Origin of the sequence: Paenibacillus chitinolyticus NBRC 15660 (genome assembly GCF_000739915.1) — a bacterium.
GTDB classification, from domain to species: domain Bacteria; phylum Bacillota; class Bacilli; order Paenibacillales; family NBRC-103111; genus Paenibacillus_F; species Paenibacillus_F chitinolyticus.
The window spans coordinates 171838-229508 of sequence record NZ_BBJT01000009.1; the positions used below are offsets into that span (position 1 = coordinate 171838).

The window sequence follows — 57671 nt, forward strand, 5'->3', positions numbered from 1 at the left end:
TTGAAAGAACTTTCGGCGCCGGGAGCCAAGGTCATGCGCGGAGGCGAACTGCAGACGATCCCCGCCCGCGACCTGGTTCCCGGGGATATCATCCTCCTGGAGAGCGGAGACCGGGTTCCCGCGGATATCCGTCTCATCGAAGCGAACAGCTTCTACGTGGAGGAATCCGCTTTGACGGGCGAGTCCGTTCCGGTCGGAAAAACCGTCGATCCCCTAAGCTCCGACACTGTGACGATCGGCGATCAGCGGAATCTCGCGTTTATGGGCACGATGGTTACCCGGGGCACGGGGAAGGGCGCGGTCGTGCGGATCGGCATGGAGACCGAAATGGGCAAGATCGCCGACCTGATCCAGAATACGCAGACGCTTGAAACCCCGCTGCAGCACCGGCTGGAACAGCTCGGCAAGATCCTGATCATCGTAGCGCTCTGTTTGACGGTCATGGTCGTTGTCGCCGGTATCGTGCACGGACAGCCTCCTTACGCGATGTTCCTCGCGGGAGTCAGTCTGGCCGTAGCGGCTATTCCGGAGGGACTGCCCGCCATCGTTACGATAGCTTTGGCCCTTGGCGTACAGCGCATGATCAAGCGCAAAGCGATCGTCCGCAAGCTGCCCTCCGTCGAAACGCTGGGCTGCGCTTCCGTGATTTGCTCGGACAAGACGGGGACGCTGACCCAGAACAAAATGACGGTGACCCATCTGTGGGTCGGCGGCAGCCTGCTGGAAGTGAGCGGTGACGGGTACACGCCGGAAGGCGAGATCAGCGCCGGCGGCACGCGGGTCAATCCCGCCAAAAATTCGATGCTGCGCCAGTTTCTGCAGGTATCGGCTTTGTGCAGCAATGCCGTCCTTTATAAAGAGGAAGCGGAACCGGTCAAGAAAAAGCGCGCCAAAGACGAACCGCCGGAAACGGTATGGAACGTAAAGGGAGATCCGACGGAAGGCGCTCTTGTCGTATTGGCCGCTAAAGCCGGCGTTACGCACGAAGTCTTGAATCCGCAGTTCGACCGTCTGGCCGAGTTCCCTTTCGACTCCGAAAGAAAGCGGATGTCGGTTATCGTCTCCAGCGGCGGCCGCAAGCTCGTGATGACCAAAGGAGCGCCGGATGTGCTCATGCAGCACTGCACTTACATTTTATGGGACGACAAGGTGATTCCGTTCACATCCACGCTGAAAGCCAAAGTGATGGCCGCGAACGAAGGAATGGCGCGTTCGGCTCTCCGCGTGCTGGGAACGGCTTACCGGGAGCTGAAGCCGACGGAATCGTGCGAGGATCACGAGGATGCCGAGCGCGGGCTCGTCTTCGTAGGCTTGGCCGGCATGATCGATCCCCCGCGCCGCGAAGTCCGCGAAGCGATGGCCAAATGCCGCAAGGCCGGGATCAAGACGGTGATGATCACGGGCGATCACCTGACGACGGCGGAAGCCATCGCCAAGCAGCTCGGGATGCTACCGGCCGGGGGGATGTGCATCAGCGGCCACCAGCTCGCGGCTATGGACGACGAAGCGCTCGAAAGCAAAGTAGACGATATCTACGTCTACGCCCGCGTTTCGCCGGAGCATAAGCTCCGCATCGTCAAAGCGCTGCAGGCCAAAGGCCATGTCGTCGCGATGACGGGCGACGGGGTCAACGACGCGCCGGCTATCAAAGCGGCCGATATCGGCATCGCCATGGGCATCAGCGGCACCGACGTGACGAAGGAAGCGTCGTCTCTGGTGCTCAGTGACGATAACTTCGCGACGATCGTGGCGGCTATCGAGGAAGGCCGGGGAATCTACGAGAACATCCGGAAATTCATCCGGTATCTGCTCGCTTCCAACGTCGGGGAAATTCTGACGATGTTTCTTGCCATGATGGCGGGTCTTCCTCTGCCGCTTATCCCGATTCAGATTTTGTGGGTCAACCTGGTGACGGACGGCCTGCCCGCGATGGCGTTGGGCGTCGATCAGGCGGAGAAGGATCTTATGCAGCACAAGCCCCGCTCGGCCAGAGAAAACATTTTCGCACGCCGTTTGGGCTGGAAAATTATTTCCAGAGGTTTTCTTATCGGGGTCTGCACGCTTGGCGCTTTCTGGCTCGTACTGCGGGTAAATCCGGGAGATGCCCAGCATCTCGTCAAGGCGCAAAGCGTTGCCTTCGCGACGCTCGTTATGGCGCAGCTTATCCACGTGTTCGACTGCCGCAGCTCGCGTTCCATTTTTCACCGCAATCCGCTTCAGAACAAATATTTGGTCCTGGCGGTCCTGTCTTCGCTCGTTCTGATGCTGGGCGTGATGTACACCCCGCAGCTGCAGCCTATTTTCAAAACCGTTCCGCTCGGCTTCAAAGACTGGATCATCGTGCTGGTTGCGGCAGGTATTCCAACCTTCCTGATGGGGCTGGGGAGCGTCATGCAGAATCCTTCCAAGAAAAAAACGGCGAAGTACAGCTCCAAGCCGAGCTTCCGGTAATCCACGCGGGCGGATCGCCCGGAAAGATTTCGAACCCGTTTAACGGCCGAGGCCGTCACGGGTTTTTCTTTTTTGCGGGAAACTGGCGATAGCCAGAGGTATTCTTTTACGCTATGATAAAGGGAATGACATTATATCGATCTAGCGAGAGGGAATCCTTATGGAATTTACGAAAATGAACGGTCTGGGCAACGATTTTATCGTGCTGTCCGGCTATAAAGAACTTCCTGACAATGTGGCGGAACTCGCTGTCCGCTGGTGCAACCGGTTTTTCGGGATCGGCGCCGACGGGCTGGTATTCATTCTGCCCTCCGAGAAAGCGGACGTGCAGATGCGCATCATCAATTCGGACGGAAGCGAACCGGAGCAGTGCGGCAACGCGATCCGCTGCGTCGCCAAATATGTGTACGACCGGGACCCGGGCAAAAGAGAAGCCATTACGGTCGAAACGCGCGGAGCCGGCGTGCAGCAGGTGCATGTGACGGCGGAGAAGGGCATCGCCAAAGCGATCCGCGTCGATATGGGAGAGCCTGTGCTTCAAGGTCTCGAAATCCCGACGACAATCGACGCCGAGCGGGTGATTGACCAGCCGATCGAAGCGGGGGGGCGGACCTTCACGTTTACGGCGGTTTCGATGGGCAATCCGCACTGTGTCATCGACGTGGAAGACGCGCCGAGCTTCGATCTGGCCGCCTGGGGGCCTCTGCTGGAGCAGCATCCGCTGTTCCCGAACAAGGCCAACGTCGAGTTTGTGACGGTCCGTTCCAGAGATTACGCGGATATGCGCGTATGGGAAAGGGGAGCGGGGCCGACGCTGGCCTGCGGAACCGGAGCGTGCGCTACGCTCGTCGCTCTCGTTTTGACGGGAAAAACGGATCGCACCGCCACGATTTCGCTTAAAGGCGGCGATCTGCTGATCGAATGGAACGAGGCCGACAACCGGGTGTATATGACCGGGCCGGCCGCGGAGGTTTACAAAGGAAAAGTCGAAGAGTGACGGCCGGCGGCGCGAAGCCGCCGGTTTTACTTTAGAACGTAAAAAGCCTTTAAGTTTGCCGTTCGTTTGTGTTAAAGTATATGTACTATTTTGATGGGGTGGGAAGAACATGAAACCGGAACTCCGCCAGGTGCTTGCGCAGAAGATCCTTATCGGGGACGGAGCGATGGGGACCTACTTATATCAGCAGGGCTTTCCCGTCGGGATTTCCTACGAGGAGCTTAACCTGATTCAGTCTGAAGTGGTTGCCGACGTTCACCGTCGCTATTATGAAGCCGGTGCCCGGCTTATTGAAACGAATACTTTCTCCGCAAATAGGGAAAAATTATCCAAATACGGCCTTGAGCAAGAAGTCGAGGCCATCAACAGGGCCGGCGTCGAGCTGGCACGCAGTTCGGTCGGTCAGGATGCTTACGTGGTCGGAGCGATCGGCCCGATCCGGGCGGGCATGCGCAAGAACGTCCGCACGGCGGATGTCGAGGATGCGCTGCGCGAACAAATTCTCGTGCTGCTTGATACTCAGGTGGACGGGCTGCTGCTGGAGACGTTCTACGATCTTGAGGAGATGCTTATCGCGCTGCGCCTGATCCGTCAGCTCAGTTCGATTCCCGTCATCTGCCAGTTCGCTACCGAAGGAATCAGCACGACGCACGACGGTATTTCCCTGGAGGACGCGTTCCTCCGCTTGAAAGAGGAAGGGGCCGACGTGATCGGATTTAACTGCCGCACGGGTCCCAACGGCATTCTGCGTTCCCTTCAAGGAGTCGCCCAATTGAGCGACATCCCGTTCTCGGTTTTCCCGAACGCGGGTATTCCGGACTACGTGGACGGCCGATATTCGTATGCCGCGACGCCGGAGTATTTTGCCGAAAGCGCGCTGCGCTTTGCCGATTTAGGCGCCAGGATCATCGGCGGCTGCTGCGGAACGACACCGGAGCATATCGCGGCTATGGTCAAGGCTCTCCAGGGCTATGAGCCGAACCGGAGCGAAGTGTATGCGGCGGAATCCGTTTCCGCTGCGGAACGGGCTGTCGTGACCGAAGCCGCTCCGCAGACGTCCGTCCGGGAGGCGGATGTCGAACCTACTCTGGTCGATATTGTGAAGCAGCGCCATGCGGTTATCGTGGAGCTGGACCCTCCGCGCGACCTCGATATCGGCAAGTTCATGGAAGGAACGAAAGCTCTCCAGGACGTGCATGTGGACGCCATTACGATGGCCGACAATTCGCTGGCCGTGACGCGGATGAGCAATCTTGCGCTCGGCATGCTCGTGAAAGAACAGCACGGGGCGCGTCCGCTCATTCATATCGCCTGCCGCGACCGCAACAGTATCGGCACGCAGTCCCACCTGATGGGCCTGCACGCGCTGGGGATCGATCACGTGCTCGCCGTGACGGGAGATCCCGCGAGATTCGGCGATCTGCCGGGCGCAAGCTCCGTCTATGACATGACTTCGTTCGAAATGATCCGCATGATCAAACAGCTCAACGAAGGCATCGCTTTTTCGGGCAAGCCGCTCAAGAAGAAAGCCAATTTCATCGTTGGCGCGGCTTTTAATCCGAACGTGAAGTATTTGGACAAGGCGGTCCAAAGACTGGAACGGAAGATCGAGTCCGGCGCCGATTATATCATGACCCAGCCCGTCTATGATCCGAAGCTGATCGAACGCATACACGAGGCGACCAAGCATCTGGATGTTCCCGTTTTCATAGGCATCATGCCTCTGGCCAGCGGCCGGAACGCGGAGTATTTGCACAACGAGGTTCCGGGTATCCAGCTTTCGGACGAAGTGCGTGCCAGAATGACGGGACTCGAAGGGGAAGAGGGGCGCAAAGAAGGCGTGGCTATCGCCAAAGAACTGCTTGATGCTGCAATGCCTCTGTTTAATGGCATTTATTTCATGACACCGTTCCTTTTTTACGACATGAGCGTGCAGCTTACACAGTATGTCTGGCAAAAAGCCGAGCGCTGTGAATTGCTCTTGTCCCCCCTTTTAAAATGAATTACAATAGGTTAATGGATGTGAGCCCCTATATGATACGAAGTATGACCGGATTCGGACATGCCTCGCTTTCTTCGCAAGGCTACCGGGTGTCGATTGATATCAAAACCGTGAATCACCGCTATTGCGACATCTCTGTGCGTATGCCCAAAGAATGGATGGCCTACGAAGACACCATCAAGAAAACGGTACTCCGCTTCATTAAACGAGGGCGTGCCGATTGCTTTGTGACGATTGAGCGGGACTCCGCTTCTAATAAATCGGTAACAGTCGACTGGGCGCTCGTGGACGGATACATGCAGGCTGCCGAGCAGCTTCGCCAGAAGCATGGCTTAACCGGGGAGCTGCATTTGTCGGATCTCCTCAAACTGCCGGATTTGCTTGCCATTTCCGAGCAGCGCGAGGGGAACGACGATGCGCTCGCCGATCTTTTGGTTGCCTGCGCGGAAGGAGCGCTGGCCGAGCTGAACGGCATGAGGGAGAAAGAAGGCTCCCACTTGTCGGAAGATTTGACCGTCCGGCTGACGATGATTGAAGATCTTAACGTCGAAATGAAACGTTACGCCCCTGAAGTCGTCCGGGAATATGCCGTGAAGCTGCGCCAGCGGATTCAAGAGCTGCTGACGGATCAAGTTCCGGCGGATGAACAGCGGCTCGCAGCCGAGATAGCCTTGTTTGCGGACCGCTCCAATGTGGACGAAGAGATGACCCGGCTGCACAGCCACATCAGCCAATTTAGGCAGCTGCTCGGTTCCCGGGAACCTGTCGGTCGCAAGCTCGATTTTCTCATTCAAGAAATGAACCGCGAAGCAAATACCATCGGCTCCAAAGCGGGACACATCGAAGTGTCAGGCAGGGTCATTGAGCTGAAAGCCGAATTGGAGAAAATGAGAGAACAAATACAGAATATCGAGTGAACCGCTGACGGTGTCACGAGGAGGAAACTCAATGGCCATCAAATTGATCAACATCGGGTTCGGTAATATTGTTTCGGCAAACCGTATCATTTCGATCGTAAGCCCCGAATCCGCTCCGATTAAAAGGATCATTCAGGAGGCGCGCGACCGCCATATGCTGATTGACGCGACTTACGGGAGAAGAACCCGCGCCGTCATCATTACGGACAGCGACCATGTGATCCTATCTGCGGTTCAACCGGAGACCGTTGCTCACCGACTTTCTAACAAGGACGATGATCATGACGAGTAATACAAATACACTGGAACGGGATAGAGGAATTCTGATCGTGCTTTCGGGCCCTTCGGGCGTCGGCAAAGGAACCGTGTGTTCCGCGCTTCGCAAGATATCGCCGGAGCTGGTCTATTCTGTTTCCACCACAACCCGCAAGCCTAGAGAAGGCGAAGTGGAGGGTGTCAATTATTTTTTCAAATCGAAAGACCAGTTCGAACAATTAATCGCTTCCGACGAGATGCTGGAATATGCCGAGTACGTGGGCAATTATTACGGTACTCCTCGCCGCTTTGTGGAAGAAACGCTCGCCTCCGGCAAGGACGTTATCCTGGAAATCGAAGTGCAGGGCGCTTTGAAGGTCAAGGAGAAGTTTCCTGAGGCGACTTTTATCTTCCTGATTCCGCCTTCTCTGGCCGAGCTGGAGAACCGTATCGTGACTCGCGGTACGGAAACGAACGACATTATCCGCAGCCGCATGTCCGTGGCTGTCGACGAGATTCGTTTGATGCGGCATTACGATTATGGTATCGTCAATGACGAGGTACACAAAGCTTGCAGCAAAATCCAGGCCATTCTTATGGCTGAACATTGTAAGTGCGACCGGATTTTACCCAGATTGGAACAATGGATCGGAGAGTGAATGACAAGTATGCTGTATCCTTCAATTGATAAACTGCTCGACAAAGTGGATAGCAAATATTCGCTCGTAGTTGCCGCCGCTAAGCGCGCAAGATCTCTTAGAGACGGTACGAACACCCACCTGCAGGATATTAAATCCCACAAGCAGGTTGGAGTGGCCCTGGAAGAATTGTACGGGGATCTTGTGAAGTACGAGAAGATCGAAACCAAAGAAGACGCCGAATAGGAGCCCAAGCGGTCCGTTCGGCCCAAAGCGGCAGTCCCTGTGACTGCCGTTCTATGTATACAACCGTATGCTGCGATCCTGAAATAAGAACGGATGCAAGTATGCCGGATATCAGGACAACCCATTGCGGTTGTTATTTTTTTCTTGCCGGGAGGGAACTGCCGATGTTATCAGGTAAAACAATCGTAGTCGGCGTATGCGGGGGTATAGCCGCTTATAAGGCGGCTGCGCTTTGCAGCAAGTTGAGTCAGGCAGGGGCGGACGTGCGGGTGATTATGACGGAGTCCGCGGTCCAGTTTATTACGCCGCTCACTTTCCAGTCGCTGACCCGTAAGCCGGTAGCTGTCGATACGTTCGACGAGAAGGAAGCGGCCGTCATTTCCCATATCGACTTGGCCGACCGTGCGGATTTGGTTGTGGTCGCTCCGGCGACGGCTAACATGATCGGGAAAATGGCCCACGGGCTGGCGGACGACATGCTCAGCACGACGCTTCTCGCTACAACAGCCCCGGTCATGGTGGCTCCTGCCATGAACGTGCACATGTACACGCACCCGGCGGTCGCGGACAACATGAGAGTGCTGCAGGAGAGGGGCGTCCTGTTTGTGGAGCCCGGAACCGGCCAACTGGCATGCGGTTATGTCGGACAAGGGCGCCTCGCCGAACCCGAAGAGATTTTTGCGCGGATCGCCGCGTATTTTCAGCCGGATACACCGCTTCAAGGCCGGAACGTGCTGGTGACGGCCGGAGGGACGGTCGAGCGTATCGATCCCGTGCGTTACATTACAAACGATTCCTCGGGCAAAATGGGCTACGCTATTGCAGAAGCTGCCAAGCGGCTCGGGGCGAACGTTACGCTCGTCAGCGGGCCTTCCGCTCTTCCCGTGCCCGCAGGGGTCGAAAGAATATCCGTCACATCCGCTCTGGATATGTACGATAAGGTTATGGCCCGTTTTGAGAAGACGGATCTCGTTTTCAAAGCGGCTGCGGTCGCCGATTACCGTCCTGCGGAACAACGCGAGCAGAAAATGAAAAAATCCGGGGAAACCCTTACGATCGAGCTTGTTAAAAATCCCGACATCCTGCAAGCTCTCGGAGAAGCCAAAACCCGTCAGTTCGTGGTCGGCTTTGCGGCGGAAACCGAACGGGTGGATGAGTATGCGCAGGGTAAGCTTTTGCGTAAAAAATGCGATCTGCTTGTCGCCAACGATGTCTCCATGCAAGGAGCGGGCTTTGGAACGGATACCAATGTGGTGCGTATCTTCGATGCCGGCGGACTTGTGGAAGCGCCGCCCATGATGACCAAGGCGGCCATAGCCGAACATATCGTCCGGCTGGCGGCCAGCCGTCAGCAGATGCGTCAACAGGGGGCGGAGACTCCGGAACCGGACGCTGAGGAACCGGGGGCAGACAAAGGGGAAACGCCATGTTCGCCAAAGTGATAGTCGATGTCCCCGCCAAGCAGACGAACCGGGCATTCGATTATTCGGTGCCCCCTTCTCTGCAGGGCTGGGTTGAAGTAGGAAGCCGTGTCGGCGTTCCTTTCGGTCCCCGTGTGCTGCAGGGGTTTGTGGTGGAACTTCACGAAACGACAACGGTCGACCCCAAAAGATTGAAAGCGATCCGTCATGTGTTGGACGCCGCTCCTCCTTTGACGGAAGAACTGGTACAACTGGGGCATTGGATGAGCAGCACGTATTTGTGCCACGAAGTAACCGCTCTGCAAGCCATGCTTCCCGGGGCGCTGAAAGCCAAGTATGAACGCTTCGTACAAGCCTCGGAAGCGGGAAGTGCGGGCCGAACGGAGCTTCTGCTTTTGCTGCCGGCTCAGGAGAACATTTTGAATTATTTACGCTCAAAAGGAAAGGCGAAGATGGAAGATCTTCTGGATGCCTTTCCGGAAGACGGCGGGCTGATCCGTCAAATGCTGGACGAGGGTCAGCTTGTCGAAACCCAGGGGATGAAGGACAGGCTCGCGACGAAGAAAGCTCTGACGGTATTTCCACCCGGGGCTCACGAAGCCTCGGAAGCCGCGACGGAAACTCATGATGCAGGGACGTCCGGCAATGCTCCGGGATTGGGCGGTTCCGCCGACTTGCTAGCCATCGCAGAAGAACTTCCTGCCCGCTCCCATAAGCAGAAAGAGGTTCTGCGCTACTTGCACGAGAACCCCCGGCCGATCCGCCTGACGGAACTAATGGACAAGCTCCAGGTCGGTGCCGGTACGGTAAAAGGGCTGGCGGACAAAGGCTGGATCGGCCTGCGTGAAGTGGAAGTGATGCGGGACCCGTACGCGAACCGCCATTTCGAAGAAACGAAGCCGCTGCCGCTGACGCCGGAACAGCAGTCCGTTTATGACGACATCGCCGCCACGCTGGACAGCCGCAGCCACCAGGTTTATCTGCTCCAGGGCGTGACGGGCAGCGGGAAGACGGAAGTGTACCTGCAGGCCATCAGCCGCTGTCTGGAGCAGGGGCGGGAAGCGATCGTGCTCGTGCCGGAGATTTCACTGACTCCCCAGATGGTGGAGCGGTTTAAAGGCCGCTTCGGAGACGAGGTCGCCGTGATGCACAGCCGGCTTTCGCTGGGAGAGCGCTACGACGAATGGCGCAAAATTATGAGACGCCAGGTCCGGGTTGTCATCGGGGCCCGTTCGGCCGTGTTCGTCCCGTTCCGGCAATTGGGTCTGATTATCATTGATGAGGAGCATGAATCTTCTTACAAACAGGAAGAGAGTCCGAAGTATCACGCACGGGATATCGCCGCCTGGAGAGCCCGTTACAACGGAGCGGCCGTGGTACTGGGATCGGCGACTCCTTCGCTTGAAAGCATTCAGAAAACGAAGGCGGCCCCCGGCGGCAAGCCGGAATACAAGCTGCTCAAAATGAAGTCTCGGGTCGCGGGACGCCCTCTTCCGCCCGTGCATATCGTCGATATGCGGGAGGAACTGCGCAGCGGGAACCGGTCCATGTTCAGCCGGCTTCTTCACCGCGGGCTGGAGGAACGGCTCCTGAAGGGAGAACAGACGGTTCTCCTGCTAAACCGCCGGGGCTACGCCACATTCGTCATGTGCAGGACGTGCGGCTATGTAGCCGGCTGTCCGCATTGCGACATCTCGCTGACGTATCACCAGGTGTCGCGGACGCTGCGCTGCCATTACTGCGGCTATGCCGAAAGGCAGATGGAGCTGTGTCCCGATTGCGGGTCGGAGCATATCCGGCACTTCGGAACCGGAACCCAGCGGGTCGAGGAAGAGCTCGTGAAGCTCTTTCCCGGCATCCGCGTCATCCGGATGGATGTGGACACTACGACCGAGAAAGGCTCTCACGAAAAGTGGCTGACGATGTTCCGCAACAAACAGGCGGACGTCCTGCTTGGGACCCAGATGGTCGCCAAGGGCCTGGACTTCCCGGATGTCACTCTTGTCGGGGTTATTGCGGCAGACACGGTGCTGAATCTGCCCGACTTCCGTTCCGCCGAACGCACCTTCCAACTGCTTACGCAGGTGGCGGGCCGGGCCGGGCGCCATCAGCTGCCGGGCGAAGTGTTCGTCCAGACGTATACGCCGGAACACTACAGCGTCATTACGGCGAGCCGCCACGATTACGAAGGTTTCGTGGAGGAGGAGCTTCCGCACCGTCGTAAACTCGGCTATCCGCCGTACTGCCGGCTTATTCTCATCACCTTGACCCACGAGCAGGTGCCGCTCCTGGTCCGGACAGCGGAAGCGGTGGCCCAGCGTCTTCGGGAGCTCGGGGCCGCCGAACAGGAGAACGTTTTTGCGTCCGGTACGGGGGAGGACTTTTTTATGAATGTGCTGGGTCCGGTAGCTTCGCCTATTCCGAGGATCAAGGATAGATATCGGTTCCAATGCGTGGTAAAATATCGTGGGGAGGCGTCCGCTTCCCGTATTGTGGCCAAGGTTCTGGATGAATTTGCCGAGAGGACGACGAAAGATAAGCTGACGATCAGCGTGGACGTCGATCCTCAAATGCTCATGTAGTCCGCGTGTTCCGGAACGGAAAGCCCGGTGTAAGACGGAACCGGATGGATGTCCGTGCCGATATGCGTATATAAGCGGCGGGAAACTCATACGGATCTCTTAAACCCATTCAAGGGCTATAAGGCCCTTGCCCTCATAGAATGACTTTAAAGAAAGCAGGTGGATGGAATGGCCATTCGCATGATTGTTAAAGAAGGAGACTCTGTGCTGCGGGAAACCGCCAAACAGGTAACGAAATTTAATTCCAACCTCCATAAGCTGCTCGACGATATGGCGGATACGATGTACGATGCGCCTGGCGTCGGTCTGGCCGCTCCGCAGGTGGGCATTCTCAAGCGTGTCATCGTGATGGACGTGGGAGACGAGAACGGACTGATCGAGATCGTTAATCCGGTCGTTGTCGAACAAAGCGGCGAGCAGATCGGACCGGAAGGCTGCCTGAGTATTCCGGGCCTCGAAGGAGAGGTTAAGCGTCCGTTCAAGGTAAAAGTGAAAGGCCAGGACCGCAACGGCGAAGAGTTCGAGCTTGAAGGCGAAGAACTGCTGGCCCGCTGCATCATGCACGAAGTGGACCACTTGAACGGTGTCCTGTTCACGGATCTGGCGATCCGTCTGTACCGCCCTGAACTCGAAGAAAAAGAGGAACGCTGACCGTGAAGCTGATTTTTATGGGAACTCCGGATTTCGCGGTTCCTTCCTTGAGGGCGCTTATCGAGGGCGGCTACGATGTGGCTGCCGTCATAACACAGCCGGATCGGCCGAAAGGGCGCAAGCGCGTGCTGACGCCGCCCCCCGTCAAAGTGGAGGCCGAGAAGCACGGCATCCCGGTGTTTCAGCCGGAGAAGCTGCGCACGTCCGACACGGTCGATGAAATCCGGAGAATTTCTCCGGACCTTATCGTGACGGCCGCATACGGCCAGATTTTGCCCAAGTCGGTACTCGATATTCCGCGCCTGGGCTGCATCAATATCCATGCCTCCCTTCTGCCGAAATACAGGGGGGGCGCTCCGATTCACCATGCGATTATACAGGGCGAGCAGGTGACGGGCGTTACCATCATGTACATGGCGGTAGGGCTGGATACGGGAGATATGATCAGCAAGGTTGAAGTTCCGATCGGGGACGACGACACGACCGGCACGATGTTCGACAAACTTAGCCTGGCGGGTGCGGAGCTGCTTAAGCGTACGCTGCCCGAATTGATTGCGGGTACGGCCCGGGCTGTTCCGCAGGATGATTCCCAAGCGATATATTCGCCGAATATCAACCGCGAAGACGAGAAAATCGACTGGAACCGGTCTTCTAAGGATATCTGGAATCTGGTTCGCGGATTAAATCCTTTTCCGGGCGCTTATACAACCTGGAACGGGGAAATCCTGAAAGTATGGGTGTCCAAAAAGCCCGAAGACCTCGCGCCAGGCGCGGATAGAACGTCTGAAGGCTCGACCGGCGCAGGGCTTAAGCCAGGCACGGTTATCGGAGCGGACGAAGACGGAATCGAAGTGGCTACAGGCGACGGAAGCCTGAAACTGCTGAATGTCCAGCCTGCCGGCAAGAAGGCCATGGAAGCGGCTCAGCTTGTACGGGGAAGCTCCATCGGGAAAGGCACCGTTTTGGGTGAATAGCAGACGCGTGGCACGTAATGCGCAGGAATTTTCGGTGAATGACCGACGGTTCCTGCGTTTTTCCGTAAACGATGCATAAGCCCCTGCCAAGCGATGATTCTAAAGCAGGCGCCGCATACGTACGATTTTAATAAGCAAAGGATGTGTGCAAGTCCCGTGAAAAAAAATGAGCCGGATAACCGGAAGGGACAAGCCGGGGGCGACAGCGGTCCGGCAAGCCGTTCTCGGACCGACCGGAGAAACAGCCAGGCCGCAAAGCCGAAACGAGAGCATGTAAAAAAATCGGCGCGCGACGCCGCGCTCAGCGTATTGACAGGCGTCGAGGAAGCGGGTTCCTACAGCAACCTCAAGCTGAATCAGATACTGCGCGAAGCGGATCTCCCGCGTCCGGATGCCGCTCTGGCTACGGAAATTGTGTACGGAACGATCCAGAGACGGAATACAATCGACTATTACTTGGCGAAACTGGTGACCAAGGGGCTCGGCAAGCTTCAGCCCTGGGTACGCAGTCTGCTCCGGATGAGCTTGTATCAGCTCCTGTATCTGGAGCGTGTGCCCGACCACGCGGTTGTTAGCGAAGCCGTTAACATAGCGAAGCGCCGGGGCCATCAAGGAATCTCCGGCATGGTCAACGGCGTGCTGCGCAGCGCCATCCGTCAGCGTGCGGAGCTAACGCTTCCGCAGGGGATGACGGACGCGGAGCGCATTTCGCTTGAGCATTCCCATCCCGAGTGGCTGGTCCGGCGCTGGATCAAGCAGTATGGGGCCGAAGCGTGCGAGCGCATCTGCAAGGCGAACAACGAGCCGCCGCACGTCAGCATCCGCGCGAATGCGCGCCGCCAGCATCAAGACGCTCTGTTGGAGCAGCTTCGGCTGGGCGGATTTGACGCCGAGCCTTCGGCACTGTCGCCCGCCGGCATCGTCGTATCCTCGGGCGGAAACATGGCGCTGACGCCGGGCTTCGGCCAGGGCGACTACTCCATCCAGGACGAAAGTTCCATGCTCGTTGCCGAAGCGCTTCAGCCGGAGGCCGGCATGACCGTCCTGGACTGCTGCGCCGCTCCGGGCGGCAAAACGGCGCACATCGCCGAGAAGATGGACGACACCGGCACGGTGTGGGCCTGCGACCTGCATCCTCACAAAAAGCGGCTGATCGACGAACAGGCCCAAAGGCTGGGCCTGAAGTCGGTCCGCACCTTGGTGAAGGACGCCAGGGAGCTTGCCGGGGAATTCGAGCCGGCCTCGTTTGACCGCATCCTGCTTGACGCTCCCTGTTCGGGCTTCGGCGTCATCCGCCGGAAGCCCGACCTGAAATGGGGCAAGCGGGAGGAGGACATCGCCGGGATCGCGGCCGTCCAGCAGAGCATCCTGGAGGCTGTTCACGGTCTGCTCAAACCCGGCGGGGTGCTTGTCTACAGCACGTGTACAATCGAGCGGACGGAGAACGAGGACGCGGTGGCTCGCTTCCTGGAGGCCCATCCGGAGTTTGTCTTTGATCCGATTCCGACAACAGGCTGGCCGGAATCCGCGCCTCTGGAGCAGGCGGCTTCGGGCATGATCTCGATTATGCCGGACCGGTACGGGACGGACGGCTTCTTTATCGCCCGGATACGGCGTTTGGCGTAAGCTGCGGATAAAAAGAACGGGACGGGTGAGCAGCTCCGGTTCGGCATCGCGATGTCGTTCGGGGAGGAGGCGCCTGCAGGCTGCTCTCCCTCTGCCGCCCGGCTCGTCCGTTTGCGATTTTGCATCGTGCAGCCCGGATGAATCCGTTAAACGCTCCGGCCGCAGCTCAGCACGCTAGGCGGGGGCAGTTCCTTCCGCTGCCTTCAATCGAACCGGACTCACCCGCGGAGTTAGTGTGTTTAGCCGTCTTTTATGCTAAAATAGGAAGGATTCGGCTGGAAAACCCATTTTTTTATTTGGAAATAAGTTAGGTGTGATTACTGTGAAAAATAAAACCTTGCAAGTAGATAAACCTTTTGTGTACGACTACAGTCTGGAAGACTGGAAGCAGTGGACCGAAGAGAACAAAGAGCCGGTCTTCCGCGCCGGACAGATTTTCGACTGGCTGTATGTGAAACGTGTCACGGACTTTGAAGAAATGACGAATTTGTCGAAGGCGCTTCGCGAGAAATTGAAGGCCGGCTTTTCCTTCGTCACACTGACCGAAATCGCCAAGCAGCAGTCGAAAGACGGAACGGTGAAGTTCCTGTTCGAGCTGGCGGACAAAAACGCGATCGAGACCGTCATCATGAAGCACAGCTACGGCAACAGCGTATGTGTGACGACTCAGGTCGGCTGCCGGATCGGCTGCACGTTCTGCGCCTCCACACTCGGCGGATTGAAGCGTGATTTGCGCGCGGGCGAAATCGTCGCCCAGATTGTCAAAGCGCAGCAGCTCCTCGATGCCACGGGAGAGCGCGTGAGCTCCATTGTCATCATGGGAATCGGCGAACCGTTCGAGAACTACGATGCGATGATGAAGTTTTTAAACATTATGATTCACCCGAAGGGTCTGAATATCGGCCAGCGCCACATCACCGTTTCGACCAGCGGTATCGTGCCGAACATTTACCGATTTGCGGACGAGGATACGCAGATCAATTTGGCGATTTCCATCCATGCGCCCAATGATGCGCTCCGTTCCAAGTTAATGCCGGTTAACCGCCGGTTCCCGTTCGCCGATCTGATCGAGTCGTGCAAATATTACATGGCCAAAACGGGCCGCCGCATCACGTTCGAGTACGCTCTGATGGGCAACGTAAACGACCAGGCCGAGCATGCCGAGGAACTCGCCGAAGTTCTGAAGGAACTGCCGATGTGCCACGTTAACCTGATTCCGGTCAATTACGTGCAGGAGCGGGATTACGTACGGACGACGCGCGACGATATTTTTAACTTCCAGCGCATTCTGGAACGCAACAAAATCAACGCAACCATACGCCGTGAGCAGGGCAGCGACATTGCCGCCGCCTGTGGACAACTGCGGGCCAAGCATATGGAAGCGAAATAACGGAGTGAAATGCGGATGAAAATGGTGAGTGTGACAGATACCGGCCGGGTCCGGTCCGTAAATGAAGACAGAGCCGTTATTCAGCATGACGTCGGAGGGTATTCCTTGGCCATTGTGGCCGACGGAATGGGCGGTCATCAAGCGGGCGACGTCGCCAGCCAGATGACCATCGATATCATCCGGGAAGAACTCAAATCCCTGAGTTCCTCGATGACGGTCGAAGAATGCAAGCTTGCCGTGAAGGAAGCGATCCGTTCGACCAACCGCAAGGTGTTCGAATATGCCTCCGCCAGGGAAGAGCTTCAGGGAATGGGCACGACCGTCGTCGTTCTCCTGGCATCCGGACAGCTGGCCATCCTGGGGCATATCGGAGACAGCCGCGCTTATAAAATTAGCGGGCCCTCTATTCTCCGTTTGACGGAGGATCATTCTCTGGTGAACGAGCTTTTGAAGAACGGCCAGCTGACGCCGGACGAAGCGGAGCGCCATCCGCGCCGCAACGTACTTACCCGGGCGCTGGGGACGGAACCGGATGCGCAGCCGGACGTTCAGCATCTGAGTCTGGAGAGCGGAGATATTCTCCTTCTTTGCAGCGACGGACTGAGCGGACTGGTCGATGACCAGACGATCCTGTCGATCGTGCGCGGAGAATCCGAATTGGAAGCCATGGCTCAGAGCCTGCTTCAGGCTGCTCTGGATGCGGGCGGAGACGACAACATCACGATCATTCTTGCATCGGGAGACTCAGGACCCGCTTCGGGAGGGGATCCCGCATGATTGGAACGAAGCTGGGTGGCCGCTATGAAATTCTGGAACGCATAGGCGGGGGAGGAATGGCCCTTGTTTACAAAGGGCTCGATATCCTGCTCCACCGCAAGGTGGCCGTCAAAATGCTCCGCCAGCAGTACGTGAACGACGAGGAGTTCATCCGCCGTTTCCGCCGGGAAGCCCAGGCGGCGGCATCGCTTTCCCATCCCAACGTGGTCAGTATTTACGACGTGGGTCAGGAAGGCGATCTCCATTACATCGTGATGGAGTATATCGAGGGAAAGACGCTGAACGAAATTATCAAAGAGCGGGCCCCGCTGCCTGTCGAGGAAGCGGTTCATTATGCGGCCCAAATCTGCGATGCTCTGGAACATGCGCATCATAACGGAATTATTCATCGGGACATTAAACCCCATAATATTCTGATCGGAAAAAACGGCCGCGTTAAAGTGACGGATTTCGGAATCGCCCGCGCGGCTACTTCTTCTACGATCACACAGACGGGTTCCGTCGTCGGCTCGGTTCACTATTTCTCGCCGGAGCATGCCAAAGGAACCAATACGGGAGAAAAATCGGACCTGTATTCACTTGGGATCGTGATGTATCAAATGCTGACGGGCGAGCTTCCGTTTCACGGCGAAAGCCCGATCAGTGTGGCTTTGAAACATTTGCAGGAAGACGCCGAGGATCCGAGGCGGATTAATCCGATGATTCCGCAAAGTCTGGAAAACATCATTCTCAAAGCGGTGCGCAAAAAGCCCGATGAGCGGTACCAGTCCGCCCGCGCCATGATGGAGGATCTGGAAACCTGTCTGCAGCCCGAACGCCGCAACGAACCTAAAATAAGCTTCCATCACGACGATCATGACGATGACGAGAACACGCTCGTTCTCCCCGCCATCCGTCCTAATCAGCAGGTGCAAATATTCGATGACGAAGATGATGAGGAGGAGTCGGGGGGCCCTGGAAAAACGGAGTCCGCCGCATCCAAATCGTCCCCGCCGCCGAAGAAAAAGAAAAAGACAGGCCTGTGGATCACGATACTCGTCCTGGTCGCTCTGCTGCTGGCCGGCGCCATTTATTTCGTGCAGGGGAAAGTAGTCGTTGCCGAGGTTCCGGTCCCTAACGTCAAAACGGATACCCTGCAGAAGGCCCAGGAAAAGCTGACCGCCGCCAAACTCGGTTACGAAGTGGAAGAGGTCGCCGACCCGCAGCCTGCGGGAATCGTTATCGATCAGAATCCGCAGGCGGGGATGAAAGCCAAAGAGCAGACGAAAGTCAAACTCAAGGTCAGCAAAGGGCCTGAATTAAAGAAAATGATTTCGGTGGTCAATCACAACGTGGATGACGCCAAGGCTCAACTGATCCAGGGGCTCGGTCTTAAAGAGGATCAAATCTCCATTACGTACCGGTACTCCGAAGACCAGGAAGCGAATACGGTTCTGGAGCAGACCCCGCGCGAAGGCGAAGACCTGAATCCGGCCGCAGCCGCAGTCAAGCTGATCGCGAGCAAAGGCAAAGAAACGATCAAGATGCCGGCTCTTGTCGGCCTGTCGAAGGAAGAAGCCATCAGCCGGATTACCGTCAGCAAATTAAAGTTGGGAGCCGTCACCGAAGAGCCCAGCTATAAAGTAGCCAAGGGCAAAGTTATCAAGCAGTTCCCTTACGAGCCGGATAACGACGTTCCCGTCGGCCAGTCCATCGGTTTGATCGTAAGCTCCGGCATGCCGCAGGAAGCGGGTCAGATGATTGTCAACGTGCCGCTGGTTCCTTCGTCGGAAGGAAAGAAGTCCACGTTCAAGGTGCTTGTGAGCGACGCCCAGGGCGACAACCGCGAATACCGGACCGAGACCATCTCCTCGCCGTCGGCAGTCGATGTTAAAGTGATCGTCGCACCGGACAAAAACGCAGTCATTACCGTCAAGGAAGACGACAAGGTCGTAAGCGTCACGACGCGGACTTACCAGGATTTCTTGAACCAGCAGTCCGGCAGTCCCTCGCCTACACCGACTCCTCCACAGACCGGAGGACAGACTTCGATGCAGCAGTCCGGAGGCTCCAAGCTTATTTCCAGCGGCGGAGAAGAGAAGGGTAAAGGCAAGGATAAGGACAAAGACAAGGACAAGGATAAAAACAAAGATAAAGATGACTAGAACCGACATCGGGATTCGAAAAGGAGGACGAGATCCGCAATGCCCCAAGGTTTGATCGTAAAAGCACTCAGCGGGTACTACTATGTCCTACCGGAGGGAAGCCGGCTAGGCTCCGATTCTCTCGTGCAGTGCAGGGCCAGAGGCGTTTTCAAGAAAAGAGGGATTTCACCGCTGGTCGGCGACCGGGTAAAGTACGAAACGACGGACAACGGCGAAGGAACGGTGACGGAGATCGACCCGCGGACATCCGAAATGATTCGCCCGCCCATCGCGAACGTCGACACGGCCATGCTCGTCTTCTCGGTTGTGGAGCCGGATCTGAACCTGCAGCTGCTGGATAAGTTTCTCGTCCACATCGAGAATACGGGACTGCATGCCGCTATTTGTTTGACCAAAGCGGATCTGGTTGATCTTGCGGACGACTCTTCCGAAGAGAGTGCCGCTGAAAGTATGGAAGAGGGCGAAGCTGTTCAAACAACGGCTTCATCCGCTTCCGCCGGCCTTGTCGCCACGCCCATGCCCGACTGGCTTACCGACGCGGTCGAGCTGTACCGCAAGATCGGTTACCCCGTCATGCTGACGAGCTCGCGGCAGGGTGAAGGCGTCGACCAGGTTGCCGAATACCTGGACGGCAAAATCAGCGTATTCGCCGGGCAGTCCGGGGTCGGCAAATCGTCCATGCTGAATGCGATCGTGGCGGGTCTGGATCTTCAGACCAACGAGATCAGCCACCGGCTGGGCCGGGGGAAGCATACGACGCGGCATGTGGAATTGATTTCGCTCGCCAAGGGCGGATATGTCGCGGACACGCCGGGCTTCAGTCAGCTTGACTTTGTCGAACTGGAAGCCGAAGACCTCGGATCCTGCTTCCGCGAGTTCCAGTCTTATGCCGAAACGTGCAAGTTCCGGGGCTGCCTGCATCTTCACGAACCGGGCTGCAAAGTCCGCGACGCCGTGGAGCAGGGGGAAATCGCCGTAAGCCGCTACGAGCATTATTTGCAGTTTTTGCAGGAAATGAAAGAAAAAAAGAGGAGGTACTAAGATGCTGCGCATAGCTCCATCCATTCTGTCCGCCGACTTCGCCAAGCTTGGCGAAGAAATTCGCGAGGTTGAGAAAGCGGGCGCCGACTGGATACATGTCGACGTCATGGACGGTCACTTCGTGCCGAATATCACGCTGGGCCCTCCTATCGTATCCGCGATCCGGCCTCATACGTCCCTGCCGCTCGATGTACACCTGATGATCGAGCAGCCCGAAAGATATATCGCAGACTTTGCCAAAGCGGGCGCAGATTTGATCTCCGTGCATGTGGAGACGTGTCCACACCTTCACCGCACGCTTCATCAGATCAAGGAGCACGGGATCAAGGCCGGAGTCGTCCTGAATCCCGCCACTCCTTTGTCCGCTATCGAACATGTACTGGAAGAGTATTTGGACCTGGTCCTCATCATGACCGTTAACCCGGGCTTCGGAGGGCAGTCGTTTATACCGGGCATGCTTTCCAAAATTCGCGACCTTCGCGGCAAGCTCCGGGAGCGTGGGCTGGATCACGTGGAGATCGAAGTGGACGGCGGAATCAACGAAAAGACCGCGCCGCTGGTCGCTGAGGCAGGCGCCACGATGGCGGTTGCCGGCAATGCGGTGTTCGGCCGGCCCGACCGCGCGGAAGCGATCCGCCTGATCCGCGAATCCGCGGGAAATTAAAACCCGCCGCAATCGCCAACCGGCCGCTGCAGAGCGGACGTGTCATAAATCCCCCGGCGGGGGCATACACTTGGTTACGAGAATTTAAGCATTCTTGTAACCTTTTTTTATGGGATAAAAGGATGTCAGGATGCCCACGCAGCAGGGGGAGTGAAAGCCGCGTATTCGTTTTCGGGGGCAAGCACATTTTCGGGCATGTGCGAATATACTGGAACCGATGAGAGCGGTTTGCCGGCAATCATGAAGGAGGGGTAGAGGATGAAATTCTACACAGTCAAGCTGCCGAAATTTTTGGGCGGTTTTGTCAAGGCTGTACTTAACACGTTCAGCAAAAATTAATAGCTACAGCCGTTGCGCCTGTTAAAAGGCACGAAAAAAAGCACCCGTTACGGTGCTTTTTGTCTTTTCGCTAAAGCGATTGTTATACGCGTTCCACTTTGCCGGATTTCAGGGCACGGGTGCTGACGTAAACGCGCTTCGGTTTGCCGTCCACCAGGATGCGTACTTTTTGTACGTTAACGCCCCATGTACGCTTGTTTTTGTTGTTCGCGTGGGAAACATGGTTTCCGGACTTCGGGGATTTGCCAGTAATATAGCATTTGCGAGACATGAATGACACCTCCTTATAAGTATACGAAACTGCCAGCATGGCAAGCCTAAACCTAACACACAGCAAGGCAGCTTTTGTTAGCATGTGGCTCGTCGGCCTGTTTAAGTTCAGGGCATCGGTTTGCTTCGTTCTACCGCATTCAATAAACACACTTAAATATAATAGCACAGCGAAAAAGAGATAGTCAACGAATAGGCACCATTTTTGTCATTTATTTATTCCATAGGTTATAGTACAATGAGGATTAGTCCTATTGACCCTTTTTGAAGGAGTTGGTATTCTCATGCCAATCGAGGTAAGCAACGAATTAGGTAAAATTCATGTAACCGACGAAGTGATCGCCGTACTTGCGGGTTCCGCCGCATTGGATTGTTACGGTCTGGTCGGTATGGCTTCGCGCAAACAATTAAAAGATGGCATTGCAGAATTGCTCGGACGGGATAATCTGGGGCGGGGTGTGGAAGTTCGCCGCGAACAGGACCGCGTAGAGATTGATCTATACATTATTGTGAGTTACGGAACCAAAATATCCGTGGTGGCGCACAACGTCCAGACCAAGGTGAAGTATGTATTAAATGAAGTAGTGGGTCTGCACGTAGATGAAGTTCACATATTCGTTCAAGGGGTTAGGGTATCCCGGTAATCAGGAAGGAGAATACCATTGAGTAAGCGCTTTAACACAATAAATGGAAATGATTTTATGCAGATGGTGTTTGCTGGAGCTGACAACCTTCGCAGAAATGTGGACAGGGTGAACGGTCTGAACGTTTTCCCGGTCCCTGACGGAGATACCGGAACGAATATGAACCTGACGCTTACGTCGGGCGTAGAAGAACTGAAACGCAAGCCGTCCGCACATATCGGCAAAGCGGCGGAAGCTTTGTCCAAGGGACTGCTTATGGGCGCACGGGGCAACTCCGGCGTGATTCTGTCCCAGCTTTTCAGAGGCTTCGCCAAGTATACGCATGATATGGAAGAGATCGACGTGCAGCAGTTTGCCGCTGCTCTGCAGCAGGGCGTGGACACCGCATATAAAGCGGTTGTCAAACCCGTGGAAGGCACCGTGCTGACCGTTTCCAAGGAGGCGGCGAAGCATGCCGTTGCCTCGGCAAGACGCTGTGCGGACGTCACGGAGCTCGTGGAAGAGGTGCTGAAGCAGGCGAGCGAAACCCTGTCCAGAACGCCGGACATGCTTCCCGTCCTGAAGCAGGTAGGCGTAGTCGACGCGGGCGGACAGGGCCTGGTCTGCATTTACGAAGGGTTCGTTTCCGCGCTGAACGGCGTGCAGCAGGAGGATACGTCCTCCTTTATCGTTGCGGATGCGCCCGTGCTGGGGCAGGCCGCCAAGGACAAGGACATTGCAACGCTCCAGCTCGCTCCCGAGGCCCATCACATGGACCGCACGGGTCCCGCGCAGCTTCATATGTCTACGGATGACATCGAATTCGGCTACTGTACCGAGTTTTTGCTGAAGGTCGTTCCCGGCAAGACGAAAGGCCTCGAATTCAACGAAATTCATTTCCGCAGCCAGCTCGGAAAGCATGGAGATTCGCTGCTGGTCGTGGCGGACGATGAGCTTGTCAAAGTTCATATTCATGCGGAATACCCCGGACAAGTCATGAATCTGGCCATGGAATACGGAGATCTGACCCGGATCAAAATCGAGAACATGCGCGATCAGCATTCGCATATCCTGGAAGAAGCGGCTGAGGTTTACGAGCGTGCCGCCGAAGAGGAAGCGCAGCGTTCGGTGGTGCCGGCCGCCAAAGAACTCAAGCCGTACGGATTCGTAGCCGTGGCTCTCGGCCAGGGCATTACGGAGATTTTCACAAGCGTAGGCGTGGATGTCGTTTTGTCCGGCGGACAGACGATGAACCCGAGCACGGAAGACGTTGTGAAGGCGATTGAGCAGATCGATGCGGAAACCGTGTTTATTCTGCCCAATAACTCCAATATCATCATGGCCGCGAAGCAGGCGCAGGATCTTGTGGAAGACAAGCGGATTATCGTCATTCCGACGAAGTCGATTCCGCAGGGCTTGGCCTCCATTCTGGCATTCCAGGAAAAAGCCGGCGCCGACGTCAACGAACAAACCATGAACGAAGCGATTCAAGGCGTCCGTTCCGGTCAGGTTACCTTTGCGGTTCGCGATACGTCCATCGACGGCATCGAAATCAAAGAAGGTCATTTTATCGGCATCGAGGACGGCAAAATCGTCGTATCCGAACCGGAGCTTGTCGAAGCGAGCCGGAAGCTTCTGGATCATATGATCCGCGATGCCGAGATCGTGACGATCCTGACGGGCGAGGATGCCGGCGACGAGCAGACGGAGCAGCTTACCGCCTATATCGAAGCTCAGTATCCGAACGTGGAGATCGAGCTTCATCCGGGCGGACAGCCGCTGTACGCCTATATATTTTCCGTAGAGTAAGAGAGGGGTTTGCATATGAGCCGCGTTCGAATTGTAACGGACAGCACGTCGGATATTCCGCAAGCTACCCGTGAAAAACTCGGTATTGAAATGGTTCCGCTCAAAATCCACCTCGACGGAGAAACTTATCTGGATGCGGTTACCCTGGATGCGGAGCAGTTTTATCACAAGCTGGTCGCCGCTCACAGCATGCCGACAACCTCTCAGCCTTCGCCCGCGGAGTTTCTTGCGCTCTATGAGAAACTGCTGGCCGAAGATCCCGAGGTCAAAATTTTGTCCATCCATCTGTCGTCGGCCATGAGCGGAACGTACCAGTCCGCCCTGCTGGCCAAGTCGATGCTGGACGAGGAAGACCGCGTACAAGTGATTGATTCCAAATCGGCGTGTTACGGAATAGGCGCCCTTGTCGTGGCCGCCGCAGAAGCGGCCAGGGAAGGCAAAAGCCTGGAAGAATGCGCGGAGATCGTGCGGGAAATCCGCGAATCGTTCGTCATTTACTTCCTTGTCGACACGCTCGAATATTTGCAAAAAGGCGGCAGAATCGGCAAAGCGTCCGCTTTGATCGGTTCCCTGCTCAACATTAAGCCGATTCTGTCCATAGATCCCGAGGGAGAAATCGCTTCGGTGGATAAAGTACGCGGGCAGAAGAAAGCGATGGCCCGAATCATCGAAATGATGCGGCGGGACATTCCCGGCGGGGACATTCACATCAGCGTGGCACACGCGAACAACACGGAAGCGGCGGAAGAGCTGTACCGCCTTATCGAGCAGAACTTTACGGTCAAGAGCATGCAGTACATCACCATCGGTCCGGTTATCGGAACCCATGCGGGACCGGGAACCGTAGCTGCATTCGTGAGTCCGGCCTGACATGAATCTTAACGAAATTCCGGTTACGGAAGTCCGCGGAATCGGCGGACAGAAGGCCGAAGAACTGCAGGCCCTTGGCATTACCCGTGTTGCTCATCTGCTCGAGTACTACCCGTTCCGCTACGAAGATTACTCCATCCGCGATTTGACCCAGGTCAAAGACGGAGAAAAAATTACCGTGCAGGGCAAGATCATGTCCGAGCCTGTCCTGCAAAGATACGGCCGCAAAAACAGGCTTAGCTGCAAAGTGGTCATTGACCACTTTTTTGTTACCGCCGTCTGGTTTAACCGGCCGTTCCTCAAAGACCAGCTCGCTCCCGGGCGTGAAATTGTCCTGACGGGCAAGTGGGACCAGCGCCGTCATCAGATGACGGTTTCGGATTCCGAATTTCCCGATAGGGGAACTTCCAAGACCGGCACTTTGCAGCCGGTCTATTCCGTTGGAGGCTCCCTTACCCAGCATTTTATGCGCAAGGCGACGGCTCAGGCCCTTACCCAGTACAGCGCGATGGTAAGCGAGATCATCCCTGCGGAGCTGCTGCGCAAGTACCGCTTGCTGCCCCGCAGAAGAGCCATGGAGATCATCCACCGCCCCCAGGGGACGGAGGACGGGAACGAGGCCCGACGCCGGATGGTGTATGAGGAGCTGTTCCTGTTTCAGCTCAAAATGCACGCCTTCCGGGCCATTACTCGGAACCGTGCCGACGGGCTCGCGCAGCAGGTGGATCTCCCGAAGGTGCGCGCCTTCGTGCGCGGCCTGCCGTTCACGCTGACGCCCTCGCAGAAGAAGGTCATCGCGGAGATCCTGCAGGACATGCAGGAGCCTTACACGATGAACCGCCTGCTTCAGGGCGATGTCGGAGCGGGCAAGACGGTCGTTGCCGCGGCGGCGCTCTACGCGACGGTAACGGCCGGCTGTCAGGGCGCACTGATGGTGCCGACGGAGATCCTTGCCGAACAGCACAACCGCTCGCTGACGGCCATGTTCGAGCCCTACGGGCTGCAGGTCGCCCTGCTCACCGGAAGCACGACCGCCCGCCAGCGGCGGGAGCTTCTCGCGTCGCTGCAGATGGGCATGCTCGACATTCTGGTCGGCACGCATGCCCTCATCCAGGAAGACGTCTTCTTCCGCAAGCTGGGGCTTGTCGTCACCGACGAGCAGCACCGGTTCGGGGTAAATCAGCGCAGCATTCTGCGGCGCAAAGGAATGAACCCCGACGTGCTGACGATGACGGCGACGCCGATTCCCCGGACGCTGGCGATTACCGCGTTCGGCGATCTTGACGTCTCGACGCTCCGGGAGCTTCCGAAGGGGCGCAAACCGATCAAAACGTATTGGGTGCGTCACGAGATGTTCGACCGGGTGCTCGGCTTTATCCGCCGGGAAGCGGATGAGGGCCGCCAGGCTTACGTGATCTGCCCGCTGATCGAGGAGTCGGAGAAGCTGGACGTGCAGAACGCGATAGACGTACACGTCCAGCTTCAGCAGGCGTTTCCCGATCTGAAGGTCGGGCTGCTGCACGGGCGGATGACGGGGGCCGAGAAGGACGAGATCATGCACCGGTTCAAGGACGGCGAGATCCACACGCTCGTATCCACAACGGTCATCGAGGTCGGTGTGGACGTCCCGAATGCGACACTGATGGTTGTATACGATGCGGACCGGTTCGGCTTGTCGCAGCTGCATCAGCTGCGGGGCCGGGTCGGGCGCGGGGAGCACCAGTCGTTCTGCGTCCTGATCGCCGATCCGAAAACCGAAGTCGGCAAGGAGCGGATGCAGGCGATGACGGATACGACGGACGGCTTCGAAATCGCCCGGCGGGATCTGGAGCTTCGCGGGCCCGGAGATTTCTTCGGCACGAAGCAGAGCGGCCTGCCCGACTTCCGGATCGCCGACATGATGGTCGACTTCGAAACGATGGAGCTGGCCCGTGACGATGCGGCCGAGCTTGTGGCGCGGCAGGAGTTCTGGACGGCGGCGGAGTATATTCCGCTTCGCGACTTTCTCCAGCGGGAACTTATTTTCGACGGGGATATTATGGATTGATCCACGACTCAGACGAAAACCGATCGGCGGCTGCCGGTCGGTTTTTTTGTGCCGCGTGATGCTCCCTGTGTGTCGGTTCCTGGCGTCACATGTGTCATGTGGTTGACCGCCGTTCCCGCCGAAGTCGAATCGTTTCTTTGCCGTGCGAGTCAGCCGGGGTTCCTGACGGAGACAGGAGCGGCCAGTGGAATGTCCTTCTGAATGAGACTGAGACGAGAGCGATCCCGCTGCCGGAACGGGCCGTAAGCTTTTCCACCCGTAAAATCCAGGCACATCCGGGCCGCTGCCGACATATGTTAGCAGGGATGGATAACGGGGAGGTGTTCAAGTGAGCTATCAGCAATATGGAATCGATCCGGCTCTGGTCGAACGCGTGAAATGGAAAATGAAAAACCCGGAAATTAAAGAACGCATTAAAAGGCTGCTGGAAGGGGTCACGAAGTACGATCTGCAAAACCGGCAGAAAGTCGCCGCTTTCGTCGCCCAGTTTTCCAAAGTGCTGGGCGAACCGCTTACCCAAGCGCAGTCGTCGTCTCTGATTGATTTTGTCATCGCCCAAAAAATCGACCCCAACAACACGTTCCACTTATTAAAGCTGTGGGGAATGTTCCGTTAAAAAGTGCAGGTCGCCCCTGCAGATGAATAGGCACGGAAGGTTCCGTTATTTTTCGTGCCCATCTACAAAAAAACCGTCTATTCTTCGATAAAGAAGAAAGACGGTTTTTTTGCTTTTTCATTTTTTTGCCGCAGATTTGTCCGAAAAGCCCTGCTTTAATCCCGGTATTCCGAGCAGTCGTTCCGGATTTTACTTTGACCCCGGAAACCGGATTTTTAATCACTGATTCTGAGAATATCGTCAAAAGCGAGCCGGCGCACATTTCCTGGCACTTCAAGATGGATTTCCTGCTTCAGAGGGTCGATGCGCCGGACGATTCCGGTTATCTCCTCGTCCTCGAAAGGACCGTATACCGTCAGGGTAAGCACTCGCCCCGTTGTTTTCGCCTGGGCCAGAAGACTGCCTATGCGCTGGCGCTCTTCGTCTTCCAGCGACGGGTGAGCCCGTCGGTTCAGTTCCCGCTGATGGCGCAGGTAGGCTTCTTTGTGCTCGGGCAGCATCATGCGGGACGATTCATACAGGCCGTTTCCCTGAAGCTTCTTGCCTGTCTTGGAACCGGTCGAAGAAGAGTTCACTTGTAATGACCTCCAATCTTATGGGATCTGTCTTTGGCCTGACCGGCCGGAGTAGCGGAAACCGCGCGCATAATGGCGGTGCTTCCGAACCGCTGCCGGATCGTATCCGTCGTCCGCTCCAGAGCGATTTTTCGCTCCTCGTCTCCGAACATCAGCAGCTGGTACTGATCATCGGGCACGAGGTCTCCCAGGGTGACTCCGACCTTGCGTACGGGCAGGCCGTCCCAGTGCTTGCGGAACAGCAGCTGCGCCGTTTCATAGACCGTATCGGTGAGCTGTGTCGGGTCCGCCAGCTTCATCTGGCGGTAAAAACCGCTCGGATGGTCGTAATCCGCGCCCTGACAGCCGACGGAGACCACCTGGCCCTGGCAGCCTTTGGCCCGACAGCGCTGGCATACCAGTTCGGAGAGCTCGAGCAGCACGACTTTGATTTCTTCGGCCGTCGCATAGTCGCGGGGCAGCGTCATCTGATGGCCGACGGCCTTTTGCCCCTCGTGAGTCTGAGGGGTTACCGGAGAAGGATCGATGCCGTTAGCTACCCGCCAGATGACTTCCCCGTTGATTCCCCAGCGGGCGCGCAGACGGGCCGGAGGGGTCCTTGCCAAGTCGCCGACGGTAAGGATGCCCATGCGGTTAAGATGCCGGGTCATCCGGGAGCCGATCAGATACGTTTTGCTGACGGGCAGCTCCCAGAGATCGGCGATTTCGCTTTTGGGCAGCTCGTAGATGCCCTCCCGGTTTTTCTTGGCGAAATTGTCGCAGGCCATTTTAGCGAGCACTTTATTTTCGCTGATGCCGACCCGCGTCCATACGCCGGTTTCCTGCAGCACCTTTTGCTGGATATCTCTGGCGATTTCGACGGGAGTGCCGAAGAGATGCAGGCTCCCCGTCACATCAAGGTACTGTTCATCAATGCTGAACGGCTCCACGAGATCGGTGTACGTTTGAAGAATGGCCGTAATCTGCATGGAGACTTTAATGTACTCTTCCATGCGGGGGCGGATGACTACGGCTTCGGGACATTTCCGGAGGGCTTCGCCCAGCCTTTCGGCCGTTGTGACGCCGTGCGCTTTAGCGAGGGGGCAGGCTGCCAGAATAATCCCGGAACGGCGGGCGGGATCGCCCGCTACGACGACAGGCTTATCGCGGTATTGGGGATGGGCGGCTTTTTCCACGGATGCGTAAAAAGACTGGCAGTCCGCCAGCATAATTACACGTTTGCCTTGCTCAGGGAAGGCGGTCATCGGTAACACCTGCCATTTTGTCGGAATGAGAAAGTGAATGCGAATAAAGGGAACTTGTGTTCGTGTCTGAATTTAAACATACACGAACATTCATTCGGTTAACAACCGGTAATGTTTGCCTGCCCGGTGTTTGCGGTGTCGGACCCGGCGGCAGGATCCAGGTACACCTCCAGCGCGGTAACGATTTCGGCGCGGATCAGCCGCCAGAGCAAAGAAAACCGGTGGTGATACCCGCGGCATATGTAAGCGACGTTCAACCCTTCTGTGGTGCGCCTTTCCTCGTAAATCCGGATGCCCCGCTGGCGGAACTGCTTGCGCAAAAAAGCCATGTCGGCCGTGACGCGATCTTGGATCAGGCGAAGATGGCCGATCAGCGGTTCCGGAAGTTTGCCGGAGCTTTCCAGCAGCGAAATGTTTTTCTCCAGTACGTCTAACAGAACCGGAAGCAGCACATACCGCTTAACGAGCAACGAATCGTCACGGGTTTGCAAAGGCGGCTGCATGATGTCTCACTCCTTGGGTATGGAAACATACGTTCTTATGTAGTATATTCAGGATACCGAACATATATTCGATTTTCAAGAAGAGAATTATTTGGAATTTTTGAGTGGAATTGTCCAGTTTAGCGGTCCTTTTGCGCACAGCGGTAAAAAAGAGATCATGTACAATATAAAGAGAGTAATAAGTCATTTAATTGGGAGAGGGGACGCATCTTGCGAACATATACATACCGGCGGCTTCTGTTGGCTCTGCTTCGCAATTATCTGATCGGCTCCGCCATTGCGGTGCTGGGAGTAGGCAGCGTTCTGATCTATTCCACACTGCGGGCGACGAGCCGCGAAATGTCCGTCATGCTGGTTATCCTGGGTGTTTCGCTCCTTGTGATGATAGTGGCCGAACTGACCGTATTTGCCCGTCAGATGAGGCCGGTCCGTACGGTTTTTCTCAAACATAGTCCCGCTCTCGACGAAATAAAGGAAGCTTATATACGTCTTCACCGGCTCCCGGTGCTGGCGGTCAGACGAATTTTCGGACCGCACTTGTTCGGAATGGTTCTGCCTGCCGTCGCGCTGGCCGTAGGTGCGATCCGTATGGGTATGCTGGAGATCAGTTATTTTGACTTGACGCTCGCCGTTCTCGGCGCTTTGCTTGTGGCGTGCATGCATGCGATGATTGAATTTTTTCTGACCGCCTATTCCATCCGTCCGGCGCTCCGGCATTCGCACGATCTTGCCCTGCGCCTGCACGGCGCGGAGGTGTCCCTGGACGGCAAAGTGTTGTTTTCGATCCGGAAAAAGTTCCAGTGGAGCGCGTTTCTGATCGGTGCCTTTCCGCTTTTCCTGTATTATTTGACCGTTCAGCTCCGGCTGGTCCGGGAGGATACGTCTTTGCTGAAGGATTACTGGAATTGGGATGCCGCGATTATTCTGCTCGGCATTCTGTTCGCTTCGCTCGGCGCCTGGCTGCTTTCCCGGGATATCGAGCATCCCATCGGCCAGATCCATAAAGTCATGGGAGAAGTCCGGGCCGGAAATCTGGCTATCTATGCGCCGGATCTTTATCCCGACGAGTTTTCGCGCCTGGTGGCGGGCTTTAATCACATGGTGGAAGGACTCCGGGAGCGGGACCGGATCAACCACGAATTGATTTCGGGCTATTTTGCCGCGCTGGCCGCCGCACTGGATGCCAGAGACGCGTACACGGCCGGACACTCCGAAAGGGTCGCGGGCTATTCCGTCCGGATCGGCAGTCTGGCCGGGTTCTCCGAACACGACCTGGAGGAACTGCGCAAAACGGCGCTGCTGCATGACATCGGCAAAATCGGAATCAGCGACACCGTGCTGTTAAAAGAGGGGAGGCTCACGGACGACGAGTTTGCCCAAATTCAGATGCACCCCGCACTGGGAGAACGAATCCTGCGGCAGATCGAGCCGCAGAGCTTGATGGCTCCGTTCCTGCCGGGAGTCCGTTCCCATCACGAGCGGTTTGACGGCCGGGGCTATCCGGACGGTCTCAAGGGTCTGGATATTCCGCTTTTTGGCCGGGTGATTGCGATTGCCGACGCTTATGACGCAATGACCTCGGACCGCCCCTACCGCAAAGGCATGTCCGCGGAGAAGGCGCTGTCCATTTTGAAAGAAGGAAGGGGCGCGCAATGGGACCCTCACTTCGCCACCTTGTTTATCGGCTGGCTGGAAGAAGGCGGGCCGGATAAATCCGCCGGAGCCGAAAGAACGCGCGAACATGCAGGTTGACTTACGGGAAAACGGGACGGGGGGGCTTTCGCACGGATGCCAAAAGAACGAAAAGACACATACACTTTCCGCCCGGCGGATGGGATGTGTCTTTTGATACACGAGTGCCTGCCGGACACTACAGATGTTTCTAAATGAAAGGGATGCCCAGAATTTGGTCCCCGCGGCCGATTCGCTTTTTATTTGAATTAAACCCCTCGTTGTATTAGGCTGTACATAACTTGTATGAATAAGGAGGAAATGTCCATGTGCGGACGGTATACGATCACGGTAACGGTAGAGGAGCTTATGGCCCGCTTCGGCCTTTTCGATGCGCCGGGCATTCCTTATCATAGACCGAAATATAACGTAGCTCCCGGCCAGATGGTGCTTGCCGTCGTGAACGACGGCCGGAATAACCGGATCGGCGAGCTGAAATGGGGATTGATTCCCGAGTGGGCCAAGGAAGAAAGCGTCGGCGCCAAAATGCTGAACGCCCGCGCGGAAACGGCGGCTGACAAACCCGCTTACCGCATCCCGCTGCGCCGCAAGCGGTGCCTTATTCCGGCTGACGGTTTTTACGAATGGAAGCGGGAGGGGGGACTTAAGCAGCCGATGCGAATCCGGTTGAAAGACGGCGGTTTGTTTGCGATGGCCGGCCTCTACGACACCTGGCTTTCGCCCGACGGCCGGCGCGTCAGCACCTGTACGGTGCTGACGACGGCGCCTAACCCGCTCGTGGCGGATATTCATGACCGGATGCCGGTCATTCTGCGGCGGGAGGACGAGGCTTTCTGGCTGGACCGGCAGGTTCAGGACCCCGCCGATCTGCTGTCATTGCTCCGGGCCTATCCAGCCGCAGAGATGGAAGCGTACCCCGTTTCGCAGCTGGTCGGGAACGTGCGCAATGACAGTCCGCAGCTGATCGAACCGATCGTGCCGCCAGACAGCCCCGTACAGGAAGGGTGGCTGCTGTAAGAAGCGGCCCGGGCAAGCCGGAAGAGCCGGAGCGAACAAGCCGGAGCAAGTGCGGCAAGTTTGAATCGGTCTGAACTGGCCCGCACAAGCCCGAACCGTGTAAATACCGTGCGGCGCGGCCATTGTACAGTACCGGTCCTTGGGAAGAGCATGACTTTCGGCCGCAGGCGTACCCGGTACCGCACGCTCGATGCGGATCTGCGGCAGCGTGGCGCGCAGCCTGCCGGGCCCGGCAAGGCCATGGCGGCACATGGGTAGAGGTGCGGAAAGTTGGATTATAATGAAAATATCCCTTGCGACACGGGCCGCGCAGCGATAGACTGGAAACAATCTGACGAAAGCGGAGGTAACCATCCCGACATGAAGCACTGACATGACGATTCCATGTACCCGGCTTGAACGACAAATTGACAAGCGACAGGGCGCCCTGCGGCAGCAGAAGGCGATGGGATCCGTATGTCCGGCGGGATGGACTCCTCCGAACGAAAGCACGTGAATAACGATGATAGGCCGCCGATTCGTCGGGATTGCCATGCGTATGTATGCGCACCGATCGTGCGGCGCTTCTTTTCCGGCTGTACGTCTATCCGGCAGCCGGAAGCCGGATACATCGCCCGAGGCATGGATGCCTCCCGAACTTCCGGCGGGCCGCCCGGTACCGTCAACTCCCGTCTTGCCGGAGGAACGGCTCTGCAGCCGCTCCCTCAAGGAAAGTAGGGTTAAGGCGGCGTAGGTTTTCATCGTTTATTCCGCTCCAATCGGAATCGTCAACATCGCCCGATATCCGTTTTCTCTCGTTTCTACTGAGCCGCAGGCGCCCGCCTGCGGCTTTTCCGCGGGCTCGCCTTAGGAGGAAACGAGTATGACTTTATTAGTTAAAGCGGTAGGTCTTATGAAGGAATGGAACGGACGGACCTTATTCGAGAACGCCGGCATCGAAATTTACGAAGGAGACCGGGTGGCGCTTTTCGGCCGGAACGGCACGGGGAAATCGACCTTCTTCCGGCTGCTGACGGGCGATTTGCAGCCGGATCAAGGAAGCGTCGAGCGCCGGCTGCCTGCGGCGGAATGGGGCTGGATGCGTCAGCAGGCGGAGGTGGACCCGCAAACGGAGACGCTGGAGTATGTTCAAGCGTACAGCAATCCCGATCTGCATACGCTTAAGACCGGAATCCGCGAGCTAGAGGCCCGTATGGCCGAGGAAGAGCCGGCCGGAGCGAAGGGCGGGGAGAGCGCATACGAGGCTTACGGCGAGCTTATGGAGCGCTATGCGAGGCTCGGCGGCTACGACTGGGAAGTCGAAGTCGAGAAACGCCTGCAGCAGCTCAAAATGGGACCCGAATGTTGGCGGATCCCGTTCCTGCGGCTGAGCGGCGGACAGAAGACGCGCGCGCAGCTCGCCGCGCTGATGGTGTCCTCGCCCAAGCTTCTGCTGCTCGACGAGCCCACGAATCATTTGGACAGCGAGTCGCTGGAATGGCTGGAGCAGTGGATGCGGGCGTACCCGGGCACCATCCTGTTTGTGTCCCACGACCGCGAGTTTCTCGATCGTACGGCGACTTCCCTCTATGAATTAACGGAAAAAGGAACCGTCCGCTACAGCGGCGGGTACTCGGCGTACAAGACGCAGAAAGAACTTGAAATGCGCACGCAAGAAGGGCTGTACAAGAAGCAGCAGCGCGCCCGGCGGGAGCTGGAAGAATGCATCCGCAATTACAAGCAGTGGTTTCAGCAGGCGCACCGGGCGGCAACGAAAGTGGAAGTCGGCGTTACGAAGAGCTTCTATCTTGCCAAAGCCAACAAAAACAGATCCCGCTTCAAAGCGAAGGAGAGAGAGCTGGAGCGGCTGGAAGCCGAGCAGGTGGATAAACCGCGCGGCGGGCCCAGGCTGAATATGGAACTGGCCGGGGAGGACTTTGCCGCCCGGACGCTGCTGCGGGCGGAGAACCTACGGCTGGCCTTCGGCGAGATGCCCTTATTCGAAGGCCTGAACGTGACGATGGAGCGCGGCGACCGGCTCGCGGTACTCGGACCCAACGGAGCGGGCAAGTCTACGCTGCTCAAACTCCTGCTCGGACGGATAGAGCCGGACAGCGGGGAAGTCGTCCATCATCCGCGTCTGCGCACCGGGTACTTCTCGCAGGAGCTAGAAGGGCTGGCGGGAGAGGAGACGCTGCTGGACACCCTGCTTGTGCTTCCGTCCATGACGGAGACGGCGGCCCGCACGATTCTCGGCTGCTTCCTGTTTCCGGCCGACGCCGCTTTCAAAAAGCTGTCGGACCTGAGCATGGGAGAGCGGTGCCGGGCGGCATTTCTCCGCTTGTATTTCAGCGGGGCCAATCTTCTCGTGCTCGACGAGCCGACGAACTACCTGGACATCGACACGCGGGAGCAGATTGAGGCGGCGCTGGAGCGCTTTCCGGGAGCGCTGGCCGTCGTTTCCCATGACCGCTATCTGATCCGCAGGACGGCCAACCGGCTGCTGATGCTTCATCCGCCGGACGGTGCGCCGGAATTTTTCCGGGGGACGTACGCCGAGTATGCGGATCGCGATCAAAGCGACGCCTCGGCGCCTCCGAGTCCGCGGAGCGATGAAATCCGCCGTCTGGAGCTTCGGCTCGCCCGGCTGATCGCCGGACCGGAGGAGGGCGGTCCGGAAGGGGCGCCGGATCGCATGGGTGCGATCCGTTCTTTGCGGGACCGCATCGAGTCTCTCCGGACAGGCGGGGAGGAAGCGCCGTTCCCGGATTCCGGGACCGACCCGGAGGGCTAGCTCGTCATCTTTGGGGCGGTTGCCCGTTCGACCGGTTAGCCGGCTCGGGGATCGGTGAGCCCCGGGCTCTAGTTCAGGCCAGCCTGTCTGGCCCTACTCTACAGGGAGCGCTCAGCCGCCCGTAAACAATGAAAAAGCCGGGATCCTCATGTGAAGGATCCCGGCTTTTTCGATAGATTTTACTCCGCGGCGGGTTCGGATTTTCCGGCCGGCTCGGCTTTTTTCCGTTCGGTCAGTTTGATTGTCGGTACGGCAACCGTCAGCACGGCTCCCAGTACGATGAAAATCAGCGCGAACAAGTAGACGGAATGCAGAGAAGAGACGAGCGAATTTTTCAGAATCGGAGCAATGATCTTCAAGAACTCCGCGGGCATCTCCTTCATGGCTTCCGGGCTGAACAGGAACGTATACAGTCCTTGCGGATTCGTATGAATCATTTCCGTAAATTTGGCCACCAGTTCCTTCGCCTGTTCGGGCAGCTTTTGCAGCACGGGGACAAGCGTATCCGTCAACTGGCTGTTCGATTTATGGTTCATAATCGCCCCGAGGATGGTCATCCCGAACGTTCCGCCGATGGAACGGAAGAACTGACTTGACGAGGTGACGACCCCTAGTTCCGATTTCGGGAACGATTCCTGGAGAACGAGTGTCAGGATCGGCATCACAAGCCCCATGCCAAGACCGATTACGAACATAATCAAGGTAGCGGTAAGCTTCGTCGTATCAATGCTCATTGTCGTCAGCAGAAGGAATCCCGCGGCCATCACGATCATGCCGATGCTGATCTGGACTTTCGGCCCGATTTTGTAGACGATCTGCCCGCCGATGATACTGGCGATGATCATGGTGATCATCATGGGGGTCATGATGGTGCCGGACGCCGAGGCGCTGACACCGACAACCCCCTGCATGAAGAGCGGCACGAAAATAATAGCGCCGAACATGCCGATGCTCATCAGGAAGCCGATACCGTTGAGCACGGTGAACGTACGGTTTTTAAACAATCGCACCGGAAGGATCGCTTCCTCCGTGCGGGATTCGATCACAATGAAAGCAGTGATGGCGATAACGGCGAGAACGAACAGGCCGATAATCTGCCAGGACAGCCACGGGTACTCGCTGCCCCCGAAGCTGAGACCGAGCAGAAGACTGACGACCCCGACAATCATGGTGAACATGCCGGCTACGTCGAACTTGACGGGCCCCTGTGTTTTGTGCTTGTTGAGGCCCATGGCGATAAAGATAACGGCGATAATCCCGACGGGCAGATTGATGTAAAACACCCATCTCCAGTTGAGGCCGTCCACGATCCAGCCGCCGATTTGCGGGCCGATTACGGAAGCGAGCCCGTAGAGGCCGCCGAAAACGCCCTGCCATTTGGCGCGCTCTTTGCCCGTGAACAAGTCCCCGATGATAATCATCGCCATCGGCATCATAATACCGCCGCCGATACCTTGGATGCCGCGGTATACGATAAGCTGAGTCATGCTGTCCGTTGTTCCGCAAAGCGCCGAGCTCACCATGAATATGATAAGTCCCGTCACATAAATGACGCGGCGGCCCAGAAGGTCGGCCAGTTTACCGGCGATCGGCACAACTGCGGTGGAAGTCAGCATGTAGGCGGTAGTCAGCCATGTCATATAACCGAGACCGCCCAGCTCTCCGACGATCCGCGGCATAGCCGTGCCTACGATCGTTCCTTCCAGGGCTCCGAAAAGCATGGCGATAATCAGACCCGCTATCAGCATGCCCCGGTGTTTGGTCATTTCTTGCCCGTCTTGCTCCAGTTTAAGTGGTTCTCCCATTGTTTAAACTCCATTTCTCTATGATTTACAGCATTTTCCGTTGTTGTCATCTTCATTTCCGGCGATATTTTGCAGCTTCTCGGAAATTTTCATCAGCGACTCCAGCTCGTCCGGGTCAAGCCGCGAATAATACTGCTTAATGACTTCGAAAGATTTAAGCTTCGCTTCTTTGAGCACGCTCTGTCCGTGTTCCGTAAGGGATACCATTACGACACGGCGGTCGTTCTCATCGTGATGCCGGACGACAAACTTGTTCTGTTCCATCCGGTCGATCATGACGGTAATGGCGCTGGGCTTCACTTCCATCATTTCGGCCAACTGGGTGATTTTACCCGGCCCGGTCTCCGAGATCCAGTTCAGTACGTGAAATTGCGGACCGGTCAGCCCCATTTCTTTAAAATGAGACATCTGAGGCCCGATCCGTCGGTAAAAGGACATAGTAGCCCGCAAAATCCGGGCTACGTAATCTTCGTTATCAAGCACGGAAGAAAGTCTCCTCCTTTCAGATTCACAAAATTGTTTTCACTAGTTATTATTTAAACTATATAAATATTAAGCTGTATGTATAAAAAAGTCAATGATACTGTTTGCAAAAAACGGAGCGCTCTGCCGGAAAAGAAGCAAAACGCTATCCCGATGTGCTACAATGAAAAAAGCAGGTATAGTTGCGGAGGGTGTAGATGAGAACGACGATAAACCAACATAGAAAACCGGTATGGATCGGCTCCCTGCTGGGCCTGCTGACCGCCTGCATCCTAATCGGACAAGCGTACGCTTTTCTCTGGACGGAGCAGCAGAAGGCAAACAGCCGGAACCATCTGTTCTGGGATTCGTATTTAAACGCCATGTATGGTGTCGATAAAAATTGGTCTTCCGTAATTAAACAGTTAAAAGAAGATTCAGACCCGCAGCGCTTAGCCGGAGAAGTCGGTCTTCGCTTGTACAATGCCGATCAGAAGCTGCTCTTCGACGCGGCCGCATCGTCTTCTTCCGATAAGGAAGACCCTGCAGCCGGCCGCATTGACCTGCGAACCGTTAAGGATGGCAGCCGGACTCTGGGTTATTATAGTTTGCCCGCCTCGCCATTCCATCATCCGGAGCCGCCGTTTTGGGCCGCCGTTCTGGCGGGCTCCCTGCTCGTCGGAGCTGCAGCCGGCCTCTATCTGAAACGGGGGGACAACCGGCTTCGAGCGGTGCTCGACCGTATCCTCTTCCGTCTTGCCGTTCTGGCGAGGGAAGACGGATCGGAGCCCTCCTTCAGGCGGGGCAAAGAAAACGGCGGCACGGACATACACGCCAGAACGGCGGAAATCGATGCCCTGCTTACGGGCATCGAGGACAAGCTGAGGCAGATGGAAACCGTGAGGCCGCGCATGGTCGCGGATCTGACCCAGGAGCTCAGGCGTCCGCTTACGGTGCTCCGCTCCAGCCTGGAGCAGGCGCAGATCGAAGAGAAGAGACTGACGACCGATAAGGCGGCGGTACTCTTCGAGGAAGTCAGCCGCATGTCGGCGCTCGTGAACGACATGCAGCAGCTCATGCTCGCCGAATCCGGCCATCTGGAGCTGGAGCGGCAGTGGTTCTCGCTGCGGGCGAGCCTTGATCCGCTGATCGCCCGCCTGGAGGCGGAAGCGCGCGTCTCGGGCATCGAGCTGCGCTACTCGCCGTCCAGAGAGGTCAGCCTTTACGGCGACCGCCACAAGCTGGAGCAGGCGTTCGGCCATCTGCTCGGGAACGCCGTACGGCTGGCTCGTTCGTCGGCCTCCGTATCGGTCACCGTCAACGATCTGGAAGTGACCGTCACCGTCCGTGACGACGGAGCCGGCCTTGCGCACGACGAGATTCCGCATCTGTTCGAGCGCTTTTACCGGACCGCTTATCCGTCGGCCGCCGCGGCTTCCGAACCGGGGCTGGGCTTCGGGATGGCGCTGGTCAAACAGTATGTGGAGGCCCACAACGGAAGTGTCCGGGTCACAAGCGAAGCGGGTCAGGGAACGTCTTTTACCGTTCGTCTGCCTATATTTACCGGAACTTAAACCGGATAGAATAAGGGCTGCGGGCATACCTTCAAATGAGGAGGGACGACGATGAGCTACCTTAAATTGCTGCAAATTTACGAAAATGACGGGTTGACGCCTAAACGCGCCACCTCATTCCGATACGATCAAATGCTCGGAACCATCCTGCAAGAAATGAAGCCCACGGAAGTGGGAAGTTCCATGGTACTCTGCCGTGTGGACGATTTCCGGTCTTTCCAGACAACCCGGGTTCAAGCCATCGACCGGGACGGTTCGGAGTTCCGGGTGCTCACCCGGAACACGATCTATCACTTCGAGATCGTGGAGAGCCGGAACGTTTCCCCGGCTTCACGCCGCGCGTTATGCGAGACTTCGTGAAGCTAAGGGCAAATCACAGGCATTCGCCAAAACGCATGCGGGTGCCCGGTCATGCGCCGCTGCGCCGCGTAAGCGGAAACTTGCGTGCGGTGTGCAAAAACGCCTCCCAGCCAATTTTATCGGGCTGAGAGGCGTTTTTTTTGTCAGACGCAGGTTACTCGGCGGAATGGTGTGCCGCGGCAGGGGCGCTCTTTTCGCTGAAAAAGAGCTTCATCATCGGCGGAGTGACGATAGTGGTCACGAGAACGACCACGACGATAACCGCGAACATTTCTGCGGAAAGCAGCCCGGACTCCTGACCGATGGCGGCAATGATCAAGGCGACTTCGCCGCGGGATACCATGGCCGCGCCGATGGCCAGTGAACTGCGCCACTTGAATCCGGCGAGTCTGGCGCCGATTGCGGAACCGGCCAGTTTCGTCGCGATGGCAAGAAGACTGAGGATCACGATAAGCCCGATCGATGAGGAGATTCCCTGAAATTGTACGGTAACTCCGATGGACGTAAAGAAAACGGGAACGAAGATGGAGTAGCCGATCGTCTCCACTTTTTCGAACACTTCGTGCTTGTAGTTCGTCAGGCTGATGGCCACGCCGGCGATATAAGCGCCGATAATGGCCGCAACTCCGGCATATTCCGCCAAATAAGCGTAACCGAAGCAAATGATGAGAGCGGCGGTGATTACAGTCTCCGTAACGCGCAGAGGAGCGAACTTTTTCAGAATCCAAGGGACTGCCTTCCAGGCGAGCAGAAGAGCCGCCGCGAAGAAAACGACCTTTTTCACGACAATCATGCCCAGATTTACGTCTCCGCCCGCCATGCTCATCAGAAAAGCAAGCGCGATAATGACCAGCACATCGTCGATGACGGCCGCCCCGAGGATCGTCGTTCCTTCTCTGGATTTCAGTTTGCCCATCTCCTTGAGCGCTTGGACCGAGATGCTGACGCTGGTCGCGGACAGGAGAAGACCGAGAAACGAAGCTTCCAGCGGAGATTGATTCAGCAGGATGCCGGCGAGATAACCGAGGCCGAACGGGACGATAATGCCGGCAACCCCGACGTAACCGGAGGCTTTGCCCGTACGTTTAAACTCCTCCGTATCGGTTTCGAGACCTGCGATGAACATTAGCAGAATGACCCCGATTTGACTGATTTCCTGCAGCACATCCGTATTCGTCACAAGTCCGAGAAGATTCGGTCCCAGCACAATCCCGATAAGAAGCTTTCCCAGAACCGAAGGCTGACCCAGCCTTACACTGATATCCCCAGCCAGTTTCGATGCGAGCAGAATAATAGCCAGTTGAAAAATTAGCACGTGCCGCCTCACACTCCTTGTTGTCTTATTGTAGTCCCGGAATTCGTAAAAGCATGCAAAAAGAGCCCGCTACCAAAACCCGCTATGTAGACATAGCAAGGCCTTGGTGACAGGCTCCTCCGGGAACTGCAATTTTAAGTTGCTACAATTATACACCGGGGAGCGGGCGAAATCAATGGAAACAGATGGGGCGGACAGTGGACGTTCAAAGAAGCCTTTTTTCGCAAGTCGCATCATGGCGTGGTATAATTTAGGAAATAAGGTGTGGAAAGGAAGATGTTTGGGTGAAAATAGTCAGGGAAGTATTGGGTTGGGCCGGTTCCATCGGCATTTCGTTCGCTCTCGTTCTGTTTATCGGTATTTTCGTTTTTCAGCCTTACAAAGTCGACGGACATTCCATGGATCCCACGCTTCAGGATGAACAGCGCATTTACATCTCGAAGCTGACGCATACCTTTGCCCAGGAACCGGCATACGGGGACATCGTCGTGATCGACAGCCGGGTGGACCGTCCCCGCACGTTTAAGGACAGCTTTATGGAGCAGCCGGTTATACAATGGATTGCAGGCAGCGCGAAAGAGAAGACTTTTTTCGTCAAAAGGGTGATCGGTAAAGCGGGGGACGTCCTGGAATTCAAAGATCATCAGGTATACCGGAACGGACAGGTGCTGTCCGAGCCGTATTTGAAAGAAACGATGCAGTTCGTTTCGGATAAGAAATGGACGGTGCCCGAAGGTCATGTTTTCGTGATGGGAGATAACCGCAACGACAGTTGGGACAGCCGCAACATCGGATTTATCCCGCTTGATCATGTGATGGGTGTCAAAAAACTGCCGTAACCGTTTGCGGAAGCATCGGCAAAGGTCTGCTTGCAAGCGGCGGCTGATACCGAAAAGGGGATTAGTATGAGAACACCTACGGATGATCAGGCCTGGTACAGTTATCCCGGGATGGTGGCCGTCGTGACTTCACGCTATGGAGGCCGGCAAAATGTGATGGCTTCCGGGTGGCACACCTACATAGGCTCCTCTCCCGGCATATATGGAATTTCTTTGAGAAAAGAGACGCATACTTACTCGCTGATAGAGAAGAGCGGCGTATTCGGTGTTCATTTTCTTCCGAGTTCGAAGTCGGAGCTCATACAGGCGGTGGGAACGTTCAGTGGAAGAGATATGGACAAGTACAAGGAGCTGGGCATTGCTTATGACAACGGACTTGCGGCGGATATTCCTGTTTTGAGGGATGCGTATTATGCTTACGAGTGCAGAGTCATGGATATCCGGACTTACGGGGACCATGAATGGATTGCCGGAGAAATTCTTCAGCGGTATAAGGATGAAGAATTGTTCTTGGACAACGGGCTGCCTGATTTGGGCAAGCTTCAAATTCCTTTGTACATGGGAAGGTCTACCTACCGTATCGTGGAGGAAAACACGAAAGAAGCGCGGCATCTGTTCGGATAGGCCCGTTCGTGCATAGGAGAAAAACAAACCGCCCCGCTTAGCGAGGCGGTTGTTCTGTTTGTGGTTTGCGGTTGTTGCAGGGGCGTAAAGGCCGGTCCGGGACGTCCGGAAACGACTCAACGGACCGCCTTTTGAAAGAGGCTAATATAAAAATCCGGCGCGACTTCCAGATCCCGGTCATGCTTGTAACCGTTTTTGGCATAAAGATTTTTCGCCGGAACATTGTCCTTTCCCGTCGCTACTTTAAATAGCGAGACGTGGCCCATGTCGGACTCCAGTGTGTTTAAGAGCTGCTGGGCGATGCCTTTTTTGAAATGATCCGGGTGGACGACCATCCGGCAAATCGTAACCGTTTCTTCTTCGACCGTGCAGGAAACGGCCCCGGCAAGCTGATTATCGAGGAAATAGCCTCTAAATTGTTCGCCGCATGCCTGAAACTCCTCGAAAGTTTCTTTTAACGGCGGAATTTCATAGAAATTAATAAGTTTAGCTTCAATTAAGTAAGATTCCCGTTGTAATTCATACAGGCTGCGTACGAGCCCGGTGTCGTTAAAATCAATGGTTCGAATAGTGCCTTCGCTCAAATTGGTCACCTCGTAAGATTATTTGAATGATTTCTATCATACGGAGCGGGGATTTTAATTTACATGGAAGCTTTAACTATAACCAATCTTTCCGGCGGTTTACTTTACAGTCTGAATGAAAGTAAAACCCCCGTGCCATTAGGCCGGGGGGATTTTTAGATTGAAGTGTCAACTTGGAACTCAACTTTTTTATAACCGTCCAGCTTATCAATAGATACGAACTGAACAGTTTTGCTTTCACCTTTTTTCATCCCTTCAACGCCGCCTTGTGCGATCCCTAGACGTTTTTCGTCTTTATCATAAAGTACTGCACTCAGAATGGCTGCTTGAATATCTTTATCTCCGGTATTTTGTACTTTAGCCGTTACCATCCACATTCCGGCCGATTCTTTTACGGATACTCCCGTAATTTTAAAGTCTCCAGCCGTATACTCGCCCTCTTTAGCTTTAGGAGCTTCGGTAGGTTTTGTTGTAGTTTCCGGAGTCGCTTTAGGAGTTTCGCTAGGAGCGGTACTAGCAGTCGGTGTTGTTGTCTGTGATGAGGTTTTAGCCGGTTGTTCTGAACTGCAGCCAGCGGCTAAAACCAGGGCGGCGACGGATACAAAAAGAATCTTCTTCATTTTCTCCCCCTATGAACGTAAACCATATTTAAAATACAATTGCTAGTTTACCAGATGCAGGGAATTATATCCATATGATTTGAGACTTTCTGTATTATAGCGAAGATACCCCCGTGCCTAATGGCCGGGAGCTTTTTTTCTGCATCACTTCCGAGGGACGAATCGAAAGATTGAATATTTCTCCGGTTCACTGGTTTTCCTTATATATTCTTGTGCTTCAAGTTCGGTCAGACATTCGGCTACTACTCGATTTGACCGAATAATAATGTATGGCAAGTGACACACCTCTATCTATTTTATTCGTTCCACCTCAACAAAAGAGGAAGAATAGGACAGCTACGTAAAACAATAGGCCAAAGAAGATCATGTGGCCGCCGAGTTCGCCTTTATCAAATCTCTTTTTCATTTTCAACCGACGATCATATAGATTACATTAATTGTAAACTAATTGACCTAATTGGGTCAAAATTTCCGTATGGAGAGAGCATAAATCGCTCTACCACCGCTTACCTTGTTCGTCTGCCCATACATAAAGGTCATCAATAGTGCAATCCAGGATTATCGCGGCCTCCTTTGATTTGGTTAAGGATAAATGCCGTATTCCCTTTACGACCTTATGGATAAAGGCATCCGAAACATCGAGTCGTCGGGCTAGTTGAGTTTGTGTCATTCCGGCTTGTGCCAGGAGTTCAGGCAAGCGGCTCCTCTCGATACGGAGCGCCAAAGAAACGTACCTCCTTCGCGGACAAATTCATGGTGTCTGGTAAATTGTATCATGCTTATTTCAAACAGGTAAACGACCCTGTCAAATAGGTGCATATCTATAGAAGAAACGGTAAAATTTTTTATATGAACAAAAGCGCATGGCACAGCAGAAAAACAAATGACTTGCCGCCTTTTTTGCCACCTTATGAGGATTTTGAAAAATAAAATAAAATTAAGAATGAGTAAAACCCTTGATTTATATGGACTTATAAATAAAAATCGGCCCCCGTATCACTACGAGGGCCTTTCATGGGAGAGGAGAAACCGGACGAAGAGCTTATGGGGAAACGTAAGTCTTCTCCGCGGTTGTCTACGACACTTTTGATGTCGATAATTCAAGGATATCCGAAAAAAAGACAGGCTATACCCAGACAGGAAATTTTTTTCAAGCCTTTTTGTGCAACGAACAAAGATTGTGGTACGATAACAGAAAACCGACAAGAACATGACAGTGGGGAATTCAGCGTATGAGAGTGATTTCTGGAAGCGCCCGGGGCCGTTCTTTAAAAGCCGTACCCGGGATGAGCACGCGTCCGACGACCGATAAGGTCAAGGAGGCGATCTTTTCGATGATCGGGCCTTACTTTGAGGGGGGCGAGGGGCTGGATCTGTTCGCCGGTACCGGCGGCCTTGGGATAGAGGCTTTGAGCCGAGGGCTGGACACATGCATATTTATCGACCTGGAGAAAAAAAGTCTGGATACCGTGCGCCACAATCTGGAGGTTACCGGATTGACGGATCGTGCGGAAATATACCGCAATGATGCGGGACGGGCACTGAAAGCTCTGGAAAAACGGGGTAAGCAGTTCGGGCTTGTTTTCCTGGACCCGCCTTACCGGTTTAAAATTACCGGAGAACTTATGCAAAAGATGAAAGGATTGGGACTGCTCGAGCAGGGGGCGACGATCGTGGTGGAACATGACGCCGCGGATAAGCTTCCGGAGGTTTTCGAGGGTTTTGTCATGCAGCGGCGAGCCGATTACGGGGATACGGCCGTGACCTTGTACACTTTTGAAAACACCGGGCTGAACTGAACCGAACATGAAGAAGGAGCTGACACAGCTGTGCATCAGGAAAAACCACGATTGAAAATAGCGGTTTATCCGGGAAGCTTCGATCCCGTGACGAACGGCCATTTGGACATTATCCGCCGGGCGGCCAAAGTTTTTGATAAATTAATCGTAGCCGTACTGAATAACACGTCGAAAAATCCTTTGTTTTCACTAGAAGAACGAATTGAGCTTTTGACGAAAGTAACAAGGGACATTCCGAACGTCGAGGTGGACGGGTTCCGGGATCTTCTGATCAATTACATGGAGTCTAAAGATGTACATATTATTGTCCGGGGACTTCGGGCAGTCTCCGATTTCGAGTACGAGCTGCAGTTGTCGACGATGAACAATAAATTAAATGAAGAAGTCGAAACGTTCTTTATGACTTCTTCGCCGCAGTATTCCTTCCTCAGCTCCAGCATCGTAAAGGAAATTGCCCGTTTTCACGGTCCGGTTTCCCATTTTGTTCCCCGGGAAGTGGAGGAAGAGCTGAAATTGAAATTTGCCGGCACACGGCAACCGTAGGACCAGGAAGGCTGCCGGGCGCAGGCTTCCTCCTTCTATTAAGGGCCTGTCAGGCTTTAGGGCCCGCATGAAGTCTTCGCTGCGCAAATGCATGCAGTGCGTAGGACAGAATGCAGCCTGCAGCCAGCACGAGCAGAAGAAGGCCAAGCTGCGCGAAGGCAGGCATCCAAACGTTTAAGGAAGAAAACAAAAACCTTTCTCCTGTCTCAGCTATAGGGGGGAGTGTTCCCGAGACTTCAAGCGTTTGCCGTCCGGAAGATACAGATGGAAACAAACCGCTTGTGAAACGCCATAACAGAAGAACAAGCAGGTACGAAAAGGAGGCGTGAAGCAGGCGCGCCATCAGAAAAGGGAGATACCGCAGACCGGCGCCGTAGGCGGCGCTCAGGGCCTGGGCGTGGGAAGATAACCCGCCGAACCCTAGAAAAGCCGCGATTAAGGCGAGTTTGATGCTCTGTGGCAGCGCCTGCTCTCCGGCCGCGGCATGAGCGCCCAAGTGAAGCTCGAATAAGCCGGAGGCCAGATGATGCAGCAGGTCCGGCCCTACGGGCAGTCCGAGGAGTCCGCCGGCGGCTTGGAGCATATCGGGCATTGTCAGCATGTGAATGATGACCGAGAAAATCATAATATAGCCGCCGATGACCATCAGCGACTGCACCGAAGCCGTGACGGCCTCGCCGAGCAGTTGGCCGAACGCTCGGCCGTCCTCGCTGCGGGCGCGGGCCAGGCTGCCTGCGGCCTGCCGCCACAGGGGAGCGCCGGAAGCCCCGCTCCCCGCCCCGCGGCGCTTTACGGGCGCGGGCGCGCCCGCCGGCTTCTTCTGCCGCGGCAGCACGAAGCCGAGCAGCAGCGCGCCGCCGTAATGCGCGCCGGCCAGCAGCAGCCCCAGGCGCGGGCTGTGCAGGAACCCGGTGCCGATCACAGTGACGATCAGCACCGGGCTTGCCAGATGCGACAGCGCCAGCAGGCGTTCGCCTTCGCCGCGCGTAAGCAGCTTCCGGCCGCGGAGCTTGGCCGTGAAGAGGGCGCCGCTCGGAAAGCCGCCCAGGGCTCCCGCGGCGAGCGCCAGACCGCCCGTGCCCGGCAAGCGGAGCAGGAGCCGTGCGAGCGGCTCCAGCAGGGTGCCGAGGGCGTGCACGACACCGAAACCGAGCAGCAGCTCGGTAAGAATCATAAACGGCAGCAGCGCCGGGAATACGATATTCCACCAGATCGTGATGCCCTCCAGGGATGCCTGGAGCGCCTTGTCCGGAAAAGCGATAATCGACGCGACCAGGGCGGCCGCAAGACTGCCGAGCAGAAGCGTGGTACGATACCCGCCGCCGCGGTGCGTTAGGGATTTCGGCATGTAAACACCTCGATTCGTTTGCTACATGTGTACGCCGGACCGAAGATGTTTAGACCAAGCCCGCCCCGCATACACTAACAAACATCCATTCTCCGATTTTCGGAAACGGAACGGGAGGGAACCCTTGAAATGAACGACAAAAATCATGAAAACCAGCGTTACAACGAAGAACGGGAACAAGAAGAAAGCGAACGGGAAGTCGGCTTCGAGAACGGGGACGATGCCCGGGAGAGGCCCGTCATCCGCAGGGCGCATCCGCAGAGGGGTTCCAGGCGTTTTTTCACTTCGCTTCTTGTGGGCTTTCTCTGCTTTGTTATCCTGTTTTACGTTCCTCTGCCCTTTTTTATTTATATGCCCGGTACGGCTGAGGCCGTTCACCCGATGGTCAGCGTCCCCAAGAGCAACAATACCGATGAGAAAGGCTCGCTTATGCTCGTGACGGTCCGGGTGGCCAATGCGAACGTGGTGACGTATCTGTGGTCCCTGGCCAACAAATACGACGAACTTCAGCTTAAGAAAGACGTTCTCCGGGGGATGTCCGAGAAAGATTACAGCCAGCAGCAGCAGTTCGTCATGCTGACTTCTCAAAGCGACGCGATCCAGACCGCATACAAGAAGGCGGGCGTTCCTTTCCATATAAAAGGAGAGGGCGTCATGGTCACGGGCCTCTCGCCGGGTCTTCCCGCGGAGAAAGTCATGCAGGCCGGAGACAAGGTCACCAAAGCGGACGAGAAGGACATCAAAACTTCTCAGGACCTTTTCGCCTTTCTGGAAAACAAGAAAGAAGGAGACACCGTCACGCTGACCTTCATCCGCGGGGATAAAGAGATGACGGCGCCGCTCACGCTGGCCAAGCTGCCGCCCGATAAAGACACGGGCAAGAGCCGCGTGGGAATCGGGATTACGATGGCCGAAATGCAAAGTGTCCAGGCGGACGATCCCTCCAAGCAAGTGACCATTAAAGCGGGCGAAATAGGCGGGCCCTCGGCAGGTCTGATGTTTTCTCTGGAGATTTACAACCAGCTGCTTCCCGAGGACATCACGAAGGGGCACAAAATCGCGGGAACCGGAACGATCGACACGGAAGGCAAAGTAGGCGTTATCGGCGGGATCAAGCATAAAGTCATCGCGGCCGACCGCGAAGGAGCCGAGATCTTTTTTGCTCCCCAGGATCTCAAAACAGACAAAGGTACGATCTACAATTACACGGATGCTTTGGCCCGCGCCAAGGAAATCGGAACGAAGATGAAGATCGTTCCCGTCGAGACGATGGACGACGCCCTAAAGTATTTGGCGGAGCTTCCTCCGAAATGATTGACAAACCGGAAGAATAATAGCTATAATTATCTTTGTTTGTTTGAGGTGATAAAAACATGTGGATTCAACTTAAAGACATCATGGCCAAAGGACAGCCTGTTGCCATCCGCGAATCGCTTAACAGCGAAACGCTGCTGAAGGGCCGCAAGGATATTTTGTCCGCAGGACCGATCGTTACGGATCTGGAGGCGAAAGCGGCGTCCGACGTCGTGGAAGTAACCGGCCGTGTTTCCGTCGAGCTTGAGTTTGGCTGTTCCCGTTGTTTGACTCCGTTCAAGCAGACGTTGAACATTCCCTTTCGGGAAATTTTTACTTCGAAGCCGGAAGTGGAAGCGCAGGCTTCCGAGGATGAGGACGAGATCGTCCATCTGGTTTGCGAAGATAAAGTGGAATTGAACCCTTACATTGAAGAGAATATACAGCTTGAGCTGCCGCTGGCGCCGGTTTGCCGGGAAGACTGCAAAGGGCTTTGTCCCGAATGCGGAACGAACCGCAACGAACGCGACTGTGGCTGCAAGAACGAACGGATCGACCCGAGACTGGCCGGTCTGGCTGATTTTTTCAACTCGTAGGGATATGGGGATTACGTTAAGGAGGTGGAATTCATGGCAGTACCGTTCAGAAAAACATCCAAAACCCGCCGCGACAAGCGCCGTACCCACTTCAAATTGGAAGTTCCGGGCATGGTTAAGTGCGAGCAGTGTGGAGAACTGAAGCTTTCTCACCGCGTTTGCAAAAACTGCGGCACATACAAAGGCAGAGAAATCGTACAAGCTTAATTTTATTAAGCTGACAAATAGTACTTCATCTTAGGTGAGGTGCTATTTTTTTTGTCCAAAAGCTGGGAGCGAAAATCCGGTAAAGGGAGGAGCGGGGCGGATTTACCCGCAAGGCTTCCCTTTTGCACGCAAATTATATATACTACTTTTAGTACTAGGTAATAAGAGGAGGCCATATTACCGGCCGTCTCCACAAGCAGGGTGGTGCTTGTCATCGAACGTCTTCCGAAACGCACTCGTCAGCAGCAACTGCTGCAGGCAATTGAAGATAATCCGTTTCTGACGGATGAAGAATTAATGCGCAAGTTTCAGGTTAGCATTCAAACCGTTCGACTGGACCGTCTCGAGCTGGGGATACCCGAGCTGCGCGAACGGATCAAGCATATGGCGGAGCGTTCCTACGACCAGGTGCGTTCCCTGCCCATTGATGAAGTGATCGGGGAAATCATCGATCTGCAGCTCGACAAGAGCGGCATTTCCATGTTTGAACTGACCGAAGATCATGTTTTTTCCCGTACGAAAATCGCGCGTGGGCATCATATTTTCGCCCAGGCCAATTCGCTCGCCGTTGCGGTCATCAACGATCCGATCGCGCTTACCGCTTCGGCCGACATTCGATTTATCCGCTCTGCCATGCTTGGCGAGAAATGTATCGCGAAAGCGTACGTCAAGTCCCTGTCGAAGGGGAAAGCCAAAGTGGATGTGCAGACGTTTATCGGAGACGAGGTTGTTTTCGAAGGCAGCTTCGTCATCTTTCACTCCAAGAAAGAACAACTACGAACAGAAGGTGGGCAAGCCAATGCGGATCGCAATTGACGCAATGGGCGGCGACCACGCCCCGGCAATCGTCGTGGAAGGGGCTCTGGCGGCAGCCAAGGAATGGGCCGATGCCGAGCTTCTGCTCGTCGGCGATTCGGCGAAGATCGAGGCGCTGCTTACCGAGCGCCCCTCGAATCTTCGCGTTATCCACGCCTCCGAGATCATCGAAGCCGAAGACGAGCCCGTCCGGGCCGTTCGCCGCAAGAAAGACGCCTCGATGGTCGTCGCGGGCCGGTTGGTCAAGGAAGGCGAGGCCGACGCGATGATTTCGGCCGGCAACACCGGCGCCCTTATGACGACGGGGCTTCTCGTCGTCGGCCGGGTACCCGGCATCGAACGCCCGGCTCTCGCGCCGATGATCCCGACGCTGGACGGCAGAGGTGTTCTCGCGCTTGACCTGGGAGCGAACATGGACTCAAGTCCGGAAAATCTGCTCCAATACGCCATCATGGGCAGCATTTACAGAAGCAAGGTTCACGGCATGGACCGTCCGCGCGTAGGTCTGCTGAACATCGGCACGGAAGCGATGAAAGGGAATGAGCTGATGAAGGCGGCGTATCCGCTGCTGGAGCAAGCTCCCATACATTTCGTAGGCAACGTCGAGTCCCGAGACATTCTTCACGCTGAATACGACGTTATCGTGTGTGACGGATTTGCCGGCAACATTATGCTGAAAACGCTGGAGGGGACGGCCTTGGCCATTTTCTCCGCTTTGAAAACCGAACTTACCCGTACGACGCTGACCAAACTGGCCGCGGCCGTGCTGAAACCGGGCTTGTCCGCTTTCAAGGAAATGTTCGATTACACGGAGCACGGAGCGGCTCCACTGCTCGGATTAACCGGGCTCGTGCTGAAAAGCCACGGCTCGTCCGACGCGAAGGCGATCAAGAACGCCGTGCGCCAGGCGAGAACGGCGCTGCAGAACGACCTGGTCGGCGCAATCGCTACTGAAATCAAGAACGGGAAGTGAGTGGTCCTAATGAATGGCATTCCTGTAGGCATTCTGGGCACGGGTAAATATGTGCCTGATCGGGTTTTAACGAATCAGGAACTGGAATCTATGGTGGAGACGAACGATGAATGGATCGTGACGCGCACCGGAATCCGGGAACGGAGAATGGCGGCTCCCGAGCAGGCAACCTCCGATTTGGCGCTTGAGGCTTCACGCATTGCGCTTGAAAAGGCCGGAATTACGGCAGATCAGCTGGACCTGATCATTGTGGCTACCGTTACGCCGGATATGGCGTTCCCATCGGCTTCGTGCATTCTGCAGGAGAAGCTGGGCGCCAAGAACGCGGCGGCCTTCGATTTGGCCGCAGCCTGCGCCGGCTTTATTTACGGCTTGGCCAACGCGTCCAATTTTATCGCGAACGGTATTTACAAGTATGCGCTGGTCATAGGAGCGGATACCTTGTCGCGGATCACGGATTACACGGACCGCAACACGTGCATTCTGTTCGGCGACGGAGCCGGCGCGGTCGTGATCGGCGCGGTGCCGGAAGGACGCGGCTTCAAGTCCTTTGAGCTCGGAGCGGACGGCTCTGGAGCGGAGCTTCTGAAAATCGCCGGCGGCGGTTCCCGCAACCCGGCGACTCCCGAAAGCATCGATCAGCGTCTTCATTACATCTATATGGCCGGCAGCGAAGTGTTCAAATTCGCGGTCCGCATCATGGGATCGGCCGCGGAAGAAGCGCTCCGCAAAGCGGGACTTCATAAGAACGATATCGATCTTCTGATTCCGCACCAGGCGAACATCCGGATTATCCAATCCGCGCTCAACCGTCTGGAGCTGACCGAGGACAAATGCATGATCAACCTGGACCGCTACGGTAACATGTCGGCCGCTTCCATTCCGGTAGCGCTGGCGGAGGCTGCCGAGCAGGGCCGTCTTAAAGAAGGCGACACGACGGTGCTGGTCGGCTTTGGCGGCGGACTGACTTGGGGAGCGTCCGTTCTGGTCTGGTAAAACGAGGAAGGGGAATACTGACGTTTATGGGCAAGATAGCTTTTGTATTTCCGGGACAGGGAGCCCAGTCCGTCGGCATGGGGAAGGATGCTTATGCCGCTCATGAAGGGGCGAAGCGCGTCTTCGACGAGGCCGACAAGGCGCTGGGATACTCCTTATCCTCTCTCATATTCGAGGGACCCGAGGATGAACTGAAAATCACGTATCATACACAACCCGCTCTGCTTACCGCGAGTGTGGCTTATCTGGAAGTGTTCCGCCAAAAAGGCATTGTGCCGGACTTTACGGCCGGTCACAGCCTGGGCGAGTACTCCGCGCTGGTTGCCTCCGGGGTGCTTGGTTTCGAGGATGCCGTGCGCACCGTGCGAGCGCGCGGCGAGTTTATGGAGCAGGCGGTACCGGGCGGACTCGGCGCGATGGCTGCCGTACTGGGAGCCGAGCGCGGGGCGCTGGACGAGCTTTGCCGCTCCGTCAGCGCCGAGACCGGCGCAGTTGAGCTGGCCAATATCAACTGCCCGGGCCAAATCGTCGTTTCCGGCACCCGCGAAGGTGTGCAGGCGGTCGTGGACCGCGCCAAAGAAATCGACGCGAAACGGGCGATTCCGCTCGAAGTGAGCGGACCGTTTCACTCCTCGCTGATGAAATCGGCTTCGGAGAAGCTGGCGGACGTGCTTGCGGGCCTCAGCCTGCAGGAAGCGGCCGTGCCCGTCGTGGCTAACGTGACGGCGCGTCCGGTCACTTCGCCGGATGAGATCAAGGACCTTCTGGTCCGCCAGGTGTATTCTCCGGTGCTGTGGGAAGACACCGTCGCGTGGCTGATCGAGCAGGGTGTGGACACCTTCGTCGAGATCGGCTCGGGGACGGTGCTTGCCGGCCTGATCAAGAAAGTCAGCCGGAGCGTGAAAGTCGTTTCCGTCAACAGCCTGGAAGCGGCGCTTCAGGCCGAGATTTAAGCGTCACACAAATTCATGATGTAGTGGGAGGACAAGCCATGCTGAGTGGTAAAGCGGCGCTCGTTACCGGAGCTTCCCGCGGAATCGGCCGTGCGATTGCCCTGGAACTTGCCGCAAGCGGGGCCGATGTGGCAGTCAACTATGCAGGCAGCGAGCAAGCTGCGGAAGAAGTCGTTAAAGAGATCGAGGCGATGGGAAGACGCGCGGTTAAGCTGCGCGGTGATGTTAGCAATTCCCAGGAAGCCGAAGATCTTGTCAAACAGACGATTGAAGCCTTGGGCAGTCTGGACATACTGGTGAATAATGCCGGAATTACCCGGGATAATCTCATTATGCGGATGAAAGAGGAAGACTTTGACATCGTCATCGCGACCAATCTCAAAGGCGTTTTCAACTGCACCAAAGCGGCGACCCGTCCCATGATGAAACAGCGTTCGGGCCGCATTATCAATATCTCGTCCGTCGTGGGCGTGCTCGGCAACCCCGGGCAGGCCAATTACGTGGCGGCGAAAGCGGGCGTTATCGGTCTCACGAAGGCGTCCGCCAAGGAACTTGCGTCCCGCGGGATTACCGTCAATGCGGTAGCGCCGGGCTTCATCTCCACCGATATGACCGACAAGCTGCCGGAAGAGCAGAAGGCATCCCTTCTGCAGCAAATTCCGCTCGGCAAGCTCGGCAAGCCTGAGGATATCGCGAAAATCGTCCGTTTCCTAGCTTCGGACGAAGGTTCCTACATGACCGGCCAGACGCTTCACGTCGACGGCGGCATGTACATGTAAGACGCCCTACGGGGCCTGTGCCGCAGTCGGCGGTTGTCCCGCTTAGACAAGTATGGCATTTTGATTCGTATTCTCGTATAATACCAAGGAGGAGGTGAGCCGGATGTCCGACGTACTAGATCGCGTAAAGAAAATTATCATCGACCGTTTAGGGGTAGAAGAGTCTGAAGTTACCCTTGAAGCGTCTTTCAAAGAAGATTTAGGTGCTGATTCTCTCGATGTTGTAGAATTGGTTATGGAACTTGAAGATGAATTTGATCTGGAGATTTCCGACGAAGATGCTGAGAAGATTACGACTGTGGGAGAAGTAGTGAATTACATAAAATCTCATACGTAAAAATCTTTGGAGTCCCGTTCTAAAAAGAGTCCCGTTCTCATAAAGGCGGGACTTCTCCTCATTTTCTGAACGTAGAAAAAGCGAGAGAAAACACCCTTAATTCAGAGGTGGTACACGTGAATAGAGTTGTTATTACAGGACTTGGAGTTATGAGCTCCCTGGGTCAAGAAGTGAATACTTTCTGGGGCAATCTGCTTGCGGGTAAATCCGGTGTCAGCGCTATCGAAAGCTTCGACGTAAGCGAGTATCCGACGCGCATCGCCGCATCCGTCAAAGATTTCAACCCCGAAGATTATATAGATAAACGTGAAGCAAGAAAAATGGACCGCTTCGTTCAGTTTGCGGTTGCGGCCAGCATCAACGCCTTGAAGAGCTCCGGCTTGAACATACAGGAAGATACGGATCCCGAGCGGGTCGGCGTTTATGTCGGTTCCGGAATCGGCGGCCTGTCGACTTGGGAAGAACAGCATAAGATTCTGCTTGAAAAAGGACCGAAGAGGGTCAGCCCGTTCTTCATTCCGATGATGATCGCGAATATGGCTTCAGGCCAAATCTCGATGATTACCGGAGCGAAGGGTCCGAACAGCACGGCGGTTACCGCTTGCGCGACCGGAACGCACTCCATCGGAGATTCGTTCAAACTCATTCAGCGCGGAGACGCCGATGTGATGATCTGCGGCGGAGCCGAAGCGACCATCAGCCCGACGGGCGTGGCCGGTTTCTGCGCGCTCCGTGCGATGTCCACCCGCAACGACGAGCCTGAGAAGGCGAGCCGTCCTTTCGACACGGGCCGTGACGGCTTCGTGATGGGCGAGGGTGCGGGTGTCCTCGTGCTGGAGTCGCTTGAGCACGCACAGAAGCGCGGTGCCCACATCTACGCCGAAGTCATCGGCTACGGAATGAGCGGCGACGCGCATCATATGACGGAGCCCGATCCGGACGGAGCGGCCCGCTGCATGATCAAAGCGATCAAGGACGCAGGCATCGCGCCGGAAGACATCGACTACATCAATGCGCACGGTACGAGTACGCCGGTCGGGGACAAGTCCGAAACGTCTGCCATCAAGAAAGCGCTGGGCGAGCATGCTTACAAAGTCGCTGTCAGCTCGACGAAATCCATGACCGGTCATCTTCTGGGTGCGGCCGGCGGCGTTGAAGCCGTTATTTGCGGGCTTACGCTCGAAAACGGTATCATTCCGCCGACGATTAACCTGGACGACCAGGATCCGGAATGCGACCTGGATTACGTGCCGAACGTTCCCCGCAATAGCGACGTTCAGGTGGCCATGTCCAACTCCTTCGGGTTCGGCGGACATAACGCAACGATTATTTTGAAAAAATATCAAGCCTAACAACCGGCCGGTGGTGAGAACATGAACCGAGACGTCAATCAGCTTCTAGCCGACATGGAGATCCGCTTTCAAGACCTCGATTTGCTTAGGCAGGCTTTTACGCACTCTTCCTATGTGAATGAACACCGGATGGCGAATTATCAGGACAATGAGCGTCTTGAGTTTTTGGGTGATGCCGTTTTGGAACTAACGGTGTCGGAATACTTGTATTTCAAGTATCCGCACCGCACAGAGGGAGAGCTGACGAAGCTTCGGGCGTCGATCGTTTGTGAACCTTCGTTAGTGAACTTTGCGGAGAAGCTCAATTTCGGGAGTTACGTACAGCTCGGCAAAGGCGAGGAGATGACGGGAGGCCGTTCGCGTCCCGCGCTTCTTGCCGATGTTTTCGAGTCTTTTATCGGAGCGCTGTACCTGGACCAGGGGCTTGAAGCGGTTAAGCTCTTTTTGGAGCAGCATGTGTTTCCCTATGTATCGGCGGAGGGCAAGCTGCTCGTGATCGATTACAAGACGCAGCTGCAGGAGCACACCCAGCACCACAATATGGGAGCGCTCGAATACCGTATCGTGGAAGAGCGGGGTCCGGCTCACGAGAGAGAGTTTGTGGCTGAGGTCTACATGGATGCCAAACAGCTCGGCAAAGGGGCCGGACGTTCCAAGAAAGAAGCGGAACAGCAGGCGGCTTCCCAGGCATTGACGAAGCTGAATGTGCCCATGGAGCGTTAGAAGCGCAGCAAGAAGGCTGACGCGGCGGAGTATCGTCTCCGAGCGCGCCGTCCTATAAAGAAGAGAAAGAGCAGCCCAGGAGCTGCTCTTTTCTTTTGCGCTCTATTTTGAACGCGGGATATGGTACAATAGAGGCTGGGTTAGCGCCGGGCCGCAGTCTTTTATGGGGATAAATTCCACGGTTTGAAAAATAATTGAAGAGAGACCGGGTAGTCTGTCAGAGGGGTTGTTAACGCCTGACGACTCCAAGGCACCCTGTCTGACCGTAAGCCTAGGCAGTCAGGAGAGCTGTGAACGCAGCCCGCCCATTCTTACGAAGCGGCTTTTCTTGCGAAAAAGCCGGCGTCGCTTATAAAGTAACTTTGCTGCACGCAAAGTTAAGCAGTCCTTACGAATTAAACTTTTCTTGCGAAAAGTTTTGTAACGCTTACGAAGTAACTTTGCTATCGCAAAGTTTTGAGGTGAAAAGAATCTATGTTTTTGAAGCGGATTGAATTATCCGGATTTAAGTCGTTCGCGGACCGCACGGAGCTGGAGTTCGTCAAAGGAATCACGGCTGTGGTCGGTCCGAACGGCAGCGGGAAGAGCAACATTTCAGACGGCATCCGCTGGGTGCTGGGGGAAACGAGCGCGAAGAGTTTGCGCGGCGGCAAGATGGAAGATGTGATTTTTGCCGGCAGCGACGCGCGCAGAGCCGTTAATTACGGTGAAGTATCGCTCACGCTCGACAATACGTCCCAGTCGCTGCCTCTCGATTACAACGAGGTGACGGTCAGCCGGCGTGTGCACCGGAGCGGAGACAGCGAGTATTTTATAAACAAGCAGTCCTGCAGGCTGAAAGACATTACCGAACTGTTTATGGATACGGGAATCGGCAAAGAGGCGTATTCGATTATCGGCCAAGGCCGGATCGAAGAAATTTTGAGCAATAAATCGGAAGAGCGCCGCAGTATTTTTGAGGAAGCATCCGGAATCGTCAAATATAAATCGCGCAAGAAGGAGTCGGAGAAGAAGCTTCAGGAAACCGAACAGAATCTTCTGCGCATTCATGACCTCGTTACGGAGCTGGAAGATCAGATCAATCCCTTGCGGGAGCAGGCCGAGAAAGCGATCCGCTACAAAGAGCTGAAGGAAGAACTGAAGCACAGCGAAATCGCCGTATACGTTCACCAGATCGATCAGATCTATGTCTCCTGGTCGGAGACAAACGAGAAGCTTACCGCTTTGAAAAAGGAGCAGCTCAGCTTATCCACGTTTGTCAGTCAGCACGATGCCCAATTGGAGAAACACCGCTGGGAAACGAAACGGCTGGAGGAAGAACTGGAGAAGCTTCAGGAAACCCTGCTGCAAATCTCCGAGGATTTCGAAAAATGCGAAGGCCACGGCGAGGTGCTCAAGGAACGGAAGAAAAATTTCGCTTCCAACGAACAGCAGCTGGAGCAGACCCTCGTTTTTCAGGAAACGAGATTTTCGGAGAAAGAAACGGAGCTGGCCGGGCACCGTGAGAAAATCGTACATATCGGCGCGCAGCTGTTCGAGTATCAAGCCAAGCTGTCCGAAGAGGAGAATCGTCTCCAGGGGGTAAGCGGCGGCTTGAATTCGGGCGTGGAGGATCAACT

At 55.8% G+C, this 57671-nt stretch carries 57 protein-coding genes (2 of these 57 only partly in view); 46 read left to right on the forward strand and 11 right to left on the reverse strand.

The window, feature by feature from the left end; genetic code table 11:
* From PCH01S_RS20955 to spoVM, 18 genes are all read left to right on the forward strand, one after another.
* Window positions 1–2451, forward strand: partial view of a calcium-translocating P-type ATPase, SERCA-type gene (locus PCH01S_RS20955; protein WP_042232698.1) — the 3' portion only. Its footprint begins 330 nt before the window's first position; only the last 2451 of its 2781 coding nucleotides appear in the window; the start codon falls outside the window, past its left edge; it ends in the stop codon at window positions 2449–2451.
* Between the two features lie 160 nt (window positions 2452–2611).
* Window positions 2612–3448: a diaminopimelate epimerase gene (gene dapF / locus PCH01S_RS20960; protein ID WP_042232699.1), complete on the forward strand. Its 837-nt coding sequence runs from the start codon at window positions 2612–2614 to the stop codon at window positions 3446–3448.
* 109 nt (window positions 3449–3557) lie between these two features.
* Entirely contained in the window at window positions 3558–5450 is a 1893-nt protein-coding gene (locus PCH01S_RS20965; RefSeq protein ID WP_042232700.1) for a bifunctional homocysteine S-methyltransferase/methylenetetrahydrofolate reductase, read from the forward strand.
* Between the two features lie 32 nt (window positions 5451–5482).
* Window positions 5483–6367, forward strand: coding sequence for a YicC/YloC family endoribonuclease (locus PCH01S_RS20970; protein ID WP_042232702.1), 885 nt, complete (start codon window positions 5483–5485; stop codon window positions 6365–6367).
* A gap of 31 nt (window positions 6368–6398) precedes the next feature.
* The gene (remA, locus tag PCH01S_RS20975) at window positions 6399–6659 is read left to right on the forward strand and encodes an extracellular matrix/biofilm regulator RemA (RefSeq protein WP_009672664.1); all 261 of its coding nucleotides are present in this window, start codon (window positions 6399–6401) and stop codon (window positions 6657–6659) included.
* Entirely contained in the window at window positions 6649–7281 is a 633-nt protein-coding gene (gene gmk, locus PCH01S_RS20980) for a guanylate kinase (RefSeq protein ID WP_042232839.1), read from the forward strand. The genes remA and gmk overlap by 11 nt, the downstream gene beginning before the upstream one ends.
* A gap of 9 nt (window positions 7282–7290) precedes the next feature.
* The gene (rpoZ, locus tag PCH01S_RS20985; protein WP_042232842.1) at window positions 7291–7506 is read left to right on the forward strand and encodes a DNA-directed RNA polymerase subunit omega; all 216 of its coding nucleotides are present in this window, start codon (window positions 7291–7293) and stop codon (window positions 7504–7506) included.
* A gap of 164 nt (window positions 7507–7670) precedes the next feature.
* Entirely contained in the window at window positions 7671–8948 is a 1278-nt protein-coding gene (gene coaBC, locus PCH01S_RS20990) for a bifunctional phosphopantothenoylcysteine decarboxylase/phosphopantothenate--cysteine ligase CoaBC (protein WP_042232704.1), read from the forward strand.
* On the forward strand, window positions 8933–11509 hold the full coding sequence (priA, locus tag PCH01S_RS20995; RefSeq protein ID WP_042232706.1) for a primosomal protein N': 2577 nt from the start codon (window positions 8933–8935) through the stop codon (window positions 11507–11509). Before coaBC ends, priA begins: the two co-directional genes overlap by 16 nt.
* A 168-nt stretch (window positions 11510–11677) precedes the next feature.
* Window positions 11678–12160 (forward strand): peptide deformylase, encoded by a 483-nt coding sequence (def, locus tag PCH01S_RS21000; protein WP_042232709.1) that lies wholly within the window; start codon window positions 11678–11680, stop codon window positions 12158–12160.
* A 2-nt stretch (window positions 12161–12162) separates the two neighbouring features.
* The gene (fmt, locus tag PCH01S_RS21005; RefSeq protein ID WP_042232713.1) at window positions 12163–13134 is read left to right on the forward strand and encodes a methionyl-tRNA formyltransferase; all 972 of its coding nucleotides are present in this window, start codon (window positions 12163–12165) and stop codon (window positions 13132–13134) included.
* A 141-nt stretch (window positions 13135–13275) separates the two neighbouring features.
* On the forward strand, window positions 13276–14760 hold the full coding sequence (rsmB, locus tag PCH01S_RS21010) for a 16S rRNA (cytosine(967)-C(5))-methyltransferase RsmB (protein WP_042232716.1): 1485 nt from the start codon (window positions 13276–13278) through the stop codon (window positions 14758–14760).
* A gap of 322 nt (window positions 14761–15082) precedes the next feature.
* The gene (rlmN, locus tag PCH01S_RS21015; protein WP_042232718.1) at window positions 15083–16150 is read left to right on the forward strand and encodes a 23S rRNA (adenine(2503)-C(2))-methyltransferase RlmN; all 1068 of its coding nucleotides are present in this window, start codon (window positions 15083–15085) and stop codon (window positions 16148–16150) included.
* Between the two features lie 15 nt (window positions 16151–16165).
* Complete coding sequence (locus PCH01S_RS21020; RefSeq protein WP_042232720.1) at window positions 16166–16927, forward strand: Stp1/IreP family PP2C-type Ser/Thr phosphatase; 762 nt, start codon at window positions 16166–16168, stop codon at window positions 16925–16927.
* Window positions 16924–19071 carry a Stk1 family PASTA domain-containing Ser/Thr kinase gene (gene pknB, locus PCH01S_RS21025; protein ID WP_042232722.1) on the forward strand — a complete coding sequence of 716 codons (2148 nt, stop codon included), beginning with the start codon at window positions 16924–16926 and terminating at the stop codon, window positions 19069–19071. The genes PCH01S_RS21020 and pknB overlap by 4 nt, the downstream gene beginning before the upstream one ends.
* A 39-nt stretch (window positions 19072–19110) precedes the next feature.
* Window positions 19111–20112 carry a ribosome small subunit-dependent GTPase A gene (rsgA, locus tag PCH01S_RS21030; protein ID WP_042232724.1) on the forward strand — a complete coding sequence of 334 codons (1002 nt, stop codon included), beginning with the start codon at window positions 19111–19113 and terminating at the stop codon, window positions 20110–20112.
* A 1-nt stretch (window position 20113) separates the two neighbouring features.
* A complete protein-coding gene (rpe, locus tag PCH01S_RS21035; protein WP_042232726.1) occupies window positions 20114–20776 on the forward strand; it encodes a ribulose-phosphate 3-epimerase in 663 nt (220 codons plus the stop codon).
* Between the two features lie 258 nt (window positions 20777–21034).
* The gene (gene spoVM, locus PCH01S_RS21040; protein ID WP_036739476.1) at window positions 21035–21115 is read left to right on the forward strand and encodes a stage V sporulation protein SpoVM; all 81 of its coding nucleotides are present in this window, start codon (window positions 21035–21037) and stop codon (window positions 21113–21115) included.
* 82 nt (window positions 21116–21197) lie between these two features.
* Here the strand turns inward: spoVM and rpmB are convergent, their stop codons facing one another.
* Entirely contained in the window at window positions 21198–21386 is a 189-nt protein-coding gene (rpmB, locus tag PCH01S_RS21045; RefSeq protein WP_009672666.1) for a 50S ribosomal protein L28, read from the reverse strand.
* Between the two features lie 283 nt (window positions 21387–21669).
* On the opposite strand from rpmB, the gene PCH01S_RS21050 reads away from it, so the two are divergent.
* The 5 genes from PCH01S_RS21050 (at window position 21670) to PCH01S_RS21070 (ending at window position 27350) form a co-directional block, all read left to right on the forward strand.
* The gene (locus tag PCH01S_RS21050; RefSeq protein ID WP_009672588.1) at window positions 21670–22029 is read left to right on the forward strand and encodes an Asp23/Gls24 family envelope stress response protein; all 360 of its coding nucleotides are present in this window, start codon (window positions 21670–21672) and stop codon (window positions 22027–22029) included.
* An 18-nt stretch (window positions 22030–22047) separates the two neighbouring features.
* Complete coding sequence (locus PCH01S_RS21055; RefSeq protein WP_042232728.1) at window positions 22048–23817, forward strand: DAK2 domain-containing protein; 1770 nt, start codon at window positions 22048–22050, stop codon at window positions 23815–23817.
* Window positions 23818–23832: 15 nt separating this feature from the next.
* Window positions 23833–24687: a DegV family protein gene (locus PCH01S_RS21060; protein ID WP_042232729.1), complete on the forward strand. Its 855-nt coding sequence runs from the start codon at window positions 23833–23835 to the stop codon at window positions 24685–24687.
* Between the two features lies 1 nt (window position 24688).
* Window positions 24689–26734 carry an ATP-dependent DNA helicase RecG gene (gene recG, locus PCH01S_RS21065; protein ID WP_042232731.1) on the forward strand — a complete coding sequence of 682 codons (2046 nt, stop codon included), beginning with the start codon at window positions 24689–24691 and terminating at the stop codon, window positions 26732–26734.
* A gap of 328 nt (window positions 26735–27062) precedes the next feature.
* Entirely contained in the window at window positions 27063–27350 is a 288-nt protein-coding gene (locus PCH01S_RS21070; protein ID WP_042232734.1) for a stage VI sporulation protein F, read from the forward strand.
* Window positions 27351–27565: 215 nt separating this feature from the next.
* Here the strand turns inward: PCH01S_RS21070 and PCH01S_RS21075 are convergent, their stop codons facing one another.
* The 3 genes from PCH01S_RS21075 to PCH01S_RS21085 form a co-directional block, all read right to left on the reverse strand.
* Window positions 27566–27925, reverse strand: a complete 360-nt coding sequence (locus PCH01S_RS21075) for a YolD-like family protein (protein WP_042232737.1) — start codon at window positions 27923–27925, stop codon at window positions 27566–27568.
* Complete coding sequence (locus PCH01S_RS21080) at window positions 27922–29169, reverse strand: DNA polymerase IV (RefSeq protein ID WP_042232739.1); 1248 nt, start codon at window positions 29167–29169, stop codon at window positions 27922–27924. The genes PCH01S_RS21075 and PCH01S_RS21080 overlap by 4 nt, the downstream gene beginning before the upstream one ends.
* A gap of 98 nt (window positions 29170–29267) precedes the next feature.
* A complete protein-coding gene (locus PCH01S_RS21085) occupies window positions 29268–29672 on the reverse strand; it encodes a hypothetical protein (RefSeq protein ID WP_042232741.1) in 405 nt (134 codons plus the stop codon).
* Between the two features lie 210 nt (window positions 29673–29882).
* Between PCH01S_RS21085 and PCH01S_RS21090 the strand changes: the two genes are divergently transcribed.
* The 5 genes from PCH01S_RS21090 (at window position 29883) to abc-f (ending at window position 35154) form a co-directional block, all read left to right on the forward strand.
* On the forward strand, window positions 29883–31424 hold the full coding sequence (locus tag PCH01S_RS21090) for an HD domain-containing phosphohydrolase (protein WP_042232743.1): 1542 nt from the start codon (window positions 29883–29885) through the stop codon (window positions 31422–31424).
* Window positions 31425–31670: 246 nt separating this feature from the next.
* Window positions 31671–32381: an SOS response-associated peptidase gene (locus tag PCH01S_RS21095; protein ID WP_042232746.1), complete on the forward strand. Its 711-nt coding sequence runs from the start codon at window positions 31671–31673 to the stop codon at window positions 32379–32381.
* Window positions 32382–32441: 60 nt separating this feature from the next.
* Window positions 32442–32639: a hypothetical protein gene (locus tag PCH01S_RS30615; RefSeq protein ID WP_129112524.1), complete on the forward strand. Its 198-nt coding sequence runs from the start codon at window positions 32442–32444 to the stop codon at window positions 32637–32639.
* A gap of 198 nt (window positions 32640–32837) precedes the next feature.
* On the forward strand, window positions 32838–33098 hold the full coding sequence (locus PCH01S_RS21100) for a hypothetical protein (protein ID WP_042232748.1): 261 nt from the start codon (window positions 32838–32840) through the stop codon (window positions 33096–33098).
* Window positions 33099–33243: 145 nt separating this feature from the next.
* Window positions 33244–35154 carry a ribosomal protection-like ABC-F family protein gene (gene abc-f, locus PCH01S_RS21105; RefSeq protein WP_042232751.1) on the forward strand — a complete coding sequence of 637 codons (1911 nt, stop codon included), beginning with the start codon at window positions 33244–33246 and terminating at the stop codon, window positions 35152–35154.
* Between the two features lie 179 nt (window positions 35155–35333).
* Here the strand turns inward: abc-f and PCH01S_RS21110 are convergent, their stop codons facing one another.
* Both PCH01S_RS21110 and PCH01S_RS21115 read right to left on the reverse strand, forming a co-directional pair.
* Entirely contained in the window at window positions 35334–36959 is a 1626-nt protein-coding gene (locus PCH01S_RS21110) for an MDR family MFS transporter (RefSeq protein ID WP_042232754.1), read from the reverse strand.
* An 18-nt stretch (window positions 36960–36977) separates the two neighbouring features.
* The gene (locus PCH01S_RS21115) at window positions 36978–37442 is read right to left on the reverse strand and encodes a MarR family winged helix-turn-helix transcriptional regulator (protein ID WP_042232757.1); all 465 of its coding nucleotides are present in this window, start codon (window positions 37440–37442) and stop codon (window positions 36978–36980) included.
* A gap of 197 nt (window positions 37443–37639) precedes the next feature.
* Here PCH01S_RS21115 and PCH01S_RS21120 point away from each other — a divergent pair, with 197 nt between their 5' ends.
* Entirely contained in the window at window positions 37640–38995 is a 1356-nt protein-coding gene (locus tag PCH01S_RS21120) for a sensor histidine kinase (RefSeq protein ID WP_042232758.1), read from the forward strand.
* Between the two features lie 51 nt (window positions 38996–39046).
* On the forward strand, window positions 39047–39355 hold the full coding sequence (locus tag PCH01S_RS21125; protein ID WP_042232760.1) for a hypothetical protein: 309 nt from the start codon (window positions 39047–39049) through the stop codon (window positions 39353–39355).
* A gap of 154 nt (window positions 39356–39509) precedes the next feature.
* Here the strand turns inward: PCH01S_RS21125 and PCH01S_RS21130 are convergent, their stop codons facing one another.
* Window positions 39510–40670 carry a cation:proton antiporter gene (locus tag PCH01S_RS21130; protein ID WP_042232762.1) on the reverse strand — a complete coding sequence of 387 codons (1161 nt, stop codon included), beginning with the start codon at window positions 40668–40670 and terminating at the stop codon, window positions 39510–39512.
* 284 nt (window positions 40671–40954) lie between these two features.
* On the opposite strand from PCH01S_RS21130, the gene lepB reads away from it, so the two are divergent.
* Window positions 40955–41509, forward strand: a complete 555-nt coding sequence (lepB, locus tag PCH01S_RS21135; RefSeq protein ID WP_042232764.1) for a signal peptidase I — start codon at window positions 40955–40957, stop codon at window positions 41507–41509.
* Window positions 41510–41575: 66 nt separating this feature from the next.
* Entirely contained in the window at window positions 41576–42133 is a 558-nt protein-coding gene (locus PCH01S_RS21140; protein ID WP_042232767.1) for a flavin reductase family protein, read from the forward strand.
* A 116-nt stretch (window positions 42134–42249) separates the two neighbouring features.
* On the opposite strand, the gene PCH01S_RS21145 is transcribed toward PCH01S_RS21140, so the two are convergent.
* The 3 genes from PCH01S_RS21145 to PCH01S_RS31765 form a co-directional block, all read right to left on the reverse strand.
* Window positions 42250–42717, reverse strand: coding sequence for a GNAT family N-acetyltransferase (locus PCH01S_RS21145; protein ID WP_042232769.1), 468 nt, complete (start codon window positions 42715–42717; stop codon window positions 42250–42252).
* A gap of 155 nt (window positions 42718–42872) precedes the next feature.
* Window positions 42873–43337 (reverse strand): FxLYD domain-containing protein, encoded by a 465-nt coding sequence (locus tag PCH01S_RS21150; protein WP_042232773.1) that lies wholly within the window; start codon window positions 43335–43337, stop codon window positions 42873–42875.
* A 496-nt stretch (window positions 43338–43833) separates the two neighbouring features.
* A complete protein-coding gene (locus PCH01S_RS31765; RefSeq protein WP_042232775.1) occupies window positions 43834–44061 on the reverse strand; it encodes a helix-turn-helix transcriptional regulator in 228 nt (75 codons plus the stop codon).
* Between the two features lie 508 nt (window positions 44062–44569).
* Here PCH01S_RS31765 and rsmD point away from each other — a divergent pair.
* Window positions 44570–45136, forward strand: a complete 567-nt coding sequence (rsmD, locus tag PCH01S_RS21165) for a 16S rRNA (guanine(966)-N(2))-methyltransferase RsmD (RefSeq protein WP_042232781.1) — start codon at window positions 44570–44572, stop codon at window positions 45134–45136.
* A gap of 30 nt (window positions 45137–45166) precedes the next feature.
* Window positions 45167–45679, forward strand: a complete 513-nt coding sequence (gene coaD, locus PCH01S_RS21170) for a pantetheine-phosphate adenylyltransferase (RefSeq protein WP_042232783.1) — start codon at window positions 45167–45169, stop codon at window positions 45677–45679.
* A gap of 49 nt (window positions 45680–45728) precedes the next feature.
* Here the strand turns inward: coaD and PCH01S_RS21175 are convergent, their stop codons facing one another.
* Window positions 45729–47027 (reverse strand): hypothetical protein, encoded by a 1299-nt coding sequence (locus tag PCH01S_RS21175; RefSeq protein ID WP_042232785.1) that lies wholly within the window; start codon window positions 47025–47027, stop codon window positions 45729–45731.
* A gap of 129 nt (window positions 47028–47156) precedes the next feature.
* On the opposite strand from PCH01S_RS21175, the gene PCH01S_RS21180 reads away from it, so the two are divergent.
* From PCH01S_RS21180 to smc, 12 genes are all read left to right on the forward strand, one after another.
* Window positions 47157–48341, forward strand: a complete 1185-nt coding sequence (locus tag PCH01S_RS21180) for a SepM family pheromone-processing serine protease (protein WP_042232787.1) — start codon at window positions 47157–47159, stop codon at window positions 48339–48341.
* 59 nt (window positions 48342–48400) lie between these two features.
* Window positions 48401–48916 (forward strand): YceD family protein, encoded by a 516-nt coding sequence (locus PCH01S_RS21185; protein ID WP_042232788.1) that lies wholly within the window; start codon window positions 48401–48403, stop codon window positions 48914–48916.
* 33 nt (window positions 48917–48949) lie between these two features.
* A complete protein-coding gene (rpmF, locus tag PCH01S_RS21190) occupies window positions 48950–49123 on the forward strand; it encodes a 50S ribosomal protein L32 (protein ID WP_009673368.1) in 174 nt (57 codons plus the stop codon).
* 201 nt (window positions 49124–49324) lie between these two features.
* Window positions 49325–49939 (forward strand): transcription factor FapR, encoded by a 615-nt coding sequence (gene fapR, locus PCH01S_RS21195; RefSeq protein ID WP_036739470.1) that lies wholly within the window; start codon window positions 49325–49327, stop codon window positions 49937–49939.
* Window positions 49923–50912 (forward strand): phosphate acyltransferase PlsX, encoded by a 990-nt coding sequence (plsX, locus tag PCH01S_RS21200; protein WP_042232792.1) that lies wholly within the window; start codon window positions 49923–49925, stop codon window positions 50910–50912. Before fapR ends, plsX begins: the two co-directional genes overlap by 17 nt.
* A gap of 9 nt (window positions 50913–50921) precedes the next feature.
* The gene (locus PCH01S_RS21205) at window positions 50922–51908 is read left to right on the forward strand and encodes a beta-ketoacyl-ACP synthase III (protein WP_042232794.1); all 987 of its coding nucleotides are present in this window, start codon (window positions 50922–50924) and stop codon (window positions 51906–51908) included.
* 26 nt (window positions 51909–51934) lie between these two features.
* Window positions 51935–52861 (forward strand): ACP S-malonyltransferase, encoded by a 927-nt coding sequence (gene fabD / locus PCH01S_RS21210; protein ID WP_042232797.1) that lies wholly within the window; start codon window positions 51935–51937, stop codon window positions 52859–52861.
* Between the two features lie 38 nt (window positions 52862–52899).
* A complete protein-coding gene (fabG, locus tag PCH01S_RS21215; RefSeq protein WP_042232798.1) occupies window positions 52900–53640 on the forward strand; it encodes a 3-oxoacyl-[acyl-carrier-protein] reductase in 741 nt (246 codons plus the stop codon).
* 103 nt (window positions 53641–53743) lie between these two features.
* On the forward strand, window positions 53744–53977 hold the full coding sequence (acpP, locus tag PCH01S_RS21220; protein ID WP_042232799.1) for an acyl carrier protein: 234 nt from the start codon (window positions 53744–53746) through the stop codon (window positions 53975–53977).
* 116 nt (window positions 53978–54093) lie between these two features.
* Complete coding sequence (gene fabF / locus PCH01S_RS21225) at window positions 54094–55329, forward strand: beta-ketoacyl-ACP synthase II (protein ID WP_084706659.1); 1236 nt, start codon at window positions 54094–54096, stop codon at window positions 55327–55329.
* 21 nt (window positions 55330–55350) lie between these two features.
* Window positions 55351–56052, forward strand: coding sequence for a ribonuclease III (rnc, locus tag PCH01S_RS21230; protein WP_042232802.1), 702 nt, complete (start codon window positions 55351–55353; stop codon window positions 56050–56052).
* Between the two features lie 474 nt (window positions 56053–56526).
* A protein-coding gene (smc, locus tag PCH01S_RS21235; protein ID WP_042232803.1) for a chromosome segregation protein SMC crosses the window boundary here: on the forward strand, window positions 56527–57671 show its beginning. It continues 2434 nt past the right edge of the window; the window shows 1145 of its 3579 coding nt (coding positions 1–1145); it begins with the start codon at window positions 56527–56529; the stop codon falls past the right edge of the window.

Coding starts and splice junctions, on each gene's coding strand:
- dapF (WP_042232699.1), top strand. CDS start 2,612: ATGGAATTTACGAAAATGAACGGTCTGGGCAACGATTTTATCGTGCTG.
- PCH01S_RS20965 (WP_042232700.1), top strand. CDS start 3,558: ATGAAACCGGAACTCCGCCAGGTGCTTGCGCAGAAGATCCTTATCGGG.
- PCH01S_RS20970 (WP_042232702.1), top strand. CDS start 5,483: ATGATACGAAGTATGACCGGATTCGGACATGCCTCGCTTTCTTCGCAA.
- remA (WP_009672664.1), top strand. CDS start 6,399: ATGGCCATCAAATTGATCAACATCGGGTTCGGTAATATTGTTTCGGCA.
- gmk (WP_042232839.1), top strand. CDS start 6,649: ATGACGAGTAATACAAATACACTGGAACGGGATAGAGGAATTCTGATC.
- rpoZ (WP_042232842.1), top strand. CDS start 7,291: ATGCTGTATCCTTCAATTGATAAACTGCTCGACAAAGTGGATAGCAAA.
- coaBC (WP_042232704.1), top strand. CDS start 7,671: ATGTTATCAGGTAAAACAATCGTAGTCGGCGTATGCGGGGGTATAGCC.
- priA (WP_042232706.1), top strand. CDS start 8,933: ATGTTCGCCAAAGTGATAGTCGATGTCCCCGCCAAGCAGACGAACCGG.
- def (WP_042232709.1), top strand. CDS start 11,678: ATGGCCATTCGCATGATTGTTAAAGAAGGAGACTCTGTGCTGCGGGAA.
- rsmB (WP_042232716.1), top strand. CDS start 13,276: ATGTGTGCAAGTCCCGTGAAAAAAAATGAGCCGGATAACCGGAAGGGA.
- PCH01S_RS21020 (WP_042232720.1), top strand. CDS start 16,166: ATGAAAATGGTGAGTGTGACAGATACCGGCCGGGTCCGGTCCGTAAAT.
- pknB (WP_042232722.1), top strand. CDS start 16,924: ATGATTGGAACGAAGCTGGGTGGCCGCTATGAAATTCTGGAACGCATA.
- rsgA (WP_042232724.1), top strand. CDS start 19,111: ATGCCCCAAGGTTTGATCGTAAAAGCACTCAGCGGGTACTACTATGTC.
- rpe (WP_042232726.1), top strand. CDS start 20,114: ATGCTGCGCATAGCTCCATCCATTCTGTCCGCCGACTTCGCCAAGCTT.
- spoVM (WP_036739476.1), top strand. CDS start 21,035: ATGAAATTCTACACAGTCAAGCTGCCGAAATTTTTGGGCGGTTTTGTC.
- rpmB (WP_009672666.1), bottom strand. CDS start 21,386: ATGTCTCGCAAATGCTATATTACTGGCAAATCCCCGAAGTCCGGAAAC.
- PCH01S_RS21050 (WP_009672588.1), top strand. CDS start 21,670: ATGCCAATCGAGGTAAGCAACGAATTAGGTAAAATTCATGTAACCGAC.
- PCH01S_RS21060 (WP_042232729.1), top strand. CDS start 23,833: ATGAGCCGCGTTCGAATTGTAACGGACAGCACGTCGGATATTCCGCAA.
- recG (WP_042232731.1), top strand. CDS start 24,689: ATGAATCTTAACGAAATTCCGGTTACGGAAGTCCGCGGAATCGGCGGA.
- PCH01S_RS21080 (WP_042232739.1), bottom strand. CDS start 29,169: ATGACCGCCTTCCCTGAGCAAGGCAAACGTGTAATTATGCTGGCGGAC.
- PCH01S_RS21085 (WP_042232741.1), bottom strand. CDS start 29,672: ATGCAGCCGCCTTTGCAAACCCGTGACGATTCGTTGCTCGTTAAGCGG.
- PCH01S_RS21095 (WP_042232746.1), top strand. CDS start 31,671: ATGTGCGGACGGTATACGATCACGGTAACGGTAGAGGAGCTTATGGCC.
- PCH01S_RS21100 (WP_042232748.1), top strand. CDS start 32,838: ATGTCCGGCGGGATGGACTCCTCCGAACGAAAGCACGTGAATAACGAT.
- abc-f (WP_042232751.1), top strand. CDS start 33,244: ATGACTTTATTAGTTAAAGCGGTAGGTCTTATGAAGGAATGGAACGGA.
- PCH01S_RS21110 (WP_042232754.1), bottom strand. CDS start 36,959: ATGGGAGAACCACTTAAACTGGAGCAAGACGGGCAAGAAATGACCAAA.
- PCH01S_RS21120 (WP_042232758.1), top strand. CDS start 37,640: ATGAGAACGACGATAAACCAACATAGAAAACCGGTATGGATCGGCTCC.
- PCH01S_RS21125 (WP_042232760.1), top strand. CDS start 39,047: ATGAGCTACCTTAAATTGCTGCAAATTTACGAAAATGACGGGTTGACG.
- PCH01S_RS21140 (WP_042232767.1), top strand. CDS start 41,576: ATGAGAACACCTACGGATGATCAGGCCTGGTACAGTTATCCCGGGATG.
- PCH01S_RS21150 (WP_042232773.1), bottom strand. CDS start 43,337: ATGAAGAAGATTCTTTTTGTATCCGTCGCCGCCCTGGTTTTAGCCGCT.
- rsmD (WP_042232781.1), top strand. CDS start 44,570: ATGAGAGTGATTTCTGGAAGCGCCCGGGGCCGTTCTTTAAAAGCCGTA.
- PCH01S_RS21175 (WP_042232785.1), bottom strand. CDS start 47,027: ATGCCGAAATCCCTAACGCACCGCGGCGGCGGGTATCGTACCACGCTT.
- PCH01S_RS21180 (WP_042232787.1), top strand. CDS start 47,157: ATGAACGACAAAAATCATGAAAACCAGCGTTACAACGAAGAACGGGAA.
- PCH01S_RS21185 (WP_042232788.1), top strand. CDS start 48,401: ATGTGGATTCAACTTAAAGACATCATGGCCAAAGGACAGCCTGTTGCC.
- rpmF (WP_009673368.1), top strand. CDS start 48,950: ATGGCAGTACCGTTCAGAAAAACATCCAAAACCCGCCGCGACAAGCGC.
- plsX (WP_042232792.1), top strand. CDS start 49,923: ATGCGGATCGCAATTGACGCAATGGGCGGCGACCACGCCCCGGCAATC.
- PCH01S_RS21205 (WP_042232794.1), top strand. CDS start 50,922: ATGAATGGCATTCCTGTAGGCATTCTGGGCACGGGTAAATATGTGCCT.
- fabD (WP_042232797.1), top strand. CDS start 51,935: ATGGGCAAGATAGCTTTTGTATTTCCGGGACAGGGAGCCCAGTCCGTC.
- fabG (WP_042232798.1), top strand. CDS start 52,900: ATGCTGAGTGGTAAAGCGGCGCTCGTTACCGGAGCTTCCCGCGGAATC.
- acpP (WP_042232799.1), top strand. CDS start 53,744: ATGTCCGACGTACTAGATCGCGTAAAGAAAATTATCATCGACCGTTTA.
- rnc (WP_042232802.1), top strand. CDS start 55,351: ATGAACCGAGACGTCAATCAGCTTCTAGCCGACATGGAGATCCGCTTT.